This is a genomic window from Niastella sp. sgz303648, from assembly GCF_059587045.1.
Window position 1 is genome coordinate 346,027 of record NZ_JCAPSW010000006.1, and the last position, 57,671, is coordinate 403,697.

Consider the following 57,671-nt stretch of genomic DNA (forward strand, 5'->3'; position numbering starts at 1 on the left):
ATCTTTTTGTCGGGATAAGCGTTCTTTATTTTTGACTGGATAAGGAATGGCAGATTCGACTCAAAATAATAGCGTGTAAACTCCACGTACTTTCCGTCTTTCAAATAAATAATGCGCGAACGGATGCCATCAGCAATAAAGTTTACCACCCAGGCTTTAGGTAACTCATACCAATGTACATGGTCGGCCTTTGGAAAACTGCTGTTGAACGATTTTATCAGCTTTTCGTTAACACCCGGATCACGGGCTACCAAACTAAAACTAATCAGCAGGGTCGAGAAGATAATAAACAACTTTTTCATGGCTTTACTTTTTACAATTTAACAATGGACCGTAAAAGTAAATAGTATTTGGACTATTAAGGTAGCCGGTTTTTATATTTCAGGTAGTCCGGTTCGATGTAGCAACAGTAAATGATATTTATTTGAAGTTGAAAAGTTAATCAGTTGATCAGTTGATAAGGAATACCCTCGTTTTGTTAAACCAGTTAACTTGTTAATCTTTTCAACTCGTCAACTTATCAACTTGTAAACTTGTTAACCTGGAATTATTTCGAGCGTATGGTTTTTGCAAGTAGATCAACAGCGTTTCTGGCTTCTTCTTCATTCATCCAGCCAAAGCCCATGCGTGTTGAGTTCAATAATACTGAGGATGTATTATTAATTAATCCATTTGATAAAATAAGTCCCTGCGCTTTTAGTTTTTCTGAGAGGGGAGGCAAAGGAACTGATTTGTGAAATTTAGCCCAGATGGCAAGTCCCCCATCGGGCGTTTTAAAATCAATTATATCGTTCAGTTTTTCGTTGAGGTAAGAACACAAAAAGTCGCGCCGGCGATGATATATCTGCAACGCTTTTTTCATGTGGCGTTTAATATGGCCTTCTTCAAACATTTCCGATAAAGCTAATTCCATAATGGGATCGCCTTGTACATCGATTAATTGCCTTACGCGTGCCAGTTCAAGAATAAGATTTTGAGGAGCCACAATATAGCCGGTTCTTATGGCTGGTGCAATGGTTTTACTGAGGTTGCCGATGTACACCACCATGCCTTTTGTATCGGCACTTACCAGCGGAAGTATGGGACTGCTTAAATAATGAAAATCATAATCGTAATCATCTTCTATGATAATAAACCCATATTTTTCAGCAAGTGATAACAATTTAACCCGGCGCGAAGCCGAAAGAGTAACAGTGGTAGGGTAGTGGTGATGCGAGGTTATATACAATGCCTTGATCTTTTTTCTACGGCATATTTTTTCAATAGCATCTACATCTATGCCACATTCATCGACTTTAACGCGTTGCAGCTTCATGCCTGCCATCAGAAAAACATGATCGGCATAATAATAATTCGTTTCGCCAACGATAATGGTGTCGCCTTTTGAAAACAGAACACAGGAAAGCAGGTACAGTCCCATCTGGCTTCCGCGCGTTATTATTATGTTTTCAAAAGTGGTTTGCAATCCGCGGCTGCTGTTGAGGTAATCCGATAAAACGGCCCTGAATTTTTGCACGCCAGGTGTTTCAACATACGACGTATATTTCAGATAGGTGTTGCGCGACAAAACGCTCTTATAAGCCCGTCCCAGTTCTTCGGCGGGTGTTAAGCGTACATCGGGGCCGTCGTGAAAGCCAATAATATGGCGAAGTGGTAAAACCGGTGTACGAATGCCATGATTGATGTTTACTGTGTAGCCTGTTTCTTTTGGAAATGCATTTTGTTTTGGGATGTTCGAAAAACGGCGGCCGTTTATTTCGGGTAATTCTTTGCTGGTAAAAGTGCCTTTCGACGGATGCATTTCGATCCAACCCTGCGCATCCAGTTCTTCGTAGGCGCGCACAATTGTTTTGCGGTGAACGGTTAAAATTTCTGCCATCTGCCGGGTGCCAGGCAGTTTTATGCCGGGTCCTACACGCCCTTTTTTCATTTCCTGAATAACTGAATTGGCGATTTGCAGATAAACCGGCGTATCACAGTCTTTTTGGAATTGTATGATCGTTCTCCATGGAAGCATAGCGGACTACCTGGGTGGTTTAAATTTAGTACTAAGATAGTCCATTTGAGAAAAATCACAAGAACTCAAATACTAAAAAACAAAAAGGAATGACTGCTGAAATTTTTGCTTCCTGAAATTGCTATTTGGGTTTTTCCCTATATTCATTCTTAAAGCCAAATCTATACGCGTATGAAACAGGGCATGGGTTTCATTTTACTTGTTGTGGTACATATTACTGTTAATGCTCAGGTTAGCGAAAAAAAATCAGCCTATAATGCGCGGGATATTTTTCCTGCATTACCTGCTTTGCCGGCAGGTAATATGTGCCGCGCGGCTAATGGCGAACCCACACCGGCCTACTGGCAAAACCAGAGTGATTATACCATCGATGCCACGCTGGATGATGAAAAACATATCATTCACGGTACGGAAATAATCACCTATACCAATCATAGTCCGCATACCTTATCGTACCTGTGGCTGCAATTAGATCAGAATGCATTTAAGCCCCATTCAAAGGGACTCGATGCAAAGCTGTTCCTCGACAGCAATATGGCTAAACTCAATAAACCGTTCGAAGGCGGATATACCATTTCAACCATTCAACTGATCCGGAAGAAAGATAATAAAACAGATACCATAAAAGCCGGATATTTGATTGACGATACCCGGTTGCAGCTGCGCCTGCAAAATCCATTGGCTGCAGGTGGTACTATTAACATCAGGATCATTTACAGTTATACCATTCCCCGTTTTTTTTACAATGCCGATTTTAATGTGAACAGAACAGATATTATGCCTACGCCTGATGGAGATATTTATTCCATTGCGCAATGGTATCCCCGTATGTGCGTGCTGGATGATGTGGAGGGATGGAACACACTGCCTTATTTGGGCAATGGTGAGTTTTATCTTGAATATGGAAACTTTAATGTGAATATTACAGTGCCCTCTGCTTATATCGTAAGCGCTTCGGGTGAATTATTAAATCCGGCAGAAGTATTAACGCCAATGCAATTGCAGCGATGGAACCAGGCCCATAACAGCGATACCAAAGTATTTATCCGTACGGCTGAAGAAGTAACAAATGTTTCCTCAAGACCATCGAAACCAACCTGTACATGGAAGTTCAGGATGAATAATGCCCGTGATTTTGCATGGACCGCTTCAAAATCTTTTGTATGGGAAGGTATTCGCATCAATTTGCCGAATGGGAAAAAAGCATTTGGCGTTTCGTTATATCCTGTAGTTTCAAAATTGGCGGGTAGTTGGGACCGTTCTTCTGAATACATCAAATTCACCATTGAATATTTCTCTAAAAAATGGTTCCCATTTCCATATCCGTGTGCAGTAAATGTAGCATCGAACCTCGATGGTATGGAATATCCCGGTATTGTATTTTGTTCTGCCAAAGATACCGGCAATGATTACTGGCGGGTTATAAATCATGAATTGGGCCATACCTGGTTTCCGATGATCGTAGGAAGCAATGAACGCAAATATGCCTGGATGGATGAAGGGTTTAATATGTTTATTGATTATATGGCCTGTGAAGATTTTAACCACGGCGAATTTAAAGGATATGCCCCGTTGGCGCCACCGGCCGCTGCTGCGTATTTTGCCGACAGCACCGTGCCCATGCTTACAAGACCCGATGCCATGAAAGGAGATATGATCCTTGCCTCGCAATACCTGAAAGTGGCGTACCTGCTGGGGCTGTTAAGAAATCACATTGTAGGGCCCGACCGGTTCGATTATGCGTTTCGTCATTATATCAGTGAGTGGGCTTTCAAACATCCTACACCATACGATTTTTTTCATTGCATGAACAGTGCTACCGGCGAAGATCTTACCTGGTTCTGGAAAGAAACATTTATTGAGAATTACAAACTCGATCAGGCAATTACCGATGTAAAATATGATCCGGCAAAAGGTGTAGAGATCAGTATATCGAACCTTGAAAAAGCAGCTATGCCACTCGTTATTGAAATTATCACCGCAAGCGGAAAAAAGATACGGCATACCTTACCGGTAGAGATCTGGCAATTGGACTACCGGTATGTTTTTAAAACAGGAATTACAGAACCTGTTGCTTCTATAGTTATAGATCCTGATAATGTATTTCCGGATGTGGATAAAGGGAATAATAAATGGGAGAAATAAAAGTTTTTACAGATTGCAGGTTGCAAGTTACAGGTTTCATGGTTAGGACCCTGTAACCTGAAACCATTTACCCATTGTCTGTTGCTATGAGCTATACCTTCACTTCCACTTTACTGCCGGTTGCCGCTGCTTTATAAATAGCTTCGATGATCACCAGGTCGCGACGACCCAGTTCGCCGCCAACTACCGATTCACGTTTGGTTAAAATGCAATTGGCAAAATCATCTATTTGCAATGCCTGCTGATTGGGTGGCGTAAAATTCAACGGGCCGCGACTGGTTTCAACCACCATGCCGCGGTAAGTGAAGGCGTGTTCTTTAAACTCGATCCAGCCTTTTGGGCCTTCGGCCTTGAATTTATCGGCACTGTGCTGATAGCTCGTTTGTGCAGTACAGGTAGCGCCGCCGGGAAATTCCATGGTCCAGTTCATGCCTTCCTCTACATCGGTAAATATGTCGGGTTTTGTTTTAGGATGTTCACTTGCTGTAACAGCAACAGGTGCAATGCCGTTCGCAGCCATACAGGCGCCGTGAATAATATATACGCCAAGGTCCATGATAGGGCCTCCGCCTGCCAGTTTTTTATCGGCCCGCCATACTTTGGTTTGCATCACAAAGCCACGATCGCCGGTCATATTGGTAAAAGCGCCGAAATCTTTTTCCCGCGCCAGGCGCATCAGTTCCTTATGATACGGATCAAAATGCAGCCGGTAGCCTACGGACAATTTTACTTTAGCGGCTTTGCATGCAGCAATAATAGCATCGCATTCGGCCACGGTGTTGGCCATGGGCTTTTCGCAAATAACGTGTTTACCTGCTTTGGCGGCTGCTATTGCATGTTCGGCATGTAAGCCATTTGGAGTAACTACATATACGATGTCGATATCTTTATTATCTGCCATTTGCGCCATGGTATCGTAGCTGTAAATATTCTTTGAAGGAAATCCATATTCTTTCGCCCACTGTTCGCCTTTTTCTTTTGAACCGGTAATTACACCAGTTAGTTTGCACAGTTTTGTTTCTTTCAGCGCAGGCCCCAGTTGACGTGTGCTGTACTTGCCCAATCCAACCAGCGCCACGCCTAATGTACGGTCGCCACGCAGTTCCCGGGCATATAAACCCAGCGGGCCGGTGGCCGCTAATATCGATGCTGTACCCAATGAAATTTGTTCAATAAACGACCGGCGGGTGATGATAGATTTTTTCATAATGGAAAGTGATTGAGAGGCACGGAGCTAAATTTACCCGAATAACCTATAAAAGCATTCAACAATCATGGCTGATTATGAACACATTTTGGCATCCTGAGCGTAGTCGAAGGATATTGTGATCCTGAGCGAAGTCGAAGGATATCCCGTATGACACTGAGCGTAGTCGAAGTGTCAATATATTACCTACTGCCTACTGCCTATTACCTCACGCCCACCTGAACGCATCGCCCGAAGGTATATGCGTAATCTTTATGCCCGGAACCTGAGGTTGTAACCAGTCAACCGTCCAGGCAAGACCGGGTTCTTCGCTAACGATATGACCCAATACCAGCAGGGCTGTTTTGGAGCCTGAGAAGCGCAGGTCCCTTATATATTCACTGGTTTCCCATTCGTTCAGCTCGCCAACGATCAGCAGGTCGGGTTTTTCTTTTTGCAGCACTTCTATTTGACGCCGGCCGCCGGAGGCGCCCGGCAGCAATGCAATGCGACTGCACGATTGCGACAAATCACCTATATATTTTACATGTTCGATGTGCAGTTTTTTCTTCGACAGATCAATTATTTTTTCAAGTGTTTGCGGTGCAATGGTAACCAGGTAAGGCTTCTGCGCATCGCTTTCTTTTTCCCATCCCATGGCTGTGAGTACACCCGTTAAAACGCCATCGGGCCTGTGCGCATGTATATAATCGTGAAAACGCCACACCACCATCCTGTGTTTCTGCAGCAGTTCTTGTTTGAACCGGTAAACGTCATCGTTTTGGAGCCAGCTGGTATCGTCGGTATGATTATAAAACGTAGGTTCATGAGCAATGATGAAATTGGCGCCCAGCTTTGCTGCTTTTTCAATCACTTCATTGGTGGCAAACATGGTAGTTACAATACCGGTTACGGTATCACCGGCATTACCTGATTTTATGGTATCTACCGTTGTGGTAAAAGGAGCGCCCGGAATGCTTTTTAAAATGATATCAATGACCTGCTGAACGGTAAATGATCGGGAAGTAGTGGCGTTTGAAGTTGCCATACCTGCACCCGGTACCAGTAACAATGGAAAAGTTCCGGCAGCAGTGATTAGGGTGGTAACAAACTCTCTTCTTTTCCAGGGTCTGCCAAAATAATTTTCATGAACTGTGGGTGTGGGCATAAGTTGTTTTTATGATCTTTAAATTTAGGTAATTCCTGAAATTAAGAAGCAAGGCACAAGGAACAAGGCTCAGGGCACAAGGTTCGGGCAGCAACAGGCAACAGACAATTAGGAAATTCAAAATTGAGGCGAGTTGCCTGGTGCCTATTGCCCATTGCCTATTGCCTTGAATCCATGGCACAACTTTTTAAATGAATTAATAAATACTTTACTATGCGCGACTGGCTACGATCATTAATAGCAGGCTATGCCGCCTGGAAATGGGGCGGAGGATGCCTCGGCACCATTGTGATATTTTTATTAGTGTACTGGTTATTGGGACATTGCTAATCAATTGGCAATAGCTAATAAGCAATAGACAATCCTTTCACTTCCGCCTACGTTAAAGCTTCGTAGAACAAGCCGTTGCGCCTAACATTTGCTATGAACAAATTGCCAATTGCCCGTTGCATATTGCCAATTGCTGCCTGCTTTTCATACTTCGCAACCTGCCGTTCGTATGAATTTTATCAAAATACAGGTGTTTTGCCGATTTTTATGGTTCTATGAAAAGAATTCTGTTGCATAGTGCATTCTGGATCGTGTATTTGTTGCAGGATACCATGCTGGAATTTTATTGGGTAGGGCCGGTCATAAAAAATATTCCCGATAACATACAGTTCTGGATGGCATTAAAAGCCGCCGTTGCTGCGGTGTTGCCCAAACTGCTGATCACGTACTTTATTATATATGTTACGATCAAACAGGTATTGAAGGAAAGTCAAAAAATGTCGTGGATCGTAGTGCAGGCAGTAGCAGCAATAATAGTTACCGTAATTATTTACCGGTTTATTTCAAAATATTACATCACCGGGGTTATCTACACAGGCATACTGAAGGACCGTCCGCTTTTTGACATGCTCGGCTTATTACTGACCGTGATGGATATCGGCTTTGTATCGGGCGTAGCCATTGGTTTAAAACTGCTGCGCATTCAGCTACACACCCGCGAGCGGGAGAAAAACCTGGTTAAAGAAAAACTCGAAGCTGAATTAATGTTTCTGCGCCACCAAACCAATCCACATTTTTTATTTAATACGCTGAACAATATTTATGCACTGGCCCGAAAAAAATCGGAGCATACTGCCGAAGTGGTTATGCGGTTATCGAAATTGTTGCGATTTATGTTATATGAATCAAAAAGCAATCTGATTACGATAGCCGATGAAATAAAAATTCTGGATGATTACCTTGAACTCGAAAAAATGCGGTATGAGCGGTTGACCATCCGGATGCAAAAAGATATCGACGACAACACTAATAAAATTGCCCCGCTGCTATTGTTGCCTTTTGTTGAAAATGCTTTTAAACACGGCGCCGGCGAAAGCCGCTTCGATTCATTTATTCATATTAACGTAAAATTGCAGCAGGGGCTGCTTACCTTTAACATCGAAAACACAAAAGAAAATGATACGGGGCACGAAATAAAAGACAATATCGGCCTGCGTAACGTGCGACGGCAACTGGAGCTGATGTATAAAGAATATGACCTGCAGTTACAAAACCAGCCTCATATTTTTACCGTACACCTTTCAATAAACCTTAACAGCTATGCAACAGTATAAATGCATTATTGTTGAAGATGAACCGCTCGCGGCAGAAGTAGTAAAAGATTATGTTTTGCAGATCCCTTTTCTGCAATTACGCGGCATTTGTACCGATGCATTGTACGCTATGGAAATGCTGCAAAAAGAAAAGATCGACCTGGTATTTCTCGATATTCATCTGCCTAAACTGAAAGGACTTGATTTTGTAAGAACCTTAAAGAACCCGCCTCAGATTATTATTACATCTGCCTACCAGGAATATGCCCTTCAGGGATATGAACTGAACGTGGTCGATTACCTGTTAAAGCCCATTGAATTCAATCGTTTTTTAATGGCGGTTAACAAGTTGAAAGAACAGCCTGCAGCAGCGGGTTTGGGCAATCTGTCCGTTACCACCGCCGAAAGGGCGCATCTGTTTTTTAACGTAAGTAAAAAGAGGGTAAAGATTTACATAGATGAAATTCTTTTTATTGAAAGTCTGAAAGAATACATACGCATAACTACAAAAGATAAGTCGATACTCACCAAGTTTCAACTGGGACAAATTGAAGAAATGCTGTCACAGAACGGATTTCTGCGCATTCATCGGTCATTCCTCATTGCCAAAAATAAAGTTGATGCGTTTTCTGCTACCGATGTTGAAATAAACGGCAAACAGATACCTATTGGAAGAAGTTATAAGGAACTGGTGATAGCGATGTTGGAGAAGTAGGCAGTAGGCAGTGGGCACCAGGCAGTAGGCAATCTGTGTGGCCTGGTTAAGTTATTGTTTGCTCAAAAGTGCCGTCAGGCATGATATGTCGGTAGAAAATTCAAAGGAATTTTTTTATCGTCCCGTTCGGGACGAAACATGGGGTAAGCTTTAAATTTCAATTCGTTCCGTCCCTACGGGACGAACACCCAGCTGTGATTACCCTGCTACCAACATTCGATGCCTGACGGCATTATTCAGGCATATCAACAACAAGGTAAATAGTACGAAAGGCAAACAGTTGATGTAGATTGTTATTTGAAAAGAAGTGTGTGCGCTTCGTTGAATAAATGCAACATCTATTGCTTCAGATTATAATTTCACTGTTAAACCATAACCATGACAACTGTTAATGCCATATCATCGCCTGTGCCTTCGTCAAAACCGGTGTTCCAAACCATTGCCTGGCTGGGACTGCTGGTAGGAACTCTCGATATTTGTTCTGCCTGTTTACAGGCCTATATAGTTAAAGGACTAATGCCCGTTGTTATATTTCGATATGTTGCCAGTGGCTTCTTTGGCAAAGATGCATTTACCGGTGGTGCAATGATGCCTGTTTATGGTCTTTTATTCCATTATTTTATTGCCTATAGTTTCACTGCCTTTTTCTTTTTGATATATCCGAAGGTAAAAATCATGTCGAAGAATATGCTGGCTACGGCCATTGTATATGGCATTTTTATGCAGGCAATCACCAACTTCATAGTATTACCGCTGAGCAAAATTGGCAAAATCACCTTTCACCTGGATAAACAATTAATAGCTACAGGCATATTAATAATTGCCATAGGATTACCCCTTTCGTATGTTGCGAAAAGGTTTTATTATTCTAAAGTGAAATCTGCTTAGTCTACATAATTCTGCACATAGCCGGGTTTCGTTTTAGTTACCTGTTTCCGGTTCCCTGGTACCCGGCAACTGGTAACCGGTAACCAACTACTTCCATCATAATTTCTTCACCGCAATTGTATTTCTCACCTCCGTACTATCTGTCTTCACAATGGCTTCGCCCTTGCAATTTGTAAAGTATACATAATTGCCTCTGTCGTAAAACCGGTATACTTTGCAGCCATCGTGTTCAAAAAGATATTCAATTTTATAATCTTTATTATTGTGCGAGGGTTCAGTTGTTATAGGTTCTTGTACGGTGCACGCTACAAATGGCGCCGCCAGCCAGCATAAAAGATATTTTTTCATGGAAAGTATTTCCTTAAAATTAAATTGACCGCCCCTGCATAAAAAGCTAAAATTGAATTTTAACTAAATCACAGGAACCAAATGACAAAAATCAAATCGTAAAAGGTGTGAAGAGGTTTGCAGGCTGTTAATTCATTATTGACCATTGACAATTCACCATTCACCTGATAAAATCAATGAAGGAAAACACTTAGGTGAATAAAATAATATATTCGAAATAATATTTATGTATTCGAAAGCATTTAAATTTGCTTTTCCGATCCCTGTAATTACTTCTTAGTCTGATTTCTTATACAACCAGCAACCCCTACTGCTACAGATCTCAACCATTCAGGAAAATAATCTTTGTCCGATTTCCGGCTGATTTATACAATATGATTGGTTAGTATGCAACTTTTTTAATTCGTTCTACCCTAAGGTTAAGGTGCCGGAAGTATTCTTTCAGCGCTTTCTCTGGCATAACTTTCAACTGTTGATATATTATTGGTTCAACCCGCACAGGAGAAAGGGCATTTATTGCTCCTGTGTATTACTGCTAATGTATAAGCTATGTGAGGGTACAACTATTTGTACGCACATTTCGCTTACATAACATAATTTATTTATGAAAAGCCACGAATAGGGGGACCGGATTTTCCGGCCCCCTTTTAAATTTTGCTTATCGTTGAATGATCATTTGTGTAACCCGAACTTCGCCGGCGTTGATCAGTTTTACATAGTATACGCCGCTTGTTAATTCTCTGGTATTGATATTGAGGCTGTGCAATTGTTTGGTAGCAACTTCTCCTTTTGAGGCAGGCAGTACCATCTGTCCGCGTGCATTATAAATTTCAATACTGTATTTGCCGGGCTGGCTCAGTGTAAATGAAATAGTACAATTGTGCGAGGAAGGTGTGGGATAAACCATCAGCACCGCCTTCGTGTTCGATGATGCTGAAGCTGGTTCAGCATTTACAGCCACACGGGCATAATGGCATTCGCAGTTACCGAGGTAGCAACCGTGCCGCAAATGATCGGCCACCTGATTTTTATCGATGCAAATTTCATGACCGCGATGGCATACAATCACTTTTTGATTATTATATCCGCAACGTACATCAATAACGTTGATGGTCACAGATGCCGTCGCTATACAGCCATATTGATTGGTGGCTGTTACGGTAAAAGTATATGAGCCTACTTTTGTGGGTGTAAATACCGGGTTGGCAACAGTTGCATTACTTAATCCCGTTGCAGGCGCCCAGCTGTACTGCGACGGTGTGGCATTGGTTGCGGTAAGCGTTACCTGTTGTGCGCCATAACCCAGGAAAATAGTATTGGCATCTGCTCCCGTATAGGTTGTGTTGGTTCTGCTCACAGCAATAGCTGGTGCAGGAATGCTGCCTGTTACCGTAACGATCGCTTTTGCTGAAGCGACATTGTTGTTTGAATCAACTGCGGTTAATTGTATTTCATTGGGTCCGATATTCAGACAGGTGAATGTTGATTTATCGATGATCAGTTCTTTGATGCCATAGGCATCTGATGAACCATTATTAATATCAGCTGCAGAAACTGAAGCTGTTCCGTTGCTGAGTGTAACAGAAATGTTTTTGGTAATTACAGTGGGCGGCACGGTATCGGTAACGGTAAACGACCAAACCGGCCCCGTTGCTATTTCGCCATCGCGAACCGCATCAACCCGCCAGTAATAAGTGCCCAGCCTGGTAACATTGGTTAAAATAGTAGTTGTTGGTGTAAGCGTTGATGATTGCATCGCCATACTATCGGGTGAAGAACCGGTATATACGGTATAGGTTTGTGCGTTGCCTTTCCACGAAAGCGGAATATTTCCATAGGCAATACCAGTATCGCCATTAGCTGGTTGCGGATCGGTAACAGGTGCAACAAGTGGTGTACCGGTTAAAACCAGCGCCATTTCTGCAGGAGATAGGGCATAGTTGTACAATCGAACATCGTCAATTATATCGTGAAATGGTTTGTTTTCGGGCGAATTACCAATGAGCAGCGAAAGGGCTTTACCGGTTGTTCCGGTTGTTGTATATGTTTTTGAACCTGCCAGTACTCCATTGATATAAAGTTTGATCTGTTTGGCGCCTGTATCCTTTATGGCCATGATGTTCGTAAAGCTGTTATTGAAAATATTAAAGGCCGTAGCTTTTTTTATACTTACATCAATATTGCTTTTTGCCGAAGCATCGTCGATGGCAAAGGTCAGCGTGCTGTCTTTTAACTGTATGCCATACCATTTTCCGCCGGGGTCGGTGAACTGGCCTTTGTGTATCAGGTAACAATCTTTGCCTGCAGATGAATTGTAATTGCTGGTTCCGTCGGTTAATTTTATCCATAACGAAATGGTAAATGAATTGGCATCGAACAACAAATGTTCATCATGCGCAATCGTAACATTGCCGGTGCCTGTTGCATTTTGATATTGCAGGCCGTTGCCGAATTTACCGCTTGTAAATAAGGCGTCGGGTAAATTAACCAGCGTTCCGTTTTGATGATAATTGCTGTTGTCGGCAACAGAAGTGCCGGCCGTTTCATCAAATTTCCAATGACCTGCCATGCCTTTGGGCGATACAGCTCTGAATGCCCATATGGCGCCTGTGGTGGTGCCTGCATTACCGGTGGCGTCAACCCGCCAGTAGTAAGTTGTTTTTGGAGTAAGACCGGTAAATGTATAAGATGGATTGTTCAGTTCAACATCGGCTGTAAATGTGAGGTTGCCGGTATCGGTACCACTGTATAATTTATATCTGGAGGTTTTTAATCCGCCTTTCCAGATAACACGCACGCTATCGCCATACCCTTCGAGCAATGCTCCGTTTACAACTGAAGGACTATAAGTCTGTATAGGAAGCGGACTTGTATAATACAACCCAAGAACTTCATCGGCGCTCAGCGCATAGTTGAAAATTTTCAATTCATCGAGCATGCCTTTGTAGGGAGCGGGTTTATTGGCGGTTGATAAAAACTCCAACGCCCCGATATTGCCAATGATCAGATCGCTTGCTTCGCCAATGCCTGCATTGGCTTTTGTGATAGCAGTTTCTTTAACCAGTGCTCCATTCATATACAACCGTAATTTTTTTGCGGCCGTATCTCTGATGGTGATCACATGCACCCAGTTGCCGGTGAAGAAGGGTGTACCATCAGCCTGCAACTCGTCTTTACCGCCGCCACCGGCATCGTTATCGTCGTCGATGGCAAAGCGAATCTGTTTGTTTTTAAACTCAATATCGAACCGTTTGCCAGTTGCACCGGTAGTGGCATTGCGGGTAATAGAACCTTTGCATAAAAGATAAGCGCTGGTATTGTTATCGGGCGGCAATAACGACGCGTCAGCTTTCATCCAGAATGATAATGAAAAAGAACTTTTATCAAGATACAATTGATCCTGGTGCGGAATATTCACTACATACATGGCTGGGTTGGCAGTAGCAAAATCAAGCGCGCCGCCTACCTTGCCCTGTACCCGTATACTTTGATTGTCATCGTCGAGCCCCAGTATACCGTGGTTCTGGTAAACAGATGAATCGGTAACCTGGCGGCCTTCTGTTTCATCAAAACTCCACTGACCCACCATGCCTGCAGGAAATGTTTTGGTTGTTCTGAACCACCACAAATTGCCTGTGGTAGTGCCTTTGCTGTTAATGGCATCGATACGCCAGTAATATGTTGAAAAATCTGTCAGCCCCGATGCTGTATAGGATACACTGGTTGCATAGGGTATTTCGGCCTTTTTAATAAGGTGAGCCGTATCGGTTCCTGTATATACTGCATACTTTTCGGTATTGCTGCTGCCCGTCCATTTTAACACCAGGGTTCCGGATGATAATTCAGCATATTCAAATCCGTTAGCCGGAACGGGTGCAGAGGCTATTGCAGGGGCCGATGGCAGCGGTGGTGTTTTTACCGAAACAGGTGTGCTGTACGACGAAAAACCCGTTGCATTTATCGCTTTGATACGGTAATACCAGGTGGTGTTGGGCAACGGGCCGGTTGAATCGATATAAGATGTTGCATTCATGGCCGGATGTGCAATATCAGTATAGGTAACGCCATCCTGCGAGCGTTCAAGCACAAAATAGTCTTCATTATTCGCATTGTCGGTCCATTGAACAGTGATGGTGCTGTAAGGAGCAGGCTGTTCAAACGACAAAGCGGTTAACACAACATTGGTGGGAGGTTTTATAAAAGTGGCCGGTGGTATGGCAGGTAGTGAATTGATGTATACTTCAATATTTAAATATTGCGTATACACGGTGCTGTAAGCTGTAGCATCTGCCGCATTGTTTTTATTTAATCCGTTGGCATCTTCCCAGCTATCGGGCATGCCATCGGCGTCGGTATCCAAAGGCGCCGGAGCATTGAATACAGTGCCCACACCACCATTGGCAAAAGGCAGGTCGCTTTCGCGATATACATAATATCCTTTTGTTCCACGCGAACGCACTTCTTCGGCCAGCAATGAATCGACCTGGTCGCGATGTGGATAACAGGCGCCTACACTGTCGATCACCCATGCATAAGCCTGTTCTGCAGTAAACGCAGGGTTCGATTGCGGGTAGGGGAAAGGCTGTGTTTTAAAACCATCGGCCCCTATACCGGGATAACCAAGTGTATCGTAGGGAACCAGATCGCCGTCGGTAATGCCGTTTTGGTTCTTATCAAAATAATTGCCGGCGCCATATAAATAAAAGGTGCCGGTGCCCCGCGAGAACGGCGTGGTTTTATCGGGTGGCGTTAACGGTCCGCTCATGAAGTAATTGTTGATGATATTTACTTCCGAAACACCGGCCGAGCCGCCCATGATATATGCATCGCCCGACCAGCCATAATTTAAATTGTCGCCCAGCCGGTTGCCGTTGCCCCAGTCGTACACCACATTGTTTACAAATTCATTGATGCCTTTTACTTTGGGGTTGCGGGTTTTATTGCTGATGTATAAATTTCTGATCAAACTTACTTTACCGCCATCGGGTGTTTGAATTAAACCGCCGGCAGAGTGGTTTTCGCGATGCAATCCCTGTGCAATGATGGAGTTTTGAACGGTGATGCTGTCGGGAGCTGTGGCTTTGCTGTCCCAGTTAATCGAAAAAACTTCATCCATGCCCCAGCTGAACGACATATGATCGAAGATCATATTGTTACCGTTGGCCAAACCCGATGCATCTTTTCCTGAATTGCCGGTAGCGCCGAGGCGTATACGTAAATACCGCGAAATGGTATTAGAAGCACTGGTAAAGGTTACCCGTTTGCCGAAAAAAACAATACCATCGCCCGGCGCTGTTTGTCCGGCTATGGTGCAATTGGCCGACACCACCACATCCGATACAAGATTAATGATGCCGCCAACGGCAAACACCACTACACGCCCCGGAACGCTCACCGCTTCTCTGAAAGAACCCGGTCCGCTGTCGTTCAGGTTGGTAACCACATATACAGTGGGATTGGCAACTGCCCGCGCTCCCTTTGCAAAACGGCCGAAGCCGGTAGCGCCGGGAAAAGCAGGCGTTTGAGCATGTGTTATCAAAAAAAGATGAAGGAAAAGAAGGAAAAAGAACGGATAGGCAATCGCTTTGCGCCGCGCGTGCGCAGTACTAAGGATAAAATTTCGCATGGCAATTAATTATGGTATTGAATTATTGGCAATCGTTTAGCGCACAATGATCACAGTGTGATCATTGGTATTCAATGGTACTTAATTGTGGTGATTACATTATCCTGCACCATCCTGCAGCAGATTTCCTGATTTCTGATTTTGAGATTTTTTGATTTCATTTAATGTAATCTTCAAAACAAATCTCAAAATCCCTAAATTTAAAAATCTCCAAATCCATTACTTTTTTAAAATTGCCTGCTGCAAACAATGCAGTGCCCGTTGTAAAACAAGTAATGAGCATAACTGCAGATGCGGTACCCATAACAAAATATATAATGGAGGTAACCAGTTTGGTGATGCCCGTTGTGAATCAGGTTACGGGCATCACTGCGAATGTAATGGCTATAACAAAATATATAACGGGGATAACCAATATTGGTAATGCCCATTGTAAATTATGTAATGGGCATAACTGCGAATGTTATGCCCATCACTGCGAATGTGATGGCCTCTGCTCATTTGGTTTTTGCAATTTCAAAAATGTAATGGCCATAACATGTTTTGTAATGGGAGTATCCATTTTGAAGCACCCCGCTGAAACGTCTGCGGCGGGCGCCACAAAGAAAGCTATGGCTATAACATATCTGTTTTTGGCAATTTCATGATTGGTGATGCCCATTGTTGGTTTTACAATGGCCGTTGTAAAGCAATCGATGGGCATGACCCGGTTAGTACAAGGCAATAACATATTTTGTGATGGCCACAACATTTCACGCGATGGCCGCAAATGTTTCACTATTCAGCATTTCAATGATGCAATGACCAATAACAAAATTGCTTTTACCCATTGTAAAGAAGGAATGCCAAATGCCTATAAAGAAATTCCCGGTTTTGTTTGCATAATTTGCAACTATTTGCGCAGATTTCTCGCCTTTTGCTGTGAAACTGCAACCATTTAAATAAATTTATGCGATTTTTTTGCAATTAATTTTTGCATTTTTGGAGAATGGGCCTAAATTAGTGGTTGATTTGTTGAATGCTTTTTCCAACTCTAACACTTATAAAGAAAATTACGCATGACAACACAACGCAGAAATGCTCTTAAAAAATTGTTCGCTTCTGCAGCCGCTACTGTAGGATTGGGATTTTTAGCAAAGGCTGAAACATCGGCTGCTGCACCCCGGGAAAAGGAAGTCTCTGATATTGTATACGACCAGGTAATTCCCCTGTTTTCACAAGCCACCAAATTCAACGGATTATTATTTATAGCAGGTCAGGGCGCCCACTTTCCCGGTGATATTAAATCGCACACCGATCACGTGTTGAAGGAGATGCAAAAACAGCTCGAAGCCAATGGTTCTTCTATGGAAAAAGTATTGAAAGTAAATGTATATCTCGACGATCTCAAGGATTATAAAGATATGAATGAGGTGTTCAAAGGCCGCTTTGGAAATAAGCCACCGGTGCGTACCACCGTAGCTGTTGCCAAAGGAGGCGTTCCGGGCGACTCATTGGTTGAAATGGATTGTATTGCTTACGTGTAAGCATTATTGTTCTCTGGTTAAGGTTCTGCTATTGCCGTAGTGGGCAGTTTTTATTCTCTTATCGCTGTGCCGCTACGCTTTTTAAGATTTGATGTTTTAATCCCGATCGTTATCGGGGCAAATGATCATTTACCCTCTCTGAAGAGGCAAGTCCTGTGCCGGTATTTGTAAGCGATTTTGATTGTTATCGGAACAAGGATGACCACTTAAATATACCTACTTGAATGTTTGCCAGGTAATTCAACAAATTGGTCATCTATAAAATTAACTGTGTATGCAACGGAGAAAATTGCTTAAATTTTTTTCTCTTTTCCCACTGGCCGGCGGAGTATCTGCTATTCCGTTTCAACGAACACTCGCTGCGCCTGCTGCTCCTCCATCTGTTAAACGCAACCTTTTTAAAGAACTGGGTGTTCGCACTTTTATCAATGCCGCGGGTACCCTTACTTATATGACAGGTTCACTGATGCACGATTATGTGCTGGATGCAATACAAGGTGGGGCTACCGAATTTTGTTTGCTCGATGAGCTGCAGGATAAAGTAGGCGAAAAGATCGCCGCACTGGTTCATTCAGAATCGGCTGTGGTAACATCGGGCGCCTTTTCGGGCATGACGCTGGGACTGGCCGGCATATTAACCGGTATGGACCAGAAAAAAGTGGAGCAGTTGCCGCACCTCGATGGCACCGGTATGAAATCGGAAGTGATTATTCAAAAAGCACATGATATCGTATACAACCATGCTTTAAAGAACACCGGTTGTAAACTGATTTATGTTGAAACAGCGGAAGAAGTTGAGAAGGCCATCAATGATAAAACAGCACTGTTACATTTTTTAAATATCGAAGCCGACAAAGGCAAAATAAAACACGAGGAGTGGGTGGCGCTGGGAAAAAAGCACAACATTCCTACTTCTATCGATGTTGCAGCCGATGTGCCTCCCGTATCGAACCTGTGGAAGTTTAACGATATGGGTTTCAGCTTTGTGGTAATATCAGGTGGAAAGGCCATGCGCGGTCCGCAAAGCGCCGGATTGCTGATGGGCAAAAAAGAGATCATAGCAGCCGCCCGTTTGCATATGCCGCCACGCGGATTTAATATCGGCCGTGGTTTTAAAGTAAATAAAGAAGAGATACTGGGCCTGTATGTAGCGGTGGAGCAATACATAAAACAGGACCATGATAAAGAATGGAAAGAATGGGAAGCCTCAACTGCTGTTGTTGATAATACAGTGAAATCGGTGAGCGGTGTAACCACCGAAATAACCGTTCCGCCCCTGGGTAATGTTACACCCACTTTAAATATTTCATGGGATACAGCCAAAGTAAAACTAACCGGTAAAGAGCTGCAGGAAAAATTGCGCAATGGCAATCCTTCCATCGAAATAGGCGGTGTAAAGGATAATGGCATAACCGTAACCGTATGGATGCTGAAACCGGGGCAGGATAAAATTGTTGCAGCGCGGATTAAGGAGGAGCTGACAAAAGTTGGATAGAGGCAACGAGGCACAGAGACAAAAGGCATCTGTCTTCGCTATTCCGATAATTATCGGGCGGCGAACAAGCAATAAAAAGGCTCGCGACCCAATCAAAAGGCTATAACAAGGAAAAGGCACAAGGAAACGAAGTATGGAGGAGTAATCCTTCATACTTCCTCCTTGGTTACCGGTTTCTTTGCGCGAAGTGCATCTGCGTTTATCTGTTCAATCCGACAAAATAATAATTGCGCTACACTAAGGCGCAAAAGTATTAAATGCAAATTCCTTAGCGCCTTTGGCCTTTGCGCGAAATAAAATTTTTGCACGAAATATCTGATCAACTAAAACCAAACCGGCCCATGCGTAAAACGGGTATTTTGTTTTTTTTGCTGATTTGTGTGTTGCATTGTTCTTACGCACAACAATATGCTATAGTAATTAAAGGCGGGCACGTAATTGACCCCAAAAACAACATCAACGAAATAATGGATGTTGCTGTACAGGACGGCAAAATTAGTAAGGTTGCCAAAAATATAGATGCATCCAAAGCCGCTCAGGTTGTTGATGCAAAAGGCTTATATGTTACACCCGGACTGATCGATCCTCATGTTCATGTTTTTTACGGAACCGACCCCGAGCGAACCTATAGCAATGGCACGCTGGCCATAGTGCCCGACGGGTTTACTTTCAGAAACGGTGTTACCACAGTAGTAGATGCCGGCTCTTCGGGCTGGCGCAATTTTCCCCTCTTCAAAAAACAGGTGATCGACAATTCACAAACACGCGTACTTGCATTTATAAATATTGTGGGCGAAGGCATGCGGGGAGGTGTATACGAACAGGATACCAACGATATGGATGGCAAGCTCAGCGGCATGACGGCAAGGCGCTATCATGATTATGTTGTTGGTATTAAAGTAGCGCACTTTGTGGGTGCCGACTGGAAACCGGTTGATGAAGCTGTAAAAGCAGGCGAACTGGCCAATATGCCGGTAATGATCGATTTTGGCGGCAGCAATCCACCTTTGTCTATCGAAGAACTATTTACAAAACACCTGCGGCCCGGCGATATCTTTACACACTGCTTTGGACAGCTGCGCGATCGCGAATCGATTGTCGATATCAATTCAAAAAAAGTAAAACCTTTTGTTACCGAAGCGCAGAAAAAGGGAATTGCGTTTGATGTGGGCTATGGCTCCATCAGCTTTGCATTTACCCAGGCCATACCCGCACTGAAAAGCGGTTTTATTCCCAATTCGATCAGTACCGATATTCATACCAACAGCATGAATGCCGCCATGAAAGACATGCTGAATGTGATGTCGAAATTAATGGCTATAGGCATGCCTCTCGATGCGGTTATACAGGCTTCAACCTGGAATCCTGCCAAAGAAATCAAACACGAAGAGCTGGGCCATTTATCTGAAGGCGCTATTGCCGATATAGCTATATTGGGTATGCGCACCGGTAAATTTGGCTTTTACGATTACACCGGTTACAAAGTAGATGGCACCCAAAAACTTGAATGTGAAATGACCATCAAGGGCGGCAAAATAGTATATGATTTAAATGGCATTGTAACACCCATGGTGTTGAGTAAGCCGAACTGGTGGTGAAAATTTGTTTGTTTGTGGGCTGAGTTTTTATAAACTGCTTTGCGCCTTCGCCGCCTTTGCGCGAACATAAACGATTTTAAAATGAAACGAGTAACCATAATTGTAACGATTGTTCTTCTTTCTTATAAACCCTTTTGCGCAAATGCGCAAACCATTCCGCGCGATGAACTCATTTTCCTGACTTCAGAATGGAAAGGGGAACGCTTTGCCGATGGACGGCCAAAGATATCCGACGACCTCGTTCGCCGGGCAAAAGCCATTGCCATTGAAGATGCCTGGACGATACTAAGCAACGAAGGATATACCTGCCAGTACGAAGGCAACTGGAAAATGGTTCATACCGATACGCCCGTTGTTGGCCGGGCCCTGACCGCCAGCTTTATGCCCGCCCGGCCCGATGTTGAAAAGAACATCAAAGAGCGTGGCAAAAAAGAAGGACGCATTGGTAATACCAATTCGTGGCCTATCGATATGCTCACCAAAGGCGATGTATACGTGGCCGATGGATTTGGAAAAATTTCGGGCGGTACTTTAATAGGCAGCAACCTCGGCAATGCCATCTACAGCAAGTCGGGCAACGGCGTGGTATTTGATGCGGCTGCCCGCGACCTTGAAGGGCTGACAGATATAAAAGGTTTTAATGCGTATGTTCGTGACTGGGACCCGTCTTACCTGAAAGATGAAGTATTGATGGGGTTGAACACGCCCATTCGGATTGGCCATGCTATTGTACTGCCCGGCGACCTCGTGATTGCCAAAAAAGGCGGCGTATTATTTATTCCGGCGCACATGGCCGAAAAAGTAATTGTAACGGCAGAATTTGTTATTTTAAAAGATAAATTTGGCATTAGTATGCTGAAGGAAGGAAAATATACCCCCGGCCAGATCGATAGCCAGTGGACAGACAAAATAAAACAGGATTTTCTGGATTGGTTGAAAAAGAACCCGAACGAAATTCCCATGACGCGCGAACAGCTGGATGAGTATATGAAAAAGAGGACCTGGTAAAGTCGTGAATGGTGAGTGGTCAATGGTGAGTAAAAGCCGTTTCACTATTGAAATTCACTATTGACGATTGACCATTGACCATTCACCGTTCACAACTCACAACTCACAATTCACCATTCACCAATGAACAGTTATAAGATTGCTTTGTCGGCAGCAGTAATTTCCTTAATCGCCTTTGTGTTGTTTATAACGCAGGGCAAAAACAGCTATGCAGGCCCGCTGCTGATTGCGTTTTTTATATTTCTTTCCATTGGCTTCAGAGGTTTTGCTCCCGTAAAGGGATTCTCATTTACCATGCTCATTTTTGCAGCAGTTACAACCGCCTTGTATTATCCGAAATATTTCGATACATGGGGTGGTTTTAAACTGGCCACACTGTTTACTCCTTTATTACAGTTGATCATGTTTGGCATGGGCACCGAAATGGGCGTGAAAGATTTTGCCGGTGTTATAAAAATGCCCAAAGCCGTGCTTATCGGACTTTTTGGCCATTTTACCTTTATGCCGCTGGCTGGTTATACACTCGCCAAAGCATTTAATTTTCCACCCGAAATAGCAGCAGGCGTGGTGCTGATCGGCAGCATGCCCTGTGGTATGGCCTCCAACGTAATGTCGTACCTCGCCAATGCAAACCTCGCTTTATCAGTTACGCTAACGGCTATCGCTACGTTGTTATCGCCTTTTTTAACGCCGTTATGGATGAAAGTACTGGGCGGGCAATTTATAAAGGTTGATGCGCTGGGCATGATGTGGGATATAATTAAAATCGTTGTGCTGCCAATCGGCGCCGGTCTTGCTTTCAACCAATTTTTTAAAGGCAAGGTTCAATGGCTCGATAAAGTGATGCCGCTGATTTCGATGTTCGGCATTGCCTTCATTATTGTTATTATAGTGGCGGCCGGTCGCGATAATTTATTAGTGATTGGTCCTGCATTGATCGCATGCGCACTTCTTCATAATACCACCGGTTATTTATTTGGTTACTGGATAGGCCGTGGGTTCGGTCTTGCCGAACGCGACGCACGAACCATTGCTATTGAAGTAGGCATGCAAAACGGCGGACTGGCATCGGGCCTCGCCCGCGAAATGGGCAAAGCCGCCACCCTGGGATTGGCGCCTGCTATTTTTGGTCCTATCATGAATATTACCGGCTCTATATTAGCCTCGGTGTGGCATCGCAAACCACCGGTTGAAGACCTGAAGGCAGTGACCTCAAATACCAAAACCAGTGAGGCAAATAGTCTTGAAGTATAAATTCTCTTTTTTCTTATTTAGTCCGCTTCGCGGAACACTTTTTTCAAATTACAATCCAAATTCAGTTGAGGAAAAAACTTTACAGCACGGGTAAAATTCACGCGCTTTACTTTCAGCCTTTATAGGCATAATTTTTTTATCCAATATGATACTCCCTTTTTAATCATTAAACTCATTGATTATGGATAAAAATCAAAATCAGGGTTCCCAATCCTGGCGCTCAAATCAGGAGTGGAATCAAAACAGAAATCGATTCAATCAACAGAACGAACAAAATCAAAATCGGGAGGATTATAATTCAGGATACGGCTATAATCAGGGCAGAGGTATGCAATCACGCAGGGATTATCGTAGTGGAATGGAAGAAGGCGATTACGACAGGCTTTCGAATCAGGATTATAGCAGAACCAACTATATGCCCGATAATGATGAAAACCGGTATGGAAATGACCGCGACTATGAAAGCACACAATACGGCACTTCGGGAACCTATGGATACAGAGGTAGCTCGGGCATGGGAGGTTATGGCCAGGGATACTCAGGTATGGGCAGCAGCTCAGGTCGCAGTAGCTACGGCAGCATGGGACAAGGCGGCAATTATGGACGGCAAAACTGGCAGCGAGAAAATGAAAACATGGGTAATTATGGTGATTATGGATCAGGTTATGGATCCGGATATGGAAACAGGTATGGCAGCGAAAGCGGCTATGGCAGAATGTCGAGGGAAGGCAAAAGGGAAAATATGTTCCGTGGTGAAGGCAGATACGGAAGAGAGGGGCGTAACCAGGATCGCAACTGGTGGGAACGTACCCGCGATGAAGTTTCTTCGTGGTTTGGCGATGACGAGGCCGAACGCCGCCGTGAAATGGACAGGTATTATGAAGGTGGGTACAGAGGTAAAGGACCAAAAACATATCACCGCTCGGAAGAACGTATAAAAGAAGACGTATGCGACAGGCTTACAGATGATGATATGCTCGATGCTTCGGACATTGAAATTGAAGTTCATACCGATGAAGTAATATTAACAGGCCGCGTTGACAACCGCATGCAAAAACGGCGTGCCGAAGATCTGGTAGAATCTGTATCCGGAGTACGAAATGTTGAAAACCGGCTGCGTGTTGGACCAGGCAATATAGCTTCTTACACCGACAGCACTTCGGGTACTTCAGGCATTTACAATCAAAGCCGCGAAAGAAATATTGAATGATGGGTATTTGGTAAAACAGAATAATCTGATAACAATCGCAAAGCGTCTCTCAACCGGGGGACGCTTTTGTTTTTATCGAAGAAGCCGAAGAGCCGCAGGTGTTACCAAAAAACTATGTTAGTGAAAAAGGAAGTATGACTGATAATGAACTAACTTAAAACTTATTACTTACAACTTTCTTTCATCTTCGCATACTTCTTCCTGTTCTCCATAATACTCTCCATATGTTGTACTGCCCACTGAGCCAGGTGTTCAATATGAGGTAACAGGCTTCGGCCCAGGTCGGTTATTTCGTATTCAACCCGTGGTGGAATTTCGGGAAACAATTTACGCGTCAGCAATCCGTCGGCTTCCAGCGAACGCAATGTAACGGTGAGCATTTTTTGTGAAATATCACCTATTTCCTGGTTCAGCTCATTAAATCGCATCTTTCCCTTGTGGCCCAGCAATGAAATGATCAGAATGCTCCATTTATCGCCAAACCGGTCAAGAATATGCCGGATGGGGCATCCGGAGTGATCATTTTCGTTAATTTTTTCATTATTTTTCATGTCTAAACATTGATTTTCAGATAACTTACCTTTAGGTAACTGGCTTTCAATGGAGTAACTTCTTGGTTGGTATTAAGTTACTTATTAGCTTTGACTCTCCAAAAGAGAGTAAGAAACTAATAGGATGCAAGGTAAAACAAAAAACTAATTAATAAAAGCGTAACAAAAAATTTGACTTATGATACTGATCACAGGAGCTAACGGCCACTTAGGAACTGCCACCATTGACTTTTTATTAAAGAAAAATACACCTGTCAGCCAGATCGCTGCCCTGGTTCGTGATGAAACAAAAGGAGCTTCATTAGCTGCAAAAGGCATTGCATTAAGGACCGGAGATTATTTTGATGCCGCTTCTTTGCAAAAATCTTTTGCCGGTGTTGATGTGCTGGTATTTATTTCATCCGGCTCTATGGAAAACAGATTAGGGCAGCATGAAAATGTAGTGAATGCTGCAAAAGCAGCCGGGGTAAAACATATAATATATACCAGTGTGCTGAAAGCTTCTGATTCATTGAAATTTACTGCGGGTATTGATCATTATCATACCGAAGCGATGCTTAAAAAATCCGGTATTCCCTATACCGTATTCAGAAATACATTTTATGTTGAAGTAATTCCTATGCTATTGGGCCCCGCATTGGAAAGCGGACAATGGTATTATGCAGCAGGCGATGCCAAAGCCAATTTCGCTTCAAGGCTCGATATGGCTGAAGCCACTGCCAATGTAGCCATCAACCCTTCGCAGCATGCTAACAAAATATACGAAATCACTTCGGGCCAGTCGTATACGTTCCATGAAATTGCAACTGTATTAAGCAAAGTAGCGGGCAAAACGGTTAGTTACATTCCCATTCCTGTTGATGCTTTAAAAGAAGGTATGAAACAGGCTGGTGTACCCGAGCTATATATACCATTGATGGCAAGCATTGCCGAAAGTATTGGCGCAGGCGAAATGGATGCAACAGACAGTTCACTGGAAAAATTATTGCAACGTAAACCTGCCGATCTGAAAGAATACCTGCCTAAGGTATTGGGTGCGTAAGCCCCGTAGGGACGGCATGTTGGTAGCCGTAGGGATGGTAGGTCGGTAGCGTCCCGTAGGGACGAAATGCCGGTAACCGCAGGGATGGTAGATCCGTAGCGTCCCGTAGGGACGAAATATCGGTAGGGACGAAATGTCGGTAGAAACAAAAAATATATTATGAAAGTTGAAATATGGTCAGATGTAATGTGCCCGTTTTGTTATATCGGCAAACGCCGGTTCGAAACCGCATTACAGCAATTAAGCTTTAAAGACGACATTGAAGTGGAGTGGAAAAGTTTTCAGCTCGATCCCTCTATTCAATATCAACCCGGTAAAAACATCAATCAGTTTTTGGCCGAACATAAGGGCATAACAGTACAACGTGCCAAAGAAATGAACGATTATGTAACCAATATGGCCGCTGCCGAAGGGTTGCAGTACAATTTCGACAAGGCCGTTGTGGCCAATTCGTTTGATGCACACCGGTTTTCGCATCTCGCCTCAAAATACGGCAAAGGCGATGCGGCTGAAGAAGTTTTATTTAAGGCCTATTTCACTGAGGGAAAAAATATTTCCGACCACGAAACGCTGGTTCAACTGGGAACTGAAATTGGGTTAAACGGTACCGAGGTAAAAGAGGCGCTTGAAAACAAAGCGTACGCCAATGAAGTGCATAACGACATTGCCGAGGCAGAAACATTAGGCGTACGCGGCGTTCCGTTCTTTGTGCTCGACCGTAAATATGCCGTATCCGGCGCCCAGTCTGCCGAGGCATTTCACCAGGCCCTGGAACAAGCGTACAACGAATGGAAAAAAGAAAATAATAATTTAACAATTATAGAAGGAGAAACCTGCACTCCCGACGGAGATTGCAAATAATATTGTGGGTGAAAAGCATATTTTTGCAACCCCCTTTAATGCTTAACGCTTAATGCCCAACGCAAAACACTAAAACCGTAACGTATAACAACAAAGTATTAATCGTTCAGCATGAATCCATAAAGTTTAACGCAAAACCCGTAAACAAGTAGTAAGTGTTTGGCGTTATGCCTTCAGCGTTAAGCGTTTGGCGTTCAGCCAGCTTAGTTTTTAATTACTCAAACAATAAGAAAACATGAAAAAAGCAACTATCATCGCAGCAGCATTATTGATTTTATCAACAGCAACATTCGCACAAACATGGTCGGTAGACAAAGCGCATTCAAGATTAGGCTTTAACGTTACCCACTTAACAGTAGCCGAACTGGGTGGCACTTTTAACAGCATCGATGCAAAAATCACTTCTTCGAAGCCCGATTTTACCGACGCCGTTATTGAATTAACTGCCGATATCAACAGCATCAATACCGATAACGACCAACGCGACGGTCACCTGAAAAGCCCCGACTTTTTCGACGCAGCAAAATTTCCTACGTTCACTTTTAAAAGCACCTCATTTAAAAAAGTAAGCGATAAGAAATACAAATTAAGCGGCGACCTTACATTGCATGGCGTTACAAAACCTGTTGTACTGGATGTTACTTTCAACGGTACCAGCACCAACCCCATGAGCAAAAAAACAATTGCAGGTTTCAATATCACCGGCAAAATTAAACGCAGCGACTTTGGTATTGCACCTTCTATGCCCGCAGCCATGCTTAGCGACGAAGTTGCTTTACAGGCAAGCACTGAATTTGCAAAAGACTAATAACATTCGATTATGAAGAAGTTGATCTTTTCAATGGCAACGCTGCTGGCTTTTACAGCAGTGTTTGCCATCACGGTAGCCCAAAACTGGACTATCACTGATAAATATAGTATCAAATTTTCGAGCAACGATGTGGCAGGTATTTTTAAAACCTTTAAAGGTACCATTGCATTCGACGAGGTTAACCCTGCTGCTTCGAAATTCGATGTAACCATCGATGTGGCATCTATTAACACCGGCAACGGCCTGCAAAACAAGCATGCCAAAGGTGACGAGTGGTTCGATGCCACTAAGTATCCTGTAATAAAATACACCAGTAAAAAGGTGGTAAAAACCGGCAATACTTACCAGGTTACCGGCGATTTGCAGATACGCGGTGTTACAAAGGAAACTACCATTCCTTTTACTTTTAAACAGGCAGGTGCCACCGGCACCTTTACAGGTAGCTTTACCATTAACCGCAGCGATTTCCATATCGGCAAACCGGGCGGTGACGTGGCAGAGCAAATTAAGATCGACGTAAGCGTGCCTGTTACAAAAGGATAATAAAACCAACATAGCACTATGTTTAAAAGATTATTACTATCGGGCTTAATAGCAGGCGTGTTGGCAGGCGTGGCATCCCTCATTTATCAAAAGGTATACACCGGTGCAAACGGGGCCGATTTTTCGACCATTGTAAAACCGGTAAACGTTGTTATTGTTAGTACGTTAGCCGGTTTGCTGGCCTCTGTGGGTTATGGCTTGCTAATAAAATGGCTGCCCAAACAAGGTGAAATTGTTTTCAATTTTGTATTGGTGATACTCACTTTTGTAAGTATTCTGGGACCATTTGCCATAAAATTACCGCTCGATTTTGAGCAACCCGAACTGTTTCCGGGCCTTACCGTGCCGATGCACTTTTTCCCGGCACTGGCATGGTTTACGCTAAAGCCCTTATTTATTAAGAAATGAGCGGTGAGCGCAGTCGAATCCTGAGCGTAGTCGAAGGATGACGGTTTCCACGATCCTGAGCGCAGTCGAAGGACGCGCCCTCCGCAGTAAAATCGGCTTCAATATTTTTATAGGAAATACTGCTGTTGATTCAAGGCCGGAAGTAGAAGAAAGATTGGATTTAGTAATGTATGGATATAAATAAGGATGATAGTTGTATTCTTCCGGCCGTTTTTTTCATCCGCAGCAGCAAGTGAAAGGGTGGGGCATTCTTAAAAGAGTGGCTCACCCTTTTACATTTTACCCCGCTTTTTTGCCCTGTGAATAAATGAGCCTACTTTTGATATGAATATTACATTGTTTTTAAAGAAACCGCACTATAGCTTTACCCTGCTTATATTTGTTTATTCCTGATGAACTGAAAAAGAATTCCTTATATGAACTACTATGCGTTATTGGATGAAACAAAGCAGTATGTGACCTCGTTTTTTAATAAACATGTAAATAGCAAACTGGTTTATCATAACGAGGAGCATACCGACAATGTGGTAAACGCTGCCATTGAAATTGCCAATCACTACAGGTTAAGCGACCAGGATTATTTTATTGTAGTAGTGGCTGCATGGTTTCACGATATAGGGTATTACTTCGATCCGGCACATCATGAAGAAAAAGGCGCAGAGGAAGCCGCTATTTTTTTAAAAAGAAAAGAAGTTGAGGAGCCGGTTATTCAGGCTATCGCCGGTTGTATTCGCGCCACCCGGTTACCGCAAAACCCCCATTCCCTCGTTGAAAAGATCGTGGCAGATGCCGATCTGTTTCATTTGGGTACCTCAAAATTCACCGAAACCAATAAACTGCTGCGCAGGGAATTTATGGCCCTGAACAATATCGATATCAGCAAAGACGAATGGCGTACCAAAACCATCCGTTTACTCGAAACGCACCAGTACCATACCGATTACTGCCGTTTATTACTGAGCGATGGAAAAGCTAAAAACCTCGAAAAGTTAAAAGCGAAAGAGGCCGAAAAAAATCCCGGTGTAAAACCTGTTTTGCCTGTTTTAACAGTGGCGCCGCCGCCTGTAAAACAAAAGCAAAAACCCTCGCTCCCCGAAGATGAAGAAAAAGCAAAACGGAAGAACAGGCCCGAGCGCGGCATCGAAACTATGTTTCGCATAACATCGGGTAACCATCAGCGATTAAGCGATATGGCCGACAGTAAGGCACACATAATGATTTCGGTAAATTCGATCATTATTTCTATTTTATTAAGCGTGCTGCTAAAGAACCTCGAGCAGTTTCCGCAGTATACCATCCCCGCCATGTTATTGCTTACCATAAGCCTTGTCACCATCGTTTTTTCAATATTGGCTACCCGTCCTAATATTCCCCAGGGCACCTTTACGCAAAACGACATAAACGAACGAAAGGTGAACCTGTTATTCTTCGGGAATTTTTTCAAAATGAGCCTCGAAGATTATACATCGGGTATGCTGCAGATGATGGACGACCGCGACTTTTTATACCGCACCCTTATTAAAGACGTGTATTCGCAGGGTGTGGTATTGGGTACAAAATACCAACGACTGCGTATCTCTTACAACGTATTCATGTATGGATTGATAGTTTCTGTTATCGCTTTTGCCATTGCAGCCATTGTAACAGTTTGAAATCAGCATTAACATGCAACAATCGCCATCATTTTTCGATCGTGACCTGAGCTGGCTCTCATTTAACGGAAGGGTGCTCGAAGAAGCCGGCAGCCCTTCGGTACCCTTATTGGAACGCATCCGGTTTTTATCTATTTACTCCAGCAATCTCGATGAGTTTTCACGCGTTCGGATGCCAGCCGTAATGGCTCTGCAGCATATTAAGCAATCGGGCGATCATCATAAAAAAGAACACGACGGCAAAAGTGCTTTGCAGCAGATCATCGACATCATCAATCAGCAACAGGAGCGGTTTGGAAAAATTCTGAGTACCGAAATTTTGCCCCTGCTGAAAGAAAAGAATATTCATTTACTGTATAACGAGCCCATACCCGATGCTATAAAAGAAGACATAACGGATTATTTCTATACACAGGTAATGGCCTTTTTGCAACCGGTTTTATTGTCGCAAAGCGACAAGAAGTTTTTTCCGGAAAATAATAAGCTGTACCTGTTTACAGTAATTGAAGATGAAAAGCATCGCGAAGAGCAGGTAATTATAAATATACCATCAGATAGTTTGTCGAGGTTTTATACAACTCAGTGGAATAATGAACAGTTTGTGGTGTTTCTCGACGACATCATTAAAAATAATCTGAAGGCGATTTTTAAACAGGCAACCGTTAAAGGTTGTTATAGTTTCAAAATAACACGCGATGCCGAGCTCGAAGTGGAAGATGATTATGAAGGCGATGTAGCCCGTAAAATTGAACAGCAGCTTACCAAACGCGATTTTGGCCTGGCAACACGCCTGTTACACGAGCCCGGCATACCCGAGGCGTATCTGCAGTCGCTTATCGCTTTGCTGAAGCTCGAGCATGCCATTGTTATTCATGGCGGTTGTTATCACAATCTGAAAGACCTCGGTTCTTTTCCTGCAAAAGATGCCGGCATATGTTATGCCAAATGGCCGCCGGTACCGGTTAAAACAACTAATAATAACCGGTCGTTATTTGAGCAGATCGAACAAAAAGACATTGTGCTGCATCCGCCATATCACTCGTACGATATGGTGCTTCGTTTTTTTAACGAAGCAGCGGTCGACAGCGATGTTACAGAAATATATGTGACCCTGTACCGCATCGCCAGCGATTCACGAATTGGCAATGCCCTCGTAAGCGCGGCCAGAAATGGTAAAAAGGTATCGGTGCTGGTTGAGTTAAAAGCCCGGTTCGATGAGGCCAATAATATAAAGTGGTCGAAAAGAATGAAGGCGGCAGGCGTAAAAATTATTTACAGCGCCGCATCGTTGAAGGTGCATGCCAAAATAGCGCTCGTAAAAAGAAAAAAAGATAAACGCGTATCGTACGTAGGATTGCTGGCAACCGGAAACATGAACGAAAGTACCGCCCGGTTTTATACCGACCACATTCTTTTTACGGCCCATCCCGAAATGCTGCGCGAAATGGAACTGCTTTTCATTTTTCTGGGGCATCGTAAAAAAGCAGGCAATCCCGGTTTGATCACTTTTAATGAGTTGCTGGTGGCCCAGTTCAATTTACAACAACGGTTCTTACAGCTTATCGACCGTGAAATTAATAATGCCCGGCAGGGCCTGGAGGCGGCCATTACCATTAAAATGAACAATCTCGAAGAAAAAATTTTAATAAAGAAGCTATACGAGGCATCGGGTGCAGGGGTAAAAATAAGGATGATCGTGCGAAGCATTTGCTGTTTGATACCCGGTGTACAGGGCATGAGTGAAAATATTACCATCACCCGTATTGTTGACCGTTACCTTGAGCATGGAAGGATTTTTGTATTTCACAATGCTGGTAATAAAGAAGTGTACATGGGCTCGGCCGACTGGATGAACCGGAATATTTACCGCAGAATTGAAGTATGCTTTCCGGTTTATGACCCGGATATCAAACAACAGTTGCTTGATTTACTCGATTTGCAGTTGAACGATAACTGCCAGGCGGTTGAAATTGATGAGCACCTGAGCAATGTGCCCGTTAAAAACGAAAAATCGTTGGTATGTTCGCAGCAGGCAATTTATACGCTGCTGTCAGAAAAAATATCTTCTTAAATCGTTTATCATGTATAGGACAACAATCAGACTGGGTTTATGGACCATTTTGGGCACGGTTATATTATCAACCGCCTGCTCGCAAAATGCAAAGGATTTCGGGAGCCCGAAAGGGTATAATATGAACGACCCCAAAAAGTTTATCATGCCCCAGAGCCTGCATGAAATATCGGGCATTGCTTTTAATAAAGGCAACAGCGATACCATTTATGCCGAACAGGATGAAGAAGGCAAATTATTTTTTTTAAAACCCGGCGATAAACGGGCTGCTTCGTTCAAGTTTGGCAAACATGGCGATTATGAAGATGTGGCCATATGCAATAATTATGTAATAATGCTGCGCAGCAACGGCACCCTGTTCACTTTTCCGTTAAGTGATATTCATAGCGATGAATCGGAAAATGTTAAAGAATTAAAAGATTTGCTGCCCCAGGGTGAGTACGAAGGCATGTATGCCGATGAAAAGAACAAGCTTTTATATGTTTTGTGCAAGCATTGTTCCGACGAAAAAACTTCTAAAACCGCCGAAGGCTATATATTGCAGCTGGCCGATGATGGAACTATTGCCCAAAACAGTAGCTTTGCCTTCGATGTAAAGGATATTGAAACAATTACAGGTACAAAAAAAATAAACTTCCATCCCTCCGCCCTTGCCAAAAACCCCCGTACCAATGAGTGGTATATTGTTTCATCGGTAAATAAATTGCTGGTACTTACCGACAGCAACTGGAAAGTGAAAGAAGTGTACAAGTTAAATCCTGCCCTTTATATTCAACCCGAAGGGATAGCCTTTGATAAGGAAGGCAACCTGTATATTTCCAATGAAGGCGGCGATATTCATTCGGGAAATGTGTTGAAGATCCGTTATTCAGGTAAATGATTCTTTAAAACCTGTTTGAGGTTTGTAGTTTGTGGTTTGTGGTTCTTTCGGTGAATCGTGCTGTGCGATTTTGATCCTGTTACAATTTTAAGTTGCAGAGAGGTACTAATGATTTTTTAAAGCGCGGTAGCAACCACAAACTACAAACCACAAACTATAAACTATTAAACCAAAACCGGCCTATGCCTAAAAAATATTTACACCTCACTTGCATTATTCTTTTAACTGCGCAGTTGGCAATCGCACAATCCGATAGTGCAGTGGTGCGTGCGCATCCGGCATACGACAGTGTAACCAAAATACACCGCTCGTTATTTGGTGAAAATTACCGCAGGGAATGGGCAATGCCTGTTAAACTGCCCGTAATAAAATTATCCGAAAAAGGACTTATTCCCTTACAACGCGGAGGCGGCCACCAAACCCATTCATTACGCATGAAAGATGCATCAGGTAAAGAATGGGTATTGCGCAGCATTGAAAAATATCCCGAGATATTATTACCCCAGGCCCTGCGCGAAACATTCGCTGCCGATTGGGTGCGCGATGCCATGAGTGCACAGAATCCGTATGGGCCGCTGATTGTACCGGTGCTTTCAAAAGCGGTGAATGTGCCACATACCAATCCCTTAATTGGATGGGTAGTGGCCGATAAAAACCTCGGTGAATTTGAAAAAGAATTTGCCAATACACTTTGCCTGCTCGAAGAAAGAGAACCCTACGGCAATTCGGATAATACCGGTAAATTTCTCGACCGGTTAAACGAAGACAATGATAATACGTTAGACACTATTGGATTTTTCAGAGCGCGTATGCTCGACCTGTTTATGGGCGACTGGGACCGCCACGAAGACCAGTGGCGCTGGGTTGATGAAAAGAAAGGAAGTGAAAGAAAATACGAGGCCATTCCCCGCGACCGTGACCAGGCCTTTTATAAAAATGAAGGCTTTTTTCCTACTCTTGCCTCCCGCAAATGGATCGCTCCTTTTTTAAAGGGCTTCGACAGCGATATCAAACGCGGCAATCAGTTTTTCATCAACGGTCGTAAACTCAACAGCCGGTTCCTGATTCAGCTTAATCATGACCGCTGGATGCAGCTCACCAAAGAATTTGTGGCCGCGCTTACCGATGATGTATTTGAAGCATCACTTCAACGGTTACCTGCCGAAGCCTACAACCTGCGCCACGATGAGTTGTTGCAGAAAATGAAAAAACGCAGGGCCAACTTCACCCGGGCCATGGATGATTATTATTATTTCCTGAACCATATTGTTGACCTGCAAACTTCCAATAAGAACGAACTGGTTGAAATTACAGATGGCGGCGATAAAGGCTTATCGGTGATGATATTTAAACTTTCCAAAAAAGGAAAGCCCGAAGACCTGTTGTTTTCAAAAACCTTTATGCCATCCGAAACAAAAGAAATAAGGCTGTTTATCGGCAAAGGCGACGATAGTGTTTTGCTCAACAACACCCATAAAGAGATTAAGGTAAGAATAGTAGGCGGCGATGGCCATAAAGTTTACAACGTACAGAACAGCGGAAAAAAAGTGCGGGTATATGAAGAAGAATCCAATGCTTCGTTCACCGGAAATACTTCACGCCTGAAAAAGCATTTATCGAACGATACCGCCAATACCGCCTTTGTTGCAACCAATGCCTATAATATTAGCCAGCCTTTGATTACCGTTGGCTTTAACCTCGATGATGGATTTTTACTGGGCGGCGGCTTAAAAATTACGCGGCAGGGATTCAGAAAAGTGCCCTATGCCAGTGTACAGCAAATAACGGTAGCCCATTCATTTTCTACCAGCGCTTATCGCATCAGGTACCGGGGCGAGTGGCTACAGGCCATAGGCAAGGCAGATATTGTCATGCAGGCTAATTTGTTTGCACCCAACAATACCATGAACTTTTTTGGCCGCGGTAACGAAACTGAGTTTATAAAAGATGGCGATTATAAAAAATTTTACCGTACCCGGTATAATCTGTACCAGGCAAGTCCTGCCATTCGCTGGCACCTTAGTAAGGAACTAACGCTTAGCGCCGGTCCGTCAATTCAGTTTTATCATTCCGACAGCAGTGAAAACAAAGGACGGTTTATAAATAATGAGTTCTTAATTAATTCGTACGACAGCAATACCGTTTTTCGCGATAAAGCGCATGCCGGTTTAATAATTAACCTGTTGCGCGACAAACGGAATAATAAAATATTGCCCTGGGCCGGGTCGTACATGAATCTGCAGGTACTGGGATATGCCGGATTGAATGATATTTCAAAATCATATATGCAGATCATTCCCGAAATAGTTCTGTATAAAAAGCTTGGCAAAAAGCCCAATGTGGTGGTGGCTGAAAGAATAGGTGGCGCTGTTACTATTGGTAAATCGGCTTTTTATCAGTCGGCATTTTTGGGTGGGCACGAAAATCTGTTAGGTTTCAGGCAATACCGTTTTGCCGGAGAACACATGTTATACAACAATCTTGAATTTCGTATCAGGCTTGGTAACTTTGCCAATTATATAGTACCTGGTCAGGTAGGATTAACCGGATTTTACGATGTGGGAAGGGTTTGGCAAAAAAGCGAATCTTCCGGTACCTGGCATCAGGGCGTTGGGGGAGGACTTTTTTTTGCACCTGTTCAAATGGCAGTAATTCAATTGCTGGCCGGTTACTCAAACGAGGGTTGGTACCCTTATATAATTATGGGATTCAGATTTTAGGCACATTCTCATCCTGTTAATATAGCCGGTCATGTTGTTGCAAAAGTGACATTCCTGCTGATTTTTCAGTGTGGCACCCTATTAGCCCTATTTACTTCCTGTGTTTTTTGCCGGCATGCTAAAAATATTTAGTAGGCAAACTCAACTGGTAACAGGTGACTGGCAACTGGTAACTGGCAACAGGTAACCGGCAACTGGTAACCAGTTTTCCGGCAACTCTTAAAGGCGTGTGTATGCAAACGATGACGATTAATATTAATGAAAAATTTGTACTCGATAAGTTAGATACGGGCTTATCGTTTAAGCCTTTCATCGATTTTTTGCGAAAAAGGGTAAAGAACGATCAATCATTAAAAGATAAACTTACCGGGTTTTTATTGGAGAAGCTCGAAAAGTACCCCGAGCTCGAAGGCGATGTTCCCGTTGAAAATATCGAAAAATACCAGGATGTACTGGAGTTGATTTTTGTGAGCATGTCGAATGTAACTGAAGACGAATCGCGGTTACCCTGGGCGATTGGTGTACCTATGCGGCCGATGTTTGTGTATGGTACCAGCGCCTTTTACGACATCATGATCGATGCCACGAGCCACAAAATAAATAAGGGCGTTGTAAAGGATCCTGAACAAATGCGGCAGCGGAATCTGCGCATAACGTATCCGTTTATTTTTGAACGTATTTATAATTTTAAGAATTTACCTAAAAATGATATTATACATACGTTTGTTGATGAAGAAACCGGCCTGCTCAGGCATTATAAAATAAATATCGATACCCGGTTTATTGATGTAACGCCCGTTGGGCCATTGCCCGATATAAATACCATAACCTCCAGCTCGCCGTTTGATGATGAACATGGTTTTGAAAAGGTGGCCAATCAGTTACCCCTCAGTTTGTTTAAATTCCACGGTTTTTCGGTAGTGACCATATCAGACGAAACCGTAAAATACGCCGTTGAAAATATTAAGAACACCATTGTATCGCATAACCGGCATACCGAAGATGAGTGTTATAAAGATGTGAGCCAGTCGTTAAAAACCCTTGTGCAAAGCAATGCCATTGATTTTAACCTTACCCCACTGTTTCGGGTGAACGATAAGCTTGTATTGCCCGGTACGCACGAAATAAAAAGTGTGCTGATAGGCGATGAAATGGATTGCTCGCCGGCTCATAATGCATATCAAACGTTTGCCGAAGAATATATACGTAATCCCAAAGCACTCATTTATAAAACCATTTCGCCTAAAGAAGCAAAACTTTACCCATTTTTATCAACCTGTACAAGAACAGGCATTCAGTCGTTTGTAGTATTACCCCTGTTTTACAACAGCAACCTCGTTGGCATACTGGAAATATTTACCCGGCAGGCAGACCTGCTTGATGAAAAGATCCTGGCGATGCTTGAACCGGCATTTCCCGTGCTGGCGCAATTGCTGCAAATAAGCATCGATAATTTTGAAACGGCTGTAGATGGAGTTATTAAAGAAAAATTTACTTCGCTGCAACCTGCCGTTCAATGGAAATTTAATGAAGCTGCCTGGCATTACCTGCAGGAAATAGAAAGAACAGGAAAAGGTAAAATTGAAACCATCGGTTTTGAAAATGTGTACCCCCTGTATGGCGCCATCGATATCCGAAACTCAACCATTGAACGAAATAAGGCGCAGCTAAACGATCTTCAGCAACAGTTTTCTATTTTACTCGAAACATTACAGTCGGTGAAAAAGCATTACAACCTGGCGCTCACCGATGAAATGATATACAAATGCCGGAAATGGAAGAACACGCTCGACGAATCGTTAACACCACACGGTGAAATAAGATTGACCGATTTTCTGGAAAAGGAAGCGGTTTCGTATCTGAAACATTTCAAATTAACGCATCCCGGCGCTGCCGGCATCGTAGATGCCTATTTTGAAGCTATTGAAGAAACAAAAGGCGTTGCCTTTGCACACCGGCGGCAATTGGAAGAATCGATGCAAATGGTAAATACGGCTGTAAATAATTATCTCGATTTAATGAAAGATGAGTTGCAGCAATCGTATCCCTGCTATTTTGAACGGTTCAGGACCGATGGTGTGGAATATGATATTTACATAGGACAATCCATTGCACCCGAAAAACCGTTTGATGTATTGTATTTAAAAAACCTGCGGTTATGGCAGATATCGTCAATGGCAGCTATTTCTAAAATTACGCACGATATGATGCCCGCAATGTCGAAACCGCTACAAACCACCCAGCTGATATTTATTCACAGCAACACCATCGATATCAGTTTTCGTAACGACGAACGGCGGTTTGATGCCGAAGGCGGATATAACATTCGCTACCAGGTTATAAAAAAGCGTATCGACAAAGTGCATGTGGCTAACAGCAATGAACGGTTGACGCAACCCGGCAAAATTGCACTGGTATATTTTAACCGCCGTGATGCCGATGAATATGTATCGCACATTCAATATTTACAGGAACAAAATATATTGCTCGACGATTTGGAGTTTCTCGACCTCGAAGAATTGCAGGGTGTTGCAGGCTTAAGAGCGCTTAGGGTAGGGGTTAACCTTGAGTACGAGCAGGGAAACGCATAAAACGAAGTCAGAAGCCGGAAGTCAGAAGTCGGAAGAACCCGATATTTTACTTCCGGCTTCTTTCTTTATACCCCAAATTACTTACTTTATACTTCCTGCTTCTTATCCCCCCTTTGCTTATTTACACCCCATCCGATTAAAGGCATCGGAAACCCGAAGTCGGAAGGCAGAAGTCAGAAGTCAGATAGAACCCTGAAAGTTATCCCCTTTTGTTTATTTGCACCTCATCCAATTACACTCGTCGGGCCTCCGACCTCCGACTTCCGACCTCCTGCTTCTTTTCCTCCCTTTGGTTATTCAAACATCATCCAGGTACAGTCATTGGACTTCCGACTTCCGACTTCCGACTTCCGACATCAGACTGCCTGCTTCTTTCTTCTCTCAAATTCCCCTCATTAAAGAAGAATTAAAATAAGCGTTTAAGTAACAGTTATATAGTATTTATTACATGTGATCAAAACCGTTACTATCACGGCCTCATTTTATTATTTTATCACGAAAACTTTATCTTTTTTTCAATTTGATTTACAGGTATGTATACCTGTTAAAATAAAATCTGTTAAAACTTTATTGAAAAAATTAGAAAGTTAATAGTGTTTGATGTTAAATTTGAGAAAAGTTTTAGTCACTGAGCATAATGGAAAAAAACTTATTGTATAAGCGAAGAATCATTAAACAGCTTTATTTATCCAATATGCTATCCTGTGCCGAGCTCAGTGACAAAATTCAGAGGAGCGTTCCCCTTACCACAAAAATGCTTTCGCAGCTGCAGGAAGAAGAATGGGTGGTTGAAACCGGTTATGCCGCTTCAACCGGAGGGCGCAGGCCGGTGATGTATTCGCTGAGAGAAGATGTGATGTACGTGGTAAGTGTGGCCATGGATCAGCTGGTTACACGAATAGCTATTATGAACATGCGCAACACGCATGTAAGCGACATAACCGTTTTTGAACTTCCTTTAACCAAAAGTACAGATGCTCCGGCAGCGCTGGCCGACAAGATCAATGAAGTGATCAGCCGTTCGGGCATTGCCAAAAATAAATTTGCCGGCGTAGGCATCGGAATGCCGGGTTTTGTAAACGCCGTTAAGGGTATTAATTACACTTTTTTAGAAACTGAGGGAGTTACCATTAGCCGGTTCATCGCTTCAAGGGTAAAATTGCCGGTATTTATCGATAACGACTCGCGCCTGATAGCATTGGCCGAGTTAAAATTCGGTGCTGCGCGCGAAAAAAAGAATGCCCTGGTCATAAATGTAGGGTGGGGCGTAGGGTTAGGTATGATACTCGAGGGCGAGTTGTTCAGAGGGCACGAAGGGTTTGCCGGTGAATTCAGTCATATTCCGCTTTTTCTCAATAATAAATTATGCAGTTGCGGTAAAAGTGGTTGTTTGGAAACAGAAACCTCACTGCTGGTAATAATCGAAAAGGCCAACAAGGGTTTGAAAGCCGGTAAACTATCATTACTAAAAGAATTGCCGGTCGAAAATCCTGAACAGGCTTATCAAACCATTGTAACGGCAGCGGGCAAAGGCGACAAATTTGCAGTAGAAATCTTATCCGAAGCAGGTTATAATATAGGCAGGGGCGTAGCAATTTTAATTCATTTGCTAAACCCCGAAATAATCATCTTAAGCGGCCGGGGTTCATCGGCCGGAAAACTATGGCAGGCGCCCATACAGCAGGCATTAAACGAACATTGTATTCCCCGTTTATCGGTAAACACCGAAATAGGAATATCTGCTTTGGGATTTCATGCCGAATTAACAGGTGCGGCAGCCCTGGTCATGGATAATTTCGATAGCGACCATGTGATGCATGCAGCAGCCGAAACCGTGCCTGACGTTTTCATATAACCGCAACTATATCACTTAAGCTGTTTTTTCGCATGATAAGCATGCGACCGGGATTCCTATGTATTAACCTTACTGTTTCAATTAACCATTACACCTTATTCTGCGCAATACAATCTGGCTCAACCAAACAGTACGCTCCCTTTTTACAAAACAGGATAAAATATTTTTCACAATCAAATAAACTGCTATGACGAAAGCAACGACCCGACTACTTCTGTTCATGCTACTTGGCATGTGGAGTATTGCAGTTACCGCGCAGGAAAAAAGAATAGTTTCCGGTGTGGTAAAAGACAGTACAGGCAATGCACTACCCGGTGTATCTATTTCTGAAAAGGGAACAACCTCCTCTACCTCTTCCGATGCAGAAGGAAGGTTTAAAATTCCCGTTTCTTCTTCCAATGCAGTGCTCGTTTTTTCTTCGGTAGGATTTCAAAAAACTGAAATTCATGCCGGCACCCAATCATTCATTAACGTTACCCTCGCGGGTTCTGCTACCAGTCTTGAAGGCGTAGTGGTAACCAGCCTGGGTATTAAACGCCAGCAAAAAGCGCTGGGTTATTCGGTTAGTACTATTAAATCGGAAGACCTTACCCAGGCCGGTTCGCCCAACTTTGCTTCGGCATTGTATGGTAAAGCGCCGGGTGTGCGTATAGGTACCACCCCCGGTGGCGCTACCAGTGCAGTAAATATTACAGTGCGTGGAATTAATTCAATTACCGGTAAAAACCAGCCATTGATCGTGCTCGATGGTATTCCTATTCGCGACGGCGAAGTAAAGAATGGTGATTATTACGCTGATCAGCGTATTCGCGGAAATGGTTTACTCGACATAAATCCCGAGGATATTGATAATATCTCGATATTAAAAGGTGCCTCTGCCGCTGCTTTGTATGGCTCTGAGGCAGTAAATGGCGTAGTATTGATCACTACCAAAAAAGGAAAAGGGAAAAAAGGATTTACTGTAGATGTGGCTGCTAATTATAGCGTTGATAAAGTAGCTTATTTACCCAAATTTCAAAATGTAAGAGGACCAGGTTCACCATTGCATGTACAGGATCAGGGGCAGGACCCCACAACAGGTTTTGTTTATTACGATCTGGATGGTGATGGCGTTAAAGAAACAAGGGGCGTACCGAATCACTCTATCAATTTCGGACCCAAATTCGATGGCCAGCCAACAATGGCCTGGGATGGTGTAATAAGGCCCTATGAGGCGCAAAAAAATAATTACGCCGGCTATTTCAGAACAGCCAATAACTCAAGTATTAATGTGGCTACCTCATACGCTTCGGAAAATTCAAACGTGCGGTTTTCTTTAACCCGTCAAAACAACGAGGGCGTTAGTTTGGGATCTGATAATAATAAGAACATTGCCAATCTGAACGGAACTTTTAACATAACCAAAAAGTTTACAACAGATGTAATGGTGAATTACATTAACCAGGAAACGAAAAACCGTCCGTATTCAATCGACAGGCTGATGAATAATACCGGTGGTATGCTTAGCCGGTTTGATAATGCCGATTGGTACCTCGCAAGGTATAAAACCAGCAGAGGGTACAAATTTGTAACCGGATCAGGGCAAAGTTTAACTCCCGGTGAAAACATTATTTATCCCGGATTCAGAAGTGATATTGCAGATTATTTGTGGAGGGTAAAAGAACATCGGGAAGATGAGAACAGCAACCGCGTGATCGCCAGCTTAACCAATAACTGGCAAATCATTGATGACCTGCGTTTACGGGCCAGAATTGCTACCGATTTTACTTCACTGAGAACAGAAAGCAAAAGATCCACCGAGCGGCCGTTGATATTTGAAAAACCCGGTGAAGGCACCGGCAGCTATGCGTTGGCCACTTACCTCAATACTATTTTGTATGGTGATGTATTGCTGACCTATACCAAAAAAGTTACCCCCGACATTGAATTGAATGTGATGGGTGGATATATGGCTAATAAGGAAAAAACCACTTCAATTCACCGCGAAACCAATGGCGGTTTAAGTATTGAAAACTGGTTCGATTTAAATGCATCTTTCAATCCGATCACTTACAATACCGATCTCAACTACCGCAGATCATTGGTAAAAGATGCGCTTGTGGGAACGATCAACGGAAATTACAAAGGTTACCTGTTTTTAGAAGGTACTGTTCGCAGAGACCGTACGTCGACCATGAATCCCAATAATAACAGCTTTGTATACCCGTCGGTAAATTCAAGCTTTATATTTTCAGAAGCATTTCATTTGCCTTCTTTCATTAATTATGGTAAAGTACGTGCTTCGTGGGGTATAGTAGGTAACTACCCTGATATTTATAAGGCGAATATCGCTTATACACAAACTTCGCTCGGCCCTCAGGATGTTATACCTGCACCTCCGCAACCCACCCCTCCATCGGTAATTTATACCATGCTTCCTAAAGATTATGGTAATGATGATATAAAACCCGAACAAAAACATGAGTTCGAATTCGGCCTCGAAGCTAAGTTTTTGAATAACCGAATAGGTTTGGATGTATCTTACTATAATGGTCAGATCAGAGACCAGATATTACCAATTACTACAGCACAAAGCACAGGAGCTTCTTCGGTGTTAACCAATGTAGGTACATTAAGAAATAAGGGTATTGAAATTGCTATTACCGGTACCCCTGTAAGCACACGGAATTTCAGGTGGGATGCCGCCATCAATTTTGCGCAGAACAAAAACGTGGTAGAAAAACTGACCAATGGTTCAGATGTATTGATCAATGCCGATTATGATGGTAGTGCAGCCAGATTAATATCAAAAGTAGGTCAGCCGATGGGTGATTTGTATGCGTTGCCGATAGCAACCAATAGCAAAGGCGAAAAAATTGTTGACCCCGTTGGTTTGTACAAACTCAGCGATACGCTGGTAAAAATGGGTAATGTGATGCCTAAGCTGGTTGGTGGTATCGTAAATACTTTCAGCTATAAGGCATTTACTTTAGATGTGCTTATCGATTATCGTTTTGGCGGACATGTGATGCCTACTGCTATCAACTGGATGACCAGCCGTGGTCTTACCGAAGAAAGCCTGAACCATATGGATAAAGAACATGGCGGTATCAGTTATTATGTAGATGCAAGCGGCAAAGGCATTCAAACCAATGCAAATGCCGGACCCAATGGCGAAAAGGTATTTAATGATGGAATGCTTATGGAAGGCGTAACAGCCGATGGCCAGCCAAATACAAATGTTATATCGCAGGCTTATTATTACTGGCAAACTTATAATTGGGGTAGCCCTCAATACGATAGCCATTCACGTTATGAATTGTATATAAAGAAAAATTCTTACGTTAAAATGAGGGAGGTTTCTTTAAGCTATACGATCCCTGTAAAATATGCCGGCAAAATAGGCGCTAAAAAACTGCAGTTATCTGTATTCGGCCGCAACCTGTTCTACATATACAGAACAATTAAAAATATGGATGCAGAACAAACTGTGGCAGGTTCAAGATGGTACGAATCGGTAAACAATTTAGGTACCAACCCCAGCACCCGTACTTACGGTGTAATGCTGAGAGCAGGATTCTAAGATCAAATGCAAACAATTCGATTTTTATAAACTATTTATAAATGTATTTTCAAATGAAAAATATATTTCTTGTTACGGCAGCGGTAACCTGTATTGGTTTTACCGCCTGTAAAAAGAGCGATTTTGCCGACAGCTATACCGACCCTTCAAAGGTTGCCGACGCTACAATCGAAAGGCAATTTGCCGGTGTAATAACCAGTTACACCTGGACAAACCCCGATAAAGGACAACATGGATATATAGTGCCCCAATACTGGAATTATTTTGTGATACTCCGGAACACCGTGCTGCACTATACACAGGCAACGGGTTGGGCAAATGACAATAATCAATATGTACCGGGCCCTGCTTCTGTTGGTGATTACTGGAAAGATTATTTTTATATGCTTGCCCAATACAGAGTGTTGCAAAATATTTACGCAAAGCAGCCTGCTATTGATCAGCAACTTTCGAGGATTTATATGATTGCTGCATCGATCTTCTTTTACGATCAAACGCAGAAAATGATAGATCTGTATGGCGATATTCCCTGGTCAGAAGCAGGAAAGATCAATGAAAATAAAGGCGATTACAATGCCTCTTTAGCCAAATATGATGATGCGGCTGCGATCTACACCAAAATGCTCGACGATTTAAAAGCATTTTCTGAAGAGCTGAATACCATAACAGTTGAAAATTATGTTCAGGCCAAATTTGCTGTACAGGATCTCGTGAACAAAGGTGATGTTACACTCTGGAAAAAATACTGTAATTCATTGCGGTTAAAAATGTTAACGAGGGTATCCGGTGCACCGGCCTTTCAGTCGAGAGCCAATACCGAAATTGCAGCTATTATTTCTGATCCGGCTAAATATGCGGTTGTTGAAGCCAATGCTGCCAATATAAAAATCAACGTATATCAGCTGGGGTCCGATATCAATGCAAAATCTTTTCAGGCCGGCCTCGAAGGAGATCCGGGTTGGATCAGTAATATAGCCGGTAAGGCGATGATCGATCATATGAATACAAATGGCGATCCGCGTTTGAGAGCCATGTTTGAGCCAGGTGCAAATGCAGGTGGCGTGTACAAAGGTTTAGATCCTTTATTGAATGGCGGAACCCAAACGTCATTGATCAATGGCGGTACCATGGCTATTTACAATCGTTCTACTTTAAGTCGTAATGTATATTTCCCGGGTATAATTATAAATGCTGCTGAAGTAAGTTTTTTGAAAGCTGAATACTATTTAAAAGCCGGAAATGATGCACTGGCCCAGGCTGCTTATGAAACCGGTATACAGCAGTCGGTTGAATATTACTACTGGTTAAGAACCTTAAGTACCGATAATACAGCAGGTACTCTTACGCCTGCCACCGGCACTGAAATCAACAATTATATCAACAGCAGTGATGTGAAGTGGGCGAACGCTTCAACATTAGCCGATCAGCTAAAGTTGATTGCAACACAAAAATGGATTCATTTCAGTGTAGTGCAGCCCTACGAAAGCTGGGCCGAGATCAGGAGGCTGAATGCTCCCACTTTTAGCTTTTTACCCGATGCCGGAAATGCGCAAACCCAGCCACCGTACAGATGGATTTATCCTAACAATGAAAGAGTATACAATCCTGATAACTATGCAGCTGTAAAATCGAAAGATAACCTGACCACCAGAATATTCTGGGATTTGAATTAGGCAGTTAATTTAAGTGTTGAGTTACTCATAGTCCCGCTTTTTAGCGGGACTTTTTTATGTATAAGCCTATAAAACACATACTTTATACATACATTATAAAGAACTAAACCACTACAAACTCACATTTTGTCTGGGTTAGGTCTGGGTGAGGTCTCTGTTATGTCTCTGACATATCTTTATTAAATATGCTCCATTTCTCATGCCTGGCGGTAAATTCCCTGGTCCACCTCCCTGTATTTCCCTTCTTTAAATAATATTGTGCTCTACCGGATCTTTTTAAAATTCAAGATAATTTCATTCCACTTTTAGTTTGTAATTCAAATTAATATCTAATAATCTATAAAAAGTTTAAAAACTTTAATAAAAAAATTAAGAAGATATTTAACTAAATGTTAAATTTGAAAAACGTTTAGCCAGAACAGCGTAATGGAAAAGAACCAACTGCATAAGAGAAGGATCGTAAAGCATCTGTATTTCTCGCATATGCTTTCCTGCGCAGAACTAAGCGTAAAAATTCATAAGAGCATTCCGTTGACCACCAAAATACTGGGCAAACTCATTGAGGAGGGGTGGGTGGTTGAAACCGGATTCGCAGCGAGCACCGGCGGGCGCCGGCCTGTAACGTACTCGCTGAAACAGGATGTGATGTATATAGTTAGTGTAGCTATGGACCAGCTGGTTACCCGCATTGCTATTATGGATATGGAAAACAGGATCGTAACCGGCCTGGTACCCTTTGAGCTTCCGCTAACCAAAAATCCGAATGCACCTGCAGCGTTGGCTGAAAAAATTAATGAGGTGGTCGATCGCTCGGGTATTTCGAAAAACAACATAGCAGGTGTTGGCATCGGCATGCCGGGGTTTGTAAATGCAGTGAAGGGTATCAATTATTCTTTTTTACAAACAGACGGGCACACCATTGCCCAATACATAGCCCAGCGGGTTAATCTTCCTGTATTCATTGATAACGATTCACGCCTGATTGCATTGGCCGAATTAAAGTTTGGAATTGCCAGGGGAAAGAAAAATGCGATGGTTATTAATGTAGGCTGGGGAGTAGGGTTGGGAATGATACTCGAAGGTGAATTGTTCAGAGGTCATGATGGTTTTGCAGGTGAATTCAGCCACATTCCCTTATTCCTGAATAACAAGTTGTGCAGTTGCGGTAAAAGCGGATGCCTTGAAACCGAAACCTCGCTGCTGGTGGTAATTGAAAAAGCCAACAAAGGTTTGAAAGCCGGCAAGTTGTCGATGTTGAAAGAATTATCTCCCGAGCATCCCGAACAGGCTTTTCAGCTTATTGTAGCTGCAGCCGGCAAAGGCGACAAGTTTGCGGTAGAAATTTTATCCGAAGCCGCTTATAACATAGGAAGGGGCGTAGCCATTTTGATTCATTTACTCAATCCCGAAACGGTTATCCTGAGTGGTCGTGGTTCAGCGGCCGGAAAAATATGGCAGGCGCCTATACAGCATGCACTAAATGAACATTGCATTCCACGCCTGTCGGTTAATACCCATGTTGAAATTTCGGCGCTTGGCTATACTGCCGAGTTAACAGGCGCCGCTGCTTTAGTAATGGAGAATTATGAGAAAGATGCTATAAAAAGTTTACCAGTTTCCGATTCGCATTTTCCGGTAACCGGCAACTGGTAATTGGTAACCGGCAATTGGTAACCGGTAACCAGCAACCGGTAACCGGTAACATGTTAAACCTTGTCCCAGTGTTCTGCTTATAAATACAACCAAAATTTTTTTTACAACCAAACTCAACTGCTATGACGAAAGCAACTCTTCGATTACTTCTGGTAGTGTTTGCCGGCCTTTGGAGTATTACCGGTACCGCTCAGGAGAAAAAAATGATTACCGGTGTGGTACGGGACAGTGCCGGTAATGTGGTTCCCGGTGTAACTATTTTTGAAAAGGGAACTGTAACCTCTACCGTAAGTGGTATGGATGGAAAATTTAAAATTCCGGTTTCTTCAAACAGGTCTGTTCTTGTATTTTCTTCGGTTGGATTTGATCGAAGGGAAATTCCTGTTGGTAACCAGGACGAACTGAATGTTATATTGCAGGGCGAAATCACCAGCCTCGAAGGCGTAGTGGTAACAGCCCTTGGTATTAAAAGGGAGCAACGCAAGGTTGGCTATGCCACCAGCCAGGTACTTGCAAAAGACATTATTCAAACGTCCCCTACCAACTTTGCTTCGGCTTTATATGGTAAAGCACCCGGTGTGGCCATTACCACGAACCCCGGTGGCGCCACCAGTGCTGTAGGTATTCAAATACGCGGTATCAATTCACTGGCTTTTCAGCGGCAGCCATTGCTGGTTGTTGATGGTGTGGTAGTTCGTAATGGCGATGCCAACAGCGAAGGATACTGGGCCGGTAACCAACGGTTGAATGGTAACGGTTTGCTCGATATCAACCCCGAAAATATCGAAAGCATCAACATATTGAAAGGCGCAGCCGCTTCGGCCCTGTATGGTTCCGATGCAAACTTTGGCGTTATCGTTATCACAACCAAAAACGGTAAAAGCGCCAAAAAAGGATTGGGTGTTGATTTGAACCTGAGCGCCAATGCCGAAAACGTAGCCGTAACACCCGACCTGCAATCAGAATATGGCCCGGGTTATGACCGTGGTACCAACACATCGGCATTTGGTTCAGATGATAATGGCTGGATTCATATGACAGTAAATGGACAGGATGTGGTACGCCCCATTTTCAGAGCGTATGGCCAGTTCGGTCCTAAAGTAGATGGCCGCCAGGTTTATTGGTGGGATGGTCAGATGCGCACCTATCAGTCGCAGCCCAATAACTGGAAAAAATTCTACAGAACAGGGCACAGCGAAATAGCCAACATCGCCATAAACAATTCAACCGATAAAATGAACTACCGTTTTTCGTATACCCGTAACGATTACAAGGGCATACAAATAGGTGGTAAACAGGAAAAAAACACTTTCAATTTCAACTCTACCTATAAAATTACTCCCAAACTTAGTATAGACCTGGTTGCCAGTTACATCAATGAAAAGGTGCATAACAGGCCCCGCCAGATTTACTATGTTACCAATAACTATGGCGGATTTTTCAGTCCGGTTGATTATATGGATGTTTACTTCAACAAGTATCAAACTTCCAAAGGATATAAATGGGTTGACTGGAACTCGAACGTAGACGTTACTGAGCGATTGAAATATAATATCCGCGCAAAGGATTTCCTCGACTTTTTATGGAATCAGTTAGCTAATAATTTCGATGAAACCACCAACCGTTTCCTTACTGCAGCTACATTAAATTATAGCATTGCGAAAGGGTTGAACTTCCGCGGTCGTTTTGGCAGCGATTACACCGGTTATTTTGCCGAAACAAAGAACCGTACCGAAATACCGATTTCATTTGGCGCTTCGGGTGCTTATGGTACCAACACCAACCGTTTTGTGTATAACTACGGTGATGTATTGTTATCGTACGAACGTAGTATAACACAGGACCTGAATGTTACTGCCTCGGTGGGTTACCAGGCCCGTAAAGAAGAATACCGTTACAACAGTGCTTTCACCAATAGCGGTTTAAATACCGAAAACTGGTTTAGCTTAAGCGCTTCGAAAAACAATCCAACCGGATCGGCCACCCGTGTAGTACAGGACAAAGACGGTTTATTTGGTATTCTTAATGTTAGTTATCACGACTTCCTGTTTTTAGAAGGAACATTAAGAAGAGAGCGCAGCTCAACGCTGGCACCCGGACATAATACCTTTTATTATCCCGGTGTGAGCGGTGCATTTGAATTAAGCAATGCGGTTCGTTTGCCTGCATTCGTTTCCTACAGTAAAATCAGAAGTGCATGGGGTGTTGTAGGAAACCCGCCTCCTGCTTACCTGTCAAACGTAGTATATAGTTCCAGTCCGGGTAACATTGAAGGCATACCCCTTTTATACCCTGCTTCTTCGGGATATGGTAACAAGGAGTTGAGGAACGAAAAAAAGCAGGAGATCGAATTCGGATGGGAAAACAGATTTCTGAACAACCGCCTGGGCTTCGACATCACTTATTATAACGACAAGATCATTGATCAGATACTTCCGCTATCAACTCCTTCAACCATTGGTTCGTCGAGCGTAGTCGTGAACGTGGGCAACATGCGCAACTATGGTATGGAGCTGAGCCTGTACGGAACACCGATCAAAACAAAAGACATGTCGTGGGATGCACGCTTAAACATTGCCTTCAATCGCAATAAGGTAATTTCTTTGATGTCGGGTCTTGAAAAACTGCAATCAGCCAGTCTCGATAACAACTCACTGCTGGTGGTATCACAACCCGGTCGGCCCGCAGGCGATATTGTGGGTTACAAAAGAAGGGTAGACGATAAAGGAAACTATGTTATCAACTCCGATGGTTATTACGATATCAATTTCGACCAGCAGGTGAAAATGGGTAACCTGCAGGCAAAAGCTACCGGTGGTTTAATGAACACCATCAATTACAAAAATTTCAGCCTTAACTTTTTGATCGACTTCCGTTTCGGCGGTCAGGTAATTTCACAGGCGTTGTTGTATGGAACCGGTGCAGGTTTGTATAAAAATTCATTGTTCGGAAGAGATACAGAGCATGGCGGCTTGTCGTACTATGTTAAGAACGGTGAAAACGTTCAGGTGGCCACCGGTACATCTGCTGGTCCTTCAGGTGAAAAAGTATTTACCGATGGTATGATCATAAAGGGCGCAACCGCCGATGGAAAGGAAAATACCAAGGTTATTGATGCACCGAGCTATTATCTGAATACCTACTCTTGGGGTTCATGGCCCGGTTCAGGTTCTTTTGCAACTTATGAAGGCGCTGTGTTTGATAATGATTTTATAAAAATGCGCGAAGTGACATTGTCATTCCGCCTTCCCGGTAAGATCGCCAATAAATTAAAAGCGCAAAACTTTGTTCTCAGCGTGTATGGCCGAAACTTGTTCTACTTCCGCAAAACATTGCCTTACCTCGATCCTGAAGAAGGTGTTGGTACCAACTGGTTATCGGCAGGAACTACTTCCGGACAGGGCAATGCTGCAACACGTTCAATCGGAGGCAGCATCAGGGTAACTTTCTAAAACACACGTAAAACATCGACAATTATGAAAAAACTTATTATATCAATTCCGCTTTTAATAATTGCAACAGGAACGCTGATCACGGGCTGTAAAAAATCGGATATCGATAACGATTATTATAATCCCGATGCTTCTGTTACGGCAACTATCCCCAGCTTGTATTCCGGATTATTTTTTAACGAAAAAGTATTGCCCCGTTACTGGAACCTGTATACGTTTCAGATACCTATGATGGGAACGTACAGCCAAACTTCGGGCTATACCAATTCAAATAAGATATACGAACAGGCCGTGAATTACACCGCCAACCGCTGGGATTATTTTTATACTACAACTATTGCCCGGTATCGTGAAATTGAAAAGTATTACAACAAGCTTACAACCGATGCCGAGAAAAACGGGTTCCAGCTGTTTTTAGAAACTTCCCGCATTTTTGTGTACGATCAAACGGCACAAATGGCAGATATGTGGGGTGACATTCCTTTTTCAACTGCAGGACAGTTAAACGCACAGGGAACAATTACCCTTGCTTCGTACGACAAGGCTTCTGATATATATTCTACTATTTTAACTGACCTCAAACGCATATCAGATTACCTCGCTACGGCAAGCCCCGATGCGTTTTATCAAAACCAGTTATCGGCCTACGATTATGTAAACAAAGGTTCAATCACAAAATGGCGCCAATATTGTAATTCGCTGATATTGCGTTTGGCTATGCGTATTTCGTATAAAGACGAAGCCACCGCCAAAAGCTATATTCAAACTATCTTAAATAACCCAACCAAGTATCCTGTAATATCGGCCGCAACCGATGCTGTTAAAATACAGCCTTCGAGCACCAGCAGTACGCTTACTGCGGTGAACGACATTCGTAACGGATTTGGCGTAAATCCTTTTTCGCCTGCTAAAATGGTCGATACCGTTATGGCAGCATCCGTCGATCCCCGGTTACCCATTTACTTCACTGCCAATAAAAAAGGTGAGTATCATGGTGTACCCAATACCTGGAATGCAACCCGTGTAAGCGATTCTACTACGGCCAACTACTTTTCGCGCTGGGATTCTACCACCTTTACCGAAAACAATCTTTTCCCCGGTATCATATTCACTGCAGCAGAAGTTAGTTTTCTGAAAGCAGAAGCCTATGAAAGATGGGGTGGGGGGTCTGCTCAAACCGCTTATGAAACCGGTATTAAGCAGAGTATTCAGTTTTGGGTTAGCGTAAACAATAACAGTGATTATTCAGGTACTAAAGAATCGATGCCGTCTGATGCAACGATAGCTACCTTCCTTGCAAATCCTGTGGTAGCGTATGGTACCAATAATCTTGAAAAAATAGCGACGCAAAAGTGGATTGATTTTAATGTGATACAGGCACAGCAGGCATGGGCCGAATGGCGCCGTACCAAATTGCCTAAGTTGAATTTCCCAACCGACGCGTCGTCTGTTCTGTCGCCCAATGTACCCACGAGGTTATTATATCCGGCAACTGAAAGTTCATTGAACTCTGCCAACTATGCAGCAGTAAAGTCAGGTGATAATGTTACTACAAAGGTATTTTGGGATGTAAAGTAATCGTTTTTTAAGTGTTGAGTAACGGGAGGCCATTCATGGCCTCCTTCTTTTTTTATAGATGTATGTGTTACATCTTAAATTGTTTATTTCTTTTAACAAGTTATAAAAGTCAATTGCTTAAATTGATCAGGTTTTGTCATATTCGCACTTTGTAATAAACAATTATGGAAACGATTTTTATAACACTGCTGGCCGCTCTTGTAGTAATAACCGTTATTACATTGATTTTTGCCATCAGGGCTGCTGCTCAAAAAAGCGGCGGTGAGTTTACAGATATCAAATATAAAATGGATAATGTGCTGCAGAATATTGCGAGGGTTGAAACGGCTGTTATCAATGAAATGGCAACCAACAGAAGGGAAACCGGCGATAATACCCAACGCATGCGTGTGGAAATGGCCGCCCTTACCAAAACCATCGACGAAAAGCTGAACCTTCTTACGGCTACAGTAGACAGTAAGCTCACGGCTTTTAATGATAACCATATTACAGGCAATCGCGAAAACCGGAAAGAAGTAAAAGAAGCCCTCGACACCTTCAAAAAGGATTTTACCAAATCGGTAGAAGATTTTAACGCCATTCAAAAAGATAACTTTTTTGCTTTGCTGAACAAACAAAGCGAGCAGAATACCATCACCACTTCAAAGCTTGACCATTTGCGCGAAACACTCGAGAAAAAATTAACCGACCTGCAATCGGGCAATGAACGCAAGCTCGACGAAATGCGCGCCACCGTTGATGAAAAACTTCAAAAAACACTCGAAACACGTTTGGGCGAATCGTTTAAACTGGTAAGCGAACGGCTCGAAGCGGTGCATAAAGGCCTGGGCGATATGCAGCAGCTGGCAACAGGGGTAGGCGATTTAAAAAGAGTGCTCACCAATGTAAAAACACGCGGCGTGCTGGGCGAATACCAGCTGGAAAATATTCTTGATCAGATTTTGACATTAGACCAGTATGCGCGTAATGTAAAAACAAAAGAAGGCTCCAATGCACTGGTTGAATTTGCTGTAAAATTGCCGGGCCGCGAGGATAAGGAAAAAGCAGTGTGGCTGCCGATCGATTCAAAATTTCCGAAAGAAGATTTTGAAAGCCTGATGGATGCCTACGATCAGGCATTACCTGAATTGATTGATGAATACAGGAAAAGCTTTGTAAAAGGAATAAAGAAATGCGCGTTGGATATTTGCAGCCGGTACATCGATCCACCGAATACCACCGATTTTGCCATTTTGTTTTTACCCTTCGAAAGTTTGTATGCCGAAGTGTTGCGAACGCCCGGTTTATTTGAATCAATTCAGCGGGAATATAAGATCATCATTACAGGGCCCACAACTTTATCGGCGATACTTAATAGTTTGCAGATGGGTTTCAGAACGTTGGCCATTGAAAAACGGAGTGGCGAAGTATGGCAATTGCTGGGTGCTGTGAAAACCGAGTTTGGCAACTTTGGCAACATTCTCGAAAAAACGCAAAAGAAATTACAGGAAGCAAGTAATGTAATAGAGCAGGCCGGCGTTCGGTCGCGCGCAATTGAGCGAAAGCTGCGCAATGTGCAGGAATTACCGAAAGACCAGGCGGTTGCATTGATCGGCAGTCAGAGTACTGAAGAGAAAGATGAACCGGATTTGTTATTGGGTTGATTTTCCATCGCTTACATGATGCTTTCCTTATATAATTGATAATTGCAATGTGAAGAATCCCGAATGCCATTCGCAAGAAAAGCAATAGTAACAGTTCTGATTCCTGTCATTTAATTTATTGACCCTACTCATTCTTTACGCTGCCAACTATAAAGAATTTTAGGTCTAAAATGAATTGTTATGAATATTGATCAATGGAATATGTTACTGAATTATATTCCTGTTATAGCCACTGTTTTAGGTGTTTTAATACTGGTCGTAGGTTTTCTTCTCAGAAATAATGTAATTGTAAAGCAAATAGCACTTGTCGTTTTTATAGTATCGGCATTGAGTGCCGTCGTGGTTTTTGTAACCGGTGCAGCGGCAAATGAAACCGTTGAAAAGCTGCCTGGGGTAACGGAAGACATCATTAAACAACACACGGACATTAAAAAATTATTCTTGTCTTTTGTTGTGATCTTAGGCATTTTTTCATTAATTACTTTTTTAACCGATAGGAAAAAGATCATTGTAGCACCGGGATTATACGTGGTTACGTTATTGCTTTCAGTTGGAACAATCGTTTTCGCGAAACAAACCGTTTCTACCGGTAGTGAAATTCGTAATATTGAAATACTGAAAGGTGAAAGAGTACAGGCCGAACAAACACCATCGCAAAATGCTAAAGCATTTAATGAAAAATAAAAAGATTGAATGCCCTGAAGAACTGCTTATACATCAACATAAAATGAAAAAGGCTGCCCTGATATTCTTCAGGCAGCCTTTTTCACATATAGCTTATAGCTATTCCACGACAATCTTTTTCAAAAACTCATTTCGATCAGTCTTCACTTTTAATATATAAGTGCCTTTACGAATATTCGAGGTAGTGGTAAGATGTAAAGTTCGCATGGTTTTCAGATCTTTCTGTAATACTTCCCTGCCCTGTACATCGAACATAGATAGAGTCGCATTGTCATGCGGTTTGAAATTATTCAGCTGCACGGTAAACTGTGATGCCACGGGGTTGGGATATACTAATACTTCCGGATCGCCTGCAGCAGGTTTAATGGGTTTCACCGGTTTGTTATCATCGAGCGATAATACCACATCGGCGCAATTGCTAACGCCGTTAAAAGCCATTTGAGCATCGGTGAAAGCGGTAATGGTGGCATTTACATCCACATTCGAGGCATCGGTAGCGCCTTTGCCATCACAATCAGCACGGCCGTTATTGCCATGCGGTACCTGCAGGTACACGCCGTTGGTTGAGCAACTGCCTATTTCGGCATCGCCGCCCACCACTACCGAATTGCCAAAAGTTACATCCCATTCCATGGCATTATCCTTCATAGTAACGCTGCCCGAAATGGTGTTCCTGTTCACAACGGCATTGTCCGTGATATGTACGCTGCCCGAATAGGTACCACCCCACACATTTGAATTGCCATCAATAATTACATTATCGCTTACCTGTGCATTTTCGACCCAGGCAGTTCCATCGATACGCGCATTGCCCGAAATATTTGAACCGCCCAAAACAATGGCTTTGGGACCTACGTATACCGACGAAGCCACGGTGGCGCCGTTGATGATCCAGCCGCCGCCATTGGAATGCGCGTGGCCATTTGTTTTGTACGATGCCCTGTAATTGGTTTGATAACCCTCGGGTATCGCATTTTCGAAATGCAGTTCGTATGGGTATCTTTTTATTTTTGGCCAGCCGGGTTCCCATACATACGAAGTGTGTGTAACAGGGGCGCCCATAACCACCAGGTACATTTGGGTTTCATCGCTGTTCAGCTGAAAACTGATTTCGCGTTCATTATCTGAATACATAGGGCTGTAACGAACGGTTACGCCATCGGCCTTAACGGCTACAAAACCATAACGCCAGCCGGCGGTGCTGTTCACTTCGGTATGACCTTTGAATTTTAACCGAACATACTGGTTGGCGCAGGTGCTGTAAATAGGAATAATGTTGTATCCATAATCCTGCGGTGCAAATGCATCGGGCACTATAAAGCGGCCTGTTGCTTCATTAATGGCTTTCAATATGGTGAATTGCCGCCATAAATAATGCGGTTCATTATTTTTTAATTGTGTTTTTGTTTGGCGAATGATGGCCCCGAAATTATTAACCGGGTAATCGCAGGTTACTTCGCGTTTGGCATAATCAAAAACAAAGTCGTTTAACTGTATCTGCGTCCAGCCTTTTAACCGGCGGTAGGTGATCAGTGGATGTTCGTTGGCAACAGATTCTTTCCACAGGCGGTTTACCATATTGATGCCATCGAGTTGCTGCATATGGAACAACAGTCTGAAGTTGCTGTAATGATGACGGGTTGAGCTCCAATGAAACATACTGGTGGCCAGTACGCGGGGCACATCATCGGCGGCAAATTGAGGGTACATTTGGGCACGCATAAAATTCGCATGTCCCTCCCAGAAAAAACCGGCAATGTCGGAACCAAAGCCGCCGCCGCTGGTATTTTCCTGTATGCCGATCATACCTTGCAATGAGTGGGCAAATTCGTGACTGATAACACCGCCATCGCGGGTAGCGTTGGGATGAACCCACATGGCGCCGATGGTTCCATCGTACGAACCTCCGAATGCCCAGCCGCTGGGCTCACCGGTAATGCCCCAGGTGTCGTTCATTACTATAATGCATTTATACTTGCCCAGGTTTTTGGTAGCGGCATCGGAGCAAAAGCCTATATCGGTTATATATTTTGTATAAATTTTTTCAAGCGTATCGCATATTGATTGGGGATTGAACCGCAGGTTGGCATCGGAATAGCTGGCAGGATTGGTTCCTACTACATTGCCCCAGAACAACACAAAATTGGCCGACTGGTACGATTTGTCCCACGACCAGGTTTTTAATGCCGCGTCGGTTGAAAATTCATTTGGTATAAATACGGTTTTTTGTGCAAACAGGCAGCAGTATAAGCCTGTAAAAAGATGAAGTAATACAGTTTTTTTCATGAGAGCCGTTTCATTGGTTAAGAAAAATTGTAATAAATGTGTCAATGAATAACGGTTCAGGTTAGTTGTACGGATTTGCATGGGATATTAAGAAAATTGTAAAAAATATATACAGGTTGAATTTTGCAATTCAGTTTTTTATACTAACAATCAGCAATATTCGTGTCTGGTAAAATGAAGGCCGGAATTAATAATTTAATCCGGCCTACGGTTTTGGGCGGGAGGCAATCATTAGCAACTGTTATATCTGGTAAATCTTAACAGTGTGCAATATACGCTAATTGATATTATCAGTTTGTGTTCCTGCTGCTACATAGTGCAAAAACTTATCCACTTTTAGCTGTTGTGGTTTAAAGTTTTGCACAGAAAGCTCTTTGCCATGCGGTGGGGATATGGCCGGCCGTTAGTTTAGGAATGCTATCCGGCGCTGCCAGGTACTTTTCGTTATGTATGGCATATTTAAAAGCAACAAAGCATATGAAAATAGAAGATATGTATGCCGTTCATTGACAGCATAAGTGCTTCCCATGCTAAAAGCACAGAGCTTAAAACTTATTACTTAAAAGGTACAACTTAACTACAGCAGCGTTAAATTCTTGCCTTTGTATGCCTGAAGGGCGGCATTGTCGGGAGGAAGTTCGGTAATCAGATAATTGATCTCATTCACATCGGCAATTTTCATTTGCATGACCGAATTGAGCTTTTCGGAAATAGTTAGCACGGCAACTTTTTCTGCGGCCTTGATCATGGCTTTTTTAACCTGAACGGTTTCCCAGTCAGAATCGGTCAATCCGCTGTTTGAGTCAATGGAATTAATACCAAGTATACACAGATCGGCTTTGATATTGTTGAGGTATTGAAAAACTTCGCCGCTTACCGTCATTTGACTATAGGCAGATATTTGTCCGCCGATCACTATGGTTTTGATCATTGGTTTATCAAGCAGTTCAACGGCCGATAATACATTTACTGTTATAAATGTAGCCCGCAAATTGGCAGGTATCTTTTTAATAAACTCCCTGATGGTGGTACCGCCGCCGATCAGCACGATCATATCATCTTTCAGCAGCTGCAGGGTTTTATCGGCAATAATCAGTTTATTTTGCTGGGAATAAGTTTGTGATTCATGTCCATAATGATAAGCGGCCGACATAACGCCTCCTTTAATGCGTATCACTTGTCCTTCTTCGGCCAGTTCATTCACATCGCGCCGGATGGTATCTTCCGAAACGTCGATCAGCTTTACTAAATCGGCAAACATCAGCCGGGTATGGATGTTCACCTGCTTTGTAATCAGTTTTTTTCTCTCCTTTTTCTGCAAAGCAGCCGGTAACGGGGTATTTTGATTACTGTTTGACATAAACTGTTTCAGTCTTTGTTAGTATAGT

Annotated in this window: 37 protein-coding genes (1 of these 37 running past the window's edge); 28 read left to right on the plus strand and 9 right to left on the minus strand. The window is 43.1% G+C overall.

Annotated elements, in window-relative coordinates; translation table 11 throughout:
• Together AC59IL_RS19635 and AC59IL_RS19640 are read right to left on the minus strand one after the other, a co-directional pair.
• Positions 1 to 302, minus strand: partial view of a hypothetical protein gene (locus tag AC59IL_RS19635; RefSeq protein ID WP_496553889.1) — the 5' portion only. The gene continues 157 nt to the left of window position 1, outside the view; 302 of the gene's 459 nt are visible here — the first part of the coding sequence; the start codon lies at positions 300 to 302; its stop codon lies off the left edge, out of view.
• 245 nt (positions 303 to 547) lie between these two features.
• Positions 548 to 2,017, minus strand: coding sequence for an aminotransferase-like domain-containing protein (locus AC59IL_RS19640; protein ID WP_496553890.1), 1,470 nt, complete (start codon positions 2,015 to 2,017; stop codon positions 548 to 550).
• 171 nt (positions 2,018 to 2,188) lie between these two features.
• On the opposite strand from AC59IL_RS19640, the gene AC59IL_RS19645 reads away from it, so the two are divergent.
• Positions 2,189 to 4,162, plus strand: a complete 1,974-nt coding sequence (locus AC59IL_RS19645; protein ID WP_496553891.1) for a M1 family metallopeptidase — start codon at positions 2,189 to 2,191, stop codon at positions 4,160 to 4,162.
• Positions 4,163 to 4,253: 91 nt separating this feature from the next.
• Here the strand turns inward: AC59IL_RS19645 and AC59IL_RS19650 are convergent, their stop codons facing one another.
• Both AC59IL_RS19650 and AC59IL_RS19655 read right to left on the minus strand, forming a co-directional pair.
• Positions 4,254 to 5,369, minus strand: coding sequence for a Gfo/Idh/MocA family protein (locus tag AC59IL_RS19650; protein WP_496553892.1), 1,116 nt, complete (start codon positions 5,367 to 5,369; stop codon positions 4,254 to 4,256).
• A 208-nt stretch (positions 5,370 to 5,577) separates the two neighbouring features.
• Complete coding sequence (locus AC59IL_RS19655) at positions 5,578 to 6,516, minus strand: Nif3-like dinuclear metal center hexameric protein (protein WP_496553893.1); 939 nt, start codon at positions 6,514 to 6,516, stop codon at positions 5,578 to 5,580.
• A gap of 545 nt (positions 6,517 to 7,061) precedes the next feature.
• On the opposite strand from AC59IL_RS19655, the gene AC59IL_RS19660 reads away from it, so the two are divergent.
• The 3 genes from AC59IL_RS19660 to AC59IL_RS19670 all read left to right on the plus strand — a co-directional run bounded on the left by AC59IL_RS19660 (position 7,062) and on the right by AC59IL_RS19670 (position 9,702).
• A complete protein-coding gene (locus tag AC59IL_RS19660; RefSeq protein ID WP_496553894.1) occupies positions 7,062 to 8,120 on the plus strand; it encodes a sensor histidine kinase in 1,059 nt (352 codons plus the stop codon).
• Positions 8,107 to 8,814, plus strand: a complete 708-nt coding sequence (locus AC59IL_RS19665) for a LytR/AlgR family response regulator transcription factor (RefSeq protein ID WP_496553895.1) — start codon at positions 8,107 to 8,109, stop codon at positions 8,812 to 8,814. The genes AC59IL_RS19660 and AC59IL_RS19665 overlap by 14 nt, the downstream gene beginning before the upstream one ends.
• Positions 8,815 to 9,192: 378 nt before the next feature.
• Positions 9,193 to 9,702, plus strand: coding sequence for a hypothetical protein (locus tag AC59IL_RS19670; RefSeq protein WP_496553896.1), 510 nt, complete (start codon positions 9,193 to 9,195; stop codon positions 9,700 to 9,702).
• 96 nt (positions 9,703 to 9,798) lie between these two features.
• On the opposite strand, the gene AC59IL_RS19675 is transcribed toward AC59IL_RS19670, so the two are convergent.
• Positions 9,799 to 10,050 (minus strand): DUF4884 domain-containing protein, encoded by a 252-nt coding sequence (locus AC59IL_RS19675; RefSeq protein ID WP_496553897.1) that lies wholly within the window; start codon positions 10,048 to 10,050, stop codon positions 9,799 to 9,801.
• A gap of 658 nt (positions 10,051 to 10,708) precedes the next feature.
• Positions 10,709 to 15,676, minus strand: coding sequence for a LamG-like jellyroll fold domain-containing protein (locus AC59IL_RS19680; protein ID WP_496553898.1), 4,968 nt, complete (start codon positions 15,674 to 15,676; stop codon positions 10,709 to 10,711).
• A 1,058-nt stretch (positions 15,677 to 16,734) separates the two neighbouring features.
• Here AC59IL_RS19680 and AC59IL_RS19685 point away from each other — a divergent pair.
• From AC59IL_RS19685 to AC59IL_RS19710, 6 genes are all read left to right on the plus strand, one after another.
• On the plus strand, positions 16,735 to 17,202 hold the full coding sequence (locus AC59IL_RS19685) for a RidA family protein (RefSeq protein ID WP_496553899.1): 468 nt from the start codon (positions 16,735 to 16,737) through the stop codon (positions 17,200 to 17,202).
• A 274-nt stretch (positions 17,203 to 17,476) separates the two neighbouring features.
• Positions 17,477 to 18,697 carry an aminotransferase class V-fold PLP-dependent enzyme gene (locus AC59IL_RS19690; protein ID WP_496553900.1) on the plus strand — a complete coding sequence of 407 codons (1,221 nt, stop codon included), beginning with the start codon at positions 17,477 to 17,479 and terminating at the stop codon, positions 18,695 to 18,697.
• 341 nt (positions 18,698 to 19,038) lie between these two features.
• Complete coding sequence (locus AC59IL_RS19695; RefSeq protein ID WP_496553901.1) at positions 19,039 to 20,295, plus strand: amidohydrolase/deacetylase family metallohydrolase; 1,257 nt, start codon at positions 19,039 to 19,041, stop codon at positions 20,293 to 20,295.
• 81 nt (positions 20,296 to 20,376) lie between these two features.
• Positions 20,377 to 21,303, plus strand: a complete 927-nt coding sequence (locus AC59IL_RS19700) for an RraA family protein (RefSeq protein WP_496553902.1) — start codon at positions 20,377 to 20,379, stop codon at positions 21,301 to 21,303.
• A 123-nt stretch (positions 21,304 to 21,426) separates the two neighbouring features.
• Positions 21,427 to 22,557: a bile acid:sodium symporter family protein gene (locus AC59IL_RS19705; RefSeq protein WP_496553903.1), complete on the plus strand. Its 1,131-nt coding sequence runs from the start codon at positions 21,427 to 21,429 to the stop codon at positions 22,555 to 22,557.
• A gap of 181 nt (positions 22,558 to 22,738) precedes the next feature.
• The gene (locus AC59IL_RS19710) at positions 22,739 to 23,767 is read left to right on the plus strand and encodes a BON domain-containing protein (RefSeq protein WP_496553904.1); all 1,029 of its coding nucleotides are present in this window, start codon (positions 22,739 to 22,741) and stop codon (positions 23,765 to 23,767) included.
• A 164-nt stretch (positions 23,768 to 23,931) separates the two neighbouring features.
• On the opposite strand, the gene AC59IL_RS19715 is transcribed toward AC59IL_RS19710, so the two are convergent.
• Entirely contained in the window at positions 23,932 to 24,318 is a 387-nt protein-coding gene (locus tag AC59IL_RS19715; protein WP_496553905.1) for a winged helix-turn-helix transcriptional regulator, read from the minus strand.
• Between the two features lie 178 nt (positions 24,319 to 24,496).
• On the opposite strand from AC59IL_RS19715, the gene AC59IL_RS19720 reads away from it, so the two are divergent.
• From AC59IL_RS19720 to AC59IL_RS19805, 18 genes are all read left to right on the plus strand, one after another.
• A complete protein-coding gene (locus AC59IL_RS19720) occupies positions 24,497 to 25,360 on the plus strand; it encodes an SDR family oxidoreductase (RefSeq protein ID WP_496553906.1) in 864 nt (287 codons plus the stop codon).
• Positions 25,361 to 25,519: 159 nt separating this feature from the next.
• Entirely contained in the window at positions 25,520 to 26,221 is a 702-nt protein-coding gene (locus tag AC59IL_RS19725) for a DsbA family oxidoreductase (RefSeq protein ID WP_496553907.1), read from the plus strand.
• A 235-nt stretch (positions 26,222 to 26,456) separates the two neighbouring features.
• Positions 26,457 to 27,029, plus strand: coding sequence for a YceI family protein (locus AC59IL_RS19730; RefSeq protein ID WP_496553908.1), 573 nt, complete (start codon positions 26,457 to 26,459; stop codon positions 27,027 to 27,029).
• A gap of 12 nt (positions 27,030 to 27,041) precedes the next feature.
• Entirely contained in the window at positions 27,042 to 27,575 is a 534-nt protein-coding gene (locus AC59IL_RS19735; RefSeq protein WP_496553909.1) for a YceI family protein, read from the plus strand.
• A gap of 18 nt (positions 27,576 to 27,593) precedes the next feature.
• On the plus strand, positions 27,594 to 27,983 hold the full coding sequence (locus tag AC59IL_RS19740) for a DUF6069 family protein (protein WP_496553910.1): 390 nt from the start codon (positions 27,594 to 27,596) through the stop codon (positions 27,981 to 27,983).
• A 416-nt stretch (positions 27,984 to 28,399) separates the two neighbouring features.
• The gene (locus AC59IL_RS19745) at positions 28,400 to 29,635 is read left to right on the plus strand and encodes a Pycsar system effector family protein (protein ID WP_496553911.1); all 1,236 of its coding nucleotides are present in this window, start codon (positions 28,400 to 28,402) and stop codon (positions 29,633 to 29,635) included.
• 13 nt (positions 29,636 to 29,648) lie between these two features.
• Positions 29,649 to 31,706: a polyphosphate kinase 1 gene (gene ppk1, locus AC59IL_RS19750; RefSeq protein ID WP_496553912.1), complete on the plus strand. Its 2,058-nt coding sequence runs from the start codon at positions 29,649 to 29,651 to the stop codon at positions 31,704 to 31,706.
• Positions 31,707 to 31,716: 10 nt separating this feature from the next.
• Entirely contained in the window at positions 31,717 to 32,586 is an 870-nt protein-coding gene (locus AC59IL_RS19755) for an SdiA-regulated domain-containing protein (RefSeq protein WP_496553913.1), read from the plus strand.
• A 182-nt stretch (positions 32,587 to 32,768) separates the two neighbouring features.
• On the plus strand, positions 32,769 to 35,306 hold the full coding sequence (locus tag AC59IL_RS19760; protein ID WP_496553914.1) for a BamA/TamA family outer membrane protein: 2,538 nt from the start codon (positions 32,769 to 32,771) through the stop codon (positions 35,304 to 35,306).
• Between the two features lie 233 nt (positions 35,307 to 35,539).
• Positions 35,540 to 37,897, plus strand: a complete 2,358-nt coding sequence (locus tag AC59IL_RS19765; protein WP_496553915.1) for a GAF domain-containing protein — start codon at positions 35,540 to 35,542, stop codon at positions 37,895 to 37,897.
• A gap of 694 nt (positions 37,898 to 38,591) precedes the next feature.
• Positions 38,592 to 39,752, plus strand: a complete 1,161-nt coding sequence (locus AC59IL_RS19770; RefSeq protein ID WP_496553916.1) for an ROK family protein — start codon at positions 38,592 to 38,594, stop codon at positions 39,750 to 39,752.
• A gap of 187 nt (positions 39,753 to 39,939) precedes the next feature.
• Positions 39,940 to 43,314 carry a SusC/RagA family TonB-linked outer membrane protein gene (locus AC59IL_RS19775; protein WP_496553917.1) on the plus strand — a complete coding sequence of 1,125 codons (3,375 nt, stop codon included), beginning with the start codon at positions 39,940 to 39,942 and terminating at the stop codon, positions 43,312 to 43,314.
• A 53-nt stretch (positions 43,315 to 43,367) separates the two neighbouring features.
• Positions 43,368 to 44,987, plus strand: a complete 1,620-nt coding sequence (locus AC59IL_RS19780) for a SusD/RagB family nutrient-binding outer membrane lipoprotein (protein WP_496553918.1) — start codon at positions 43,368 to 43,370, stop codon at positions 44,985 to 44,987.
• A 426-nt stretch (positions 44,988 to 45,413) separates the two neighbouring features.
• Positions 45,414 to 46,640: an ROK family protein gene (locus tag AC59IL_RS19785; protein ID WP_496553919.1), complete on the plus strand. Its 1,227-nt coding sequence runs from the start codon at positions 45,414 to 45,416 to the stop codon at positions 46,638 to 46,640.
• A 122-nt stretch (positions 46,641 to 46,762) separates the two neighbouring features.
• Complete coding sequence (locus AC59IL_RS19790; protein ID WP_496553920.1) at positions 46,763 to 50,092, plus strand: SusC/RagA family TonB-linked outer membrane protein; 3,330 nt, start codon at positions 46,763 to 46,765, stop codon at positions 50,090 to 50,092.
• A gap of 24 nt (positions 50,093 to 50,116) precedes the next feature.
• Entirely contained in the window at positions 50,117 to 51,670 is a 1,554-nt protein-coding gene (locus AC59IL_RS19795; RefSeq protein ID WP_496553921.1) for a SusD/RagB family nutrient-binding outer membrane lipoprotein, read from the plus strand.
• A 164-nt stretch (positions 51,671 to 51,834) separates the two neighbouring features.
• Positions 51,835 to 53,313 carry a DNA recombination protein RmuC gene (locus tag AC59IL_RS19800; protein ID WP_496553922.1) on the plus strand — a complete coding sequence of 493 codons (1,479 nt, stop codon included), beginning with the start codon at positions 51,835 to 51,837 and terminating at the stop codon, positions 53,311 to 53,313.
• A 180-nt stretch (positions 53,314 to 53,493) separates the two neighbouring features.
• Complete coding sequence (locus AC59IL_RS19805) at positions 53,494 to 53,997, plus strand: hypothetical protein (protein ID WP_496553923.1); 504 nt, start codon at positions 53,494 to 53,496, stop codon at positions 53,995 to 53,997.
• A 99-nt stretch (positions 53,998 to 54,096) separates the two neighbouring features.
• Here AC59IL_RS19805 and AC59IL_RS19810 read toward each other — a convergent pair whose 3' ends face one another.
• Complete coding sequence (locus tag AC59IL_RS19810; RefSeq protein ID WP_496553924.1) at positions 54,097 to 56,283, minus strand: DUF6055 domain-containing protein; 2,187 nt, start codon at positions 56,281 to 56,283, stop codon at positions 54,097 to 54,099.
• Positions 56,284 to 56,860: 577 nt separating this feature from the next.
• Entirely contained in the window at positions 56,861 to 57,643 is a 783-nt protein-coding gene (locus tag AC59IL_RS19815; protein WP_496553925.1) for a DeoR/GlpR family DNA-binding transcription regulator, read from the minus strand.
• Between the last annotated feature and the right edge of the window lie 28 nt (positions 57,644 to 57,671).

Coding starts and splice junctions, on each gene's coding strand:
- AC59IL_RS19775 (WP_496553917.1), top strand. CDS start 39,940: ATGACGAAAGCAACGACCCGACTACTTCTGTTCATGCTACTTGGCATG.
- AC59IL_RS19815 (WP_496553925.1), bottom strand. CDS start 57,643: ATGTCAAACAGTAATCAAAATACCCCGTTACCGGCTGCTTTGCAGAAA.
- AC59IL_RS19670 (WP_496553896.1), top strand. CDS start 9,193: ATGACAACTGTTAATGCCATATCATCGCCTGTGCCTTCGTCAAAACCG.
- AC59IL_RS19730 (WP_496553908.1), top strand. CDS start 26,457: ATGAAAAAAGCAACTATCATCGCAGCAGCATTATTGATTTTATCAACA.
- AC59IL_RS19760 (WP_496553914.1), top strand. CDS start 32,769: ATGCCTAAAAAATATTTACACCTCACTTGCATTATTCTTTTAACTGCG.
- AC59IL_RS19770 (WP_496553916.1), top strand. CDS start 38,592: ATGCTATCCTGTGCCGAGCTCAGTGACAAAATTCAGAGGAGCGTTCCC.
- AC59IL_RS19685 (WP_496553899.1), top strand. CDS start 16,735: ATGACAACACAACGCAGAAATGCTCTTAAAAAATTGTTCGCTTCTGCA.
- ppk1 (WP_496553912.1), top strand. CDS start 29,649: ATGCAACAATCGCCATCATTTTTCGATCGTGACCTGAGCTGGCTCTCA.
- AC59IL_RS19795 (WP_496553921.1), top strand. CDS start 50,117: ATGAAAAAACTTATTATATCAATTCCGCTTTTAATAATTGCAACAGGA.
- AC59IL_RS19675 (WP_496553897.1), bottom strand. CDS start 10,050: ATGAAAAAATATCTTTTATGCTGGCTGGCGGCGCCATTTGTAGCGTGC.
- AC59IL_RS19810 (WP_496553924.1), bottom strand. CDS start 56,283: ATGAAAAAAACTGTATTACTTCATCTTTTTACAGGCTTATACTGCTGC.
- AC59IL_RS19740 (WP_496553910.1), top strand. CDS start 27,594: ATGTTTAAAAGATTATTACTATCGGGCTTAATAGCAGGCGTGTTGGCA.
- AC59IL_RS19785 (WP_496553919.1), top strand. CDS start 45,414: ATGGAAAAGAACCAACTGCATAAGAGAAGGATCGTAAAGCATCTGTAT.
- AC59IL_RS19645 (WP_496553891.1), top strand. CDS start 2,189: ATGAAACAGGGCATGGGTTTCATTTTACTTGTTGTGGTACATATTACT.
- AC59IL_RS19745 (WP_496553911.1), top strand. CDS start 28,400: ATGAACTACTATGCGTTATTGGATGAAACAAAGCAGTATGTGACCTCG.
- AC59IL_RS19710 (WP_496553904.1), top strand. CDS start 22,739: ATGGATAAAAATCAAAATCAGGGTTCCCAATCCTGGCGCTCAAATCAG.
- AC59IL_RS19640 (WP_496553890.1), bottom strand. CDS start 2,017: ATGCTTCCATGGAGAACGATCATACAATTCCAAAAAGACTGTGATACG.
- AC59IL_RS19780 (WP_496553918.1), top strand. CDS start 43,368: ATGAAAAATATATTTCTTGTTACGGCAGCGGTAACCTGTATTGGTTTT.
- AC59IL_RS19665 (WP_496553895.1), top strand. CDS start 8,107: ATGCAACAGTATAAATGCATTATTGTTGAAGATGAACCGCTCGCGGCA.
- AC59IL_RS19695 (WP_496553901.1), top strand. CDS start 19,039: ATGCGTAAAACGGGTATTTTGTTTTTTTTGCTGATTTGTGTGTTGCAT.
- AC59IL_RS19700 (WP_496553902.1), top strand. CDS start 20,377: ATGAAACGAGTAACCATAATTGTAACGATTGTTCTTCTTTCTTATAAA.
- AC59IL_RS19660 (WP_496553894.1), top strand. CDS start 7,062: ATGAAAAGAATTCTGTTGCATAGTGCATTCTGGATCGTGTATTTGTTG.
- AC59IL_RS19735 (WP_496553909.1), top strand. CDS start 27,042: ATGAAGAAGTTGATCTTTTCAATGGCAACGCTGCTGGCTTTTACAGCA.
- AC59IL_RS19720 (WP_496553906.1), top strand. CDS start 24,497: ATGATACTGATCACAGGAGCTAACGGCCACTTAGGAACTGCCACCATT.
- AC59IL_RS19705 (WP_496553903.1), top strand. CDS start 21,427: ATGAACAGTTATAAGATTGCTTTGTCGGCAGCAGTAATTTCCTTAATC.
- AC59IL_RS19690 (WP_496553900.1), top strand. CDS start 17,477: ATGCAACGGAGAAAATTGCTTAAATTTTTTTCTCTTTTCCCACTGGCC.
- AC59IL_RS19655 (WP_496553893.1), bottom strand. CDS start 6,516: ATGCCCACACCCACAGTTCATGAAAATTATTTTGGCAGACCCTGGAAA.
- AC59IL_RS19805 (WP_496553923.1), top strand. CDS start 53,494: ATGAATATTGATCAATGGAATATGTTACTGAATTATATTCCTGTTATA.
- AC59IL_RS19790 (WP_496553920.1), top strand. CDS start 46,763: ATGACGAAAGCAACTCTTCGATTACTTCTGGTAGTGTTTGCCGGCCTT.
- AC59IL_RS19800 (WP_496553922.1), top strand. CDS start 51,835: ATGGAAACGATTTTTATAACACTGCTGGCCGCTCTTGTAGTAATAACC.
- AC59IL_RS19765 (WP_496553915.1), top strand. CDS start 35,540: ATGCAAACGATGACGATTAATATTAATGAAAAATTTGTACTCGATAAG.
- AC59IL_RS19680 (WP_496553898.1), bottom strand. CDS start 15,676: ATGCGAAATTTTATCCTTAGTACTGCGCACGCGCGGCGCAAAGCGATT.
- AC59IL_RS19755 (WP_496553913.1), top strand. CDS start 31,717: ATGTATAGGACAACAATCAGACTGGGTTTATGGACCATTTTGGGCACG.
- AC59IL_RS19650 (WP_496553892.1), bottom strand. CDS start 5,369: ATGAAAAAATCTATCATCACCCGCCGGTCGTTTATTGAACAAATTTCA.
- AC59IL_RS19715 (WP_496553905.1), bottom strand. CDS start 24,318: ATGAAAAATAATGAAAAAATTAACGAAAATGATCACTCCGGATGCCCC.
- AC59IL_RS19725 (WP_496553907.1), top strand. CDS start 25,520: ATGAAAGTTGAAATATGGTCAGATGTAATGTGCCCGTTTTGTTATATC.